Annotated in this window: 57 protein-coding genes and 2 pseudogenes (1 of these 59 only partly in view); 22 read left to right on the top strand and 37 right to left on the bottom strand. The window is 64.6% G+C overall.

Translation table 11 applies throughout. The features are described 5' to 3' along the window. From QCE69_RS37960 to QCE69_RS37905, 13 genes are all read right to left on the bottom strand, one after another. Positions 1–201: the beginning of a LysR family transcriptional regulator gene (locus QCE69_RS37960; protein ID WP_309935963.1), read on the bottom strand. It extends 699 nt beyond the left edge of the window; 201 of the gene's 900 nt are visible here — the first part of the coding sequence; the start codon lies at positions 199–201; its stop codon lies off the left edge, out of view. A gap of 76 nt (positions 202–277) precedes the next feature. Beyond that, positions 278–535, bottom strand: coding sequence for a PAAR domain-containing protein (locus tag QCE69_RS37955; protein ID WP_309927733.1), 258 nt, complete (start codon positions 533–535; stop codon positions 278–280). A 185-nt stretch (positions 536–720) separates the two neighbouring features. Then, positions 721–1,053, bottom strand: coding sequence for an Imm58 family immunity protein (locus QCE69_RS39680; protein WP_409021279.1), 333 nt, complete (start codon positions 1,051–1,053; stop codon positions 721–723). Next, positions 1,050–1,664, bottom strand: a complete 615-nt coding sequence (locus tag QCE69_RS37950; RefSeq protein ID WP_309935962.1) for an RHS repeat-associated core domain-containing protein — start codon at positions 1,662–1,664, stop codon at positions 1,050–1,052. The genes QCE69_RS39680 and QCE69_RS37950 overlap by 4 nt, the downstream gene beginning before the upstream one ends. A gap of 63 nt (positions 1,665–1,727) precedes the next feature. Next, a complete protein-coding gene (locus QCE69_RS37945; protein WP_309935960.1) occupies positions 1,728–2,192 on the bottom strand; it encodes a DUF6714 family protein in 465 nt (154 codons plus the stop codon). Further along, on the bottom strand, positions 2,189–8,101 hold the full coding sequence (gene tssI / locus QCE69_RS37940) for a type VI secretion system tip protein TssI/VgrG (RefSeq protein ID WP_309935959.1): 5,913 nt from the start codon (positions 8,099–8,101) through the stop codon (positions 2,189–2,191). The genes QCE69_RS37945 and tssI overlap by 4 nt, the downstream gene beginning before the upstream one ends. A 195-nt stretch (positions 8,102–8,296) precedes the next feature. Next, on the bottom strand, positions 8,297–9,433 hold the full coding sequence (argE, locus tag QCE69_RS37935; protein WP_309935958.1) for an acetylornithine deacetylase: 1,137 nt from the start codon (positions 9,431–9,433) through the stop codon (positions 8,297–8,299). Beyond that, a complete protein-coding gene (locus QCE69_RS37930; RefSeq protein ID WP_309821382.1) occupies positions 9,430–9,843 on the bottom strand; it encodes a RidA family protein in 414 nt (137 codons plus the stop codon). The genes argE and QCE69_RS37930 overlap by 4 nt, the downstream gene beginning before the upstream one ends. 23 nt (positions 9,844–9,866) lie before the next feature. Further along, on the bottom strand, positions 9,867–10,607 hold the full coding sequence (locus QCE69_RS37925; protein ID WP_309927713.1) for an amino acid ABC transporter ATP-binding protein: 741 nt from the start codon (positions 10,605–10,607) through the stop codon (positions 9,867–9,869). Then, the gene (locus QCE69_RS37920; protein WP_309821378.1) at positions 10,604–11,563 is read right to left on the bottom strand and encodes an agmatinase; all 960 of its coding nucleotides are present in this window, start codon (positions 11,561–11,563) and stop codon (positions 10,604–10,606) included. The genes QCE69_RS37925 and QCE69_RS37920 overlap by 4 nt, the downstream gene beginning before the upstream one ends. 30 nt (positions 11,564–11,593) lie before the next feature. Beyond that, on the bottom strand, positions 11,594–12,256 hold the full coding sequence (locus QCE69_RS37915; protein WP_309927711.1) for an amino acid ABC transporter permease: 663 nt from the start codon (positions 12,254–12,256) through the stop codon (positions 11,594–11,596). Continuing rightward, a complete protein-coding gene (locus QCE69_RS37910) occupies positions 12,246–12,926 on the bottom strand; it encodes an amino acid ABC transporter permease (protein ID WP_309935957.1) in 681 nt (226 codons plus the stop codon). The genes QCE69_RS37915 and QCE69_RS37910 overlap by 11 nt, the downstream gene beginning before the upstream one ends. Before the next feature lie 4 nt (positions 12,927–12,930). Beyond that, positions 12,931–13,782 (bottom strand): transporter substrate-binding domain-containing protein, encoded by an 852-nt coding sequence (locus QCE69_RS37905; RefSeq protein ID WP_309927708.1) that lies wholly within the window; start codon positions 13,780–13,782, stop codon positions 12,931–12,933. A gap of 149 nt (positions 13,783–13,931) precedes the next feature. Between QCE69_RS37905 and QCE69_RS37900 the strand changes: the two genes are divergently transcribed. After that, positions 13,932–14,837, top strand: a complete 906-nt coding sequence (locus QCE69_RS37900; RefSeq protein WP_404987875.1) for a LysR family transcriptional regulator — start codon at positions 13,932–13,934, stop codon at positions 14,835–14,837. A 17-nt stretch (positions 14,838–14,854) separates the two neighbouring features. Here QCE69_RS37900 and QCE69_RS37895 read toward each other — a convergent pair whose 3' ends face one another. Beyond that, on the bottom strand, positions 14,855–15,238 hold the full coding sequence (locus tag QCE69_RS37895) for a hypothetical protein (protein ID WP_309927702.1): 384 nt from the start codon (positions 15,236–15,238) through the stop codon (positions 14,855–14,857). 506 nt (positions 15,239–15,744) lie between these two features. On the opposite strand from QCE69_RS37895, the gene QCE69_RS37890 reads away from it, so the two are divergent. From QCE69_RS37890 to QCE69_RS37870, 5 genes are all read left to right on the top strand, one after another. Beyond that, a complete protein-coding gene (locus QCE69_RS37890) occupies positions 15,745–17,811 on the top strand; it encodes an EAL domain-containing protein (RefSeq protein WP_309935956.1) in 2,067 nt (688 codons plus the stop codon). A 205-nt stretch (positions 17,812–18,016) separates the two neighbouring features. Beyond that, positions 18,017–19,588, top strand: a complete 1,572-nt coding sequence (locus tag QCE69_RS37885; protein ID WP_309935955.1) for a sensor domain-containing diguanylate cyclase — start codon at positions 18,017–18,019, stop codon at positions 19,586–19,588. After that, positions 19,585–19,866: a DUF3253 domain-containing protein gene (locus tag QCE69_RS37880; protein ID WP_309935954.1), complete on the top strand. Its 282-nt coding sequence runs from the start codon at positions 19,585–19,587 to the stop codon at positions 19,864–19,866. Before QCE69_RS37885 ends, QCE69_RS37880 begins: the two co-directional genes overlap by 4 nt. A 348-nt stretch (positions 19,867–20,214) precedes the next feature. Then, the gene (locus QCE69_RS37875; protein ID WP_309935953.1) at positions 20,215–20,859 is read left to right on the top strand and encodes a DUF1275 family protein; all 645 of its coding nucleotides are present in this window, start codon (positions 20,215–20,217) and stop codon (positions 20,857–20,859) included. A gap of 34 nt (positions 20,860–20,893) precedes the next feature. Next, positions 20,894–22,117 carry a Gfo/Idh/MocA family oxidoreductase gene (locus QCE69_RS37870; protein ID WP_309935952.1) on the top strand — a complete coding sequence of 408 codons (1,224 nt, stop codon included), beginning with the start codon at positions 20,894–20,896 and terminating at the stop codon, positions 22,115–22,117. Between the two features lie 17 nt (positions 22,118–22,134). On the opposite strand, the gene QCE69_RS37865 is transcribed toward QCE69_RS37870, so the two are convergent. Continuing rightward, positions 22,135–23,376: an FAD-binding oxidoreductase gene (locus QCE69_RS37865; protein ID WP_309927689.1), complete on the bottom strand. Its 1,242-nt coding sequence runs from the start codon at positions 23,374–23,376 to the stop codon at positions 22,135–22,137. A 201-nt stretch (positions 23,377–23,577) separates the two neighbouring features. Here QCE69_RS37865 and QCE69_RS37860 point away from each other — a divergent pair, with 201 nt between their 5' ends. Genes QCE69_RS37860 through QCE69_RS37840 form a run of 5 tightly spaced genes read left to right on the top strand, consistent with a single transcriptional unit; the run spans position 23,578 to position 25,809 of the window. Beyond that, positions 23,578–24,627 (top strand): winged helix-turn-helix domain-containing protein, encoded by a 1,050-nt coding sequence (locus tag QCE69_RS37860; protein ID WP_309935951.1) that lies wholly within the window; start codon positions 23,578–23,580, stop codon positions 24,625–24,627. Then, positions 24,554–24,763 (top strand): hypothetical protein, encoded by a 210-nt coding sequence (locus QCE69_RS37855; protein ID WP_309935950.1) that lies wholly within the window; start codon positions 24,554–24,556, stop codon positions 24,761–24,763. Before QCE69_RS37860 ends, QCE69_RS37855 begins: the two co-directional genes overlap by 74 nt. A gap of 33 nt (positions 24,764–24,796) precedes the next feature. Continuing rightward, positions 24,797–25,174: a hypothetical protein gene (locus QCE69_RS37850; protein WP_309935949.1), complete on the top strand. Its 378-nt coding sequence runs from the start codon at positions 24,797–24,799 to the stop codon at positions 25,172–25,174. 6 nt (positions 25,175–25,180) lie between these two features. Beyond that, on the top strand, positions 25,181–25,324 hold the full coding sequence (locus QCE69_RS37845) for a hypothetical protein (protein ID WP_309935948.1): 144 nt from the start codon (positions 25,181–25,183) through the stop codon (positions 25,322–25,324). Continuing rightward, entirely contained in the window at positions 25,318–25,809 is a 492-nt protein-coding gene (locus tag QCE69_RS37840; RefSeq protein ID WP_309935947.1) for a hypothetical protein, read from the top strand. Before QCE69_RS37845 ends, QCE69_RS37840 begins: the two co-directional genes overlap by 7 nt. Positions 25,810–25,836: 27 nt before the next feature. Here the strand turns inward: QCE69_RS37840 and QCE69_RS37835 are convergent, their stop codons facing one another. Next, a complete protein-coding gene (locus QCE69_RS37835) occupies positions 25,837–26,733 on the bottom strand; it encodes an oxidoreductase (protein ID WP_309935946.1) in 897 nt (298 codons plus the stop codon). Positions 26,734–26,872: 139 nt separating this feature from the next. Then, on the bottom strand, positions 26,873–27,286 hold the full coding sequence (locus tag QCE69_RS37830; protein ID WP_309935945.1) for a thioesterase family protein: 414 nt from the start codon (positions 27,284–27,286) through the stop codon (positions 26,873–26,875). Positions 27,287–27,464: 178 nt separating this feature from the next. On the opposite strand from QCE69_RS37830, the gene QCE69_RS37825 reads away from it, so the two are divergent. Genes QCE69_RS37825 through QCE69_RS37815 form a run of 3 tightly spaced genes read left to right on the top strand, consistent with a single transcriptional unit; the run spans position 27,465 to position 30,222 of the window. Next, positions 27,465–28,598: an acyl-CoA dehydrogenase family protein gene (locus QCE69_RS37825; RefSeq protein WP_309935944.1), complete on the top strand. Its 1,134-nt coding sequence runs from the start codon at positions 27,465–27,467 to the stop codon at positions 28,596–28,598. Between the two features lies 1 nt (position 28,599). Beyond that, positions 28,600–29,367, top strand: a complete 768-nt coding sequence (locus QCE69_RS37820) for a 3-ketoacyl-ACP reductase (RefSeq protein WP_309927673.1) — start codon at positions 28,600–28,602, stop codon at positions 29,365–29,367. Positions 29,368–29,376: 9 nt separating this feature from the next. Further along, complete coding sequence (locus QCE69_RS37815; protein ID WP_309927670.1) at positions 29,377–30,222, top strand: sugar phosphate isomerase/epimerase family protein; 846 nt, start codon at positions 29,377–29,379, stop codon at positions 30,220–30,222. Positions 30,223–30,237: 15 nt separating this feature from the next. Here the strand turns inward: QCE69_RS37815 and QCE69_RS37810 are convergent, their stop codons facing one another. From QCE69_RS37810 to QCE69_RS37735, 16 genes are all read right to left on the bottom strand, one after another. Next, the gene (locus tag QCE69_RS37810; RefSeq protein WP_309935943.1) at positions 30,238–31,017 is read right to left on the bottom strand and encodes an enoyl-CoA hydratase/isomerase family protein; all 780 of its coding nucleotides are present in this window, start codon (positions 31,015–31,017) and stop codon (positions 30,238–30,240) included. Next, positions 31,010–32,605, bottom strand: a complete 1,596-nt coding sequence (locus tag QCE69_RS37805) for an acyl CoA:acetate/3-ketoacid CoA transferase (RefSeq protein WP_309935942.1) — start codon at positions 32,603–32,605, stop codon at positions 31,010–31,012. Before QCE69_RS37805 ends, QCE69_RS37810 begins: the two co-directional genes overlap by 8 nt. 22 nt (positions 32,606–32,627) lie before the next feature. Next, the gene (locus QCE69_RS37800) at positions 32,628–33,788 is read right to left on the bottom strand and encodes an acyl-CoA dehydrogenase (protein WP_309935941.1); all 1,161 of its coding nucleotides are present in this window, start codon (positions 33,786–33,788) and stop codon (positions 32,628–32,630) included. 39 nt (positions 33,789–33,827) lie between these two features. After that, complete coding sequence (locus tag QCE69_RS37795; protein ID WP_309935940.1) at positions 33,828–35,348, bottom strand: CoA-transferase; 1,521 nt, start codon at positions 35,346–35,348, stop codon at positions 33,828–33,830. A gap of 1 nt (position 35,349) precedes the next feature. Beyond that, positions 35,350–35,823 (bottom strand): MaoC/PaaZ C-terminal domain-containing protein, encoded by a 474-nt coding sequence (locus QCE69_RS37790; RefSeq protein WP_309927658.1) that lies wholly within the window; start codon positions 35,821–35,823, stop codon positions 35,350–35,352. Positions 35,824–35,833: 10 nt separating this feature from the next. After that, complete coding sequence (locus QCE69_RS37785) at positions 35,834–36,652, bottom strand: aldo/keto reductase (protein ID WP_309927655.1); 819 nt, start codon at positions 36,650–36,652, stop codon at positions 35,834–35,836. 4 nt (positions 36,653–36,656) lie between these two features. Then, complete coding sequence (locus QCE69_RS37780) at positions 36,657–37,415, bottom strand: enoyl-CoA hydratase/isomerase family protein (protein ID WP_309935939.1); 759 nt, start codon at positions 37,413–37,415, stop codon at positions 36,657–36,659. A gap of 10 nt (positions 37,416–37,425) precedes the next feature. Beyond that, complete coding sequence (locus tag QCE69_RS37775; protein WP_309935938.1) at positions 37,426–38,592, bottom strand: dihydrodipicolinate synthase family protein; 1,167 nt, start codon at positions 38,590–38,592, stop codon at positions 37,426–37,428. A gap of 40 nt (positions 38,593–38,632) precedes the next feature. Then, a complete protein-coding gene (locus QCE69_RS37770) occupies positions 38,633–39,433 on the bottom strand; it encodes a 3-ketoacyl-ACP reductase (RefSeq protein ID WP_309927648.1) in 801 nt (266 codons plus the stop codon). Beyond that, entirely contained in the window at positions 39,409–40,674 is a 1,266-nt protein-coding gene (locus tag QCE69_RS37765; RefSeq protein WP_309927646.1) for a TRAP transporter large permease, read from the bottom strand. The genes QCE69_RS37770 and QCE69_RS37765 overlap by 25 nt, the downstream gene beginning before the upstream one ends. Next, the gene (locus QCE69_RS37760; protein WP_309935937.1) at positions 40,671–41,231 is read right to left on the bottom strand and encodes a TRAP transporter small permease; all 561 of its coding nucleotides are present in this window, start codon (positions 41,229–41,231) and stop codon (positions 40,671–40,673) included. Before QCE69_RS37760 ends, QCE69_RS37765 begins: the two co-directional genes overlap by 4 nt. 22 nt (positions 41,232–41,253) lie before the next feature. Continuing rightward, positions 41,254–42,237 (bottom strand): TRAP transporter substrate-binding protein, encoded by a 984-nt coding sequence (locus QCE69_RS37755; RefSeq protein ID WP_309927639.1) that lies wholly within the window; start codon positions 42,235–42,237, stop codon positions 41,254–41,256. A 203-nt stretch (positions 42,238–42,440) separates the two neighbouring features. Further along, entirely contained in the window at positions 42,441–43,478 is a 1,038-nt protein-coding gene (locus QCE69_RS37750; RefSeq protein WP_309927637.1) for a LacI family DNA-binding transcriptional regulator, read from the bottom strand. A gap of 64 nt (positions 43,479–43,542) precedes the next feature. Continuing rightward, entirely contained in the window at positions 43,543–44,358 is an 816-nt protein-coding gene (locus tag QCE69_RS37745; protein ID WP_309935936.1) for a shikimate dehydrogenase, read from the bottom strand. Next, positions 44,355–45,401 (bottom strand): Gfo/Idh/MocA family oxidoreductase, encoded by a 1,047-nt coding sequence (locus QCE69_RS37740; RefSeq protein ID WP_309935935.1) that lies wholly within the window; start codon positions 45,399–45,401, stop codon positions 44,355–44,357. Before QCE69_RS37740 ends, QCE69_RS37745 begins: the two co-directional genes overlap by 4 nt. A gap of 93 nt (positions 45,402–45,494) precedes the next feature. After that, positions 45,495–46,187: a TetR/AcrR family transcriptional regulator gene (locus QCE69_RS37735; protein WP_309927628.1), complete on the bottom strand. Its 693-nt coding sequence runs from the start codon at positions 46,185–46,187 to the stop codon at positions 45,495–45,497. Between the two features lie 324 nt (positions 46,188–46,511). Between QCE69_RS37735 and QCE69_RS37730 the strand changes: the two genes are divergently transcribed. From QCE69_RS37730 to QCE69_RS37700, 7 genes are all read left to right on the top strand, one after another. Then, entirely contained in the window at positions 46,512–47,270 is a 759-nt protein-coding gene (locus QCE69_RS37730) for an enoyl-CoA hydratase/isomerase family protein (protein WP_309927625.1), read from the top strand. Positions 47,271–47,389: 119 nt separating this feature from the next. Beyond that, entirely contained in the window at positions 47,390–48,733 is a 1,344-nt protein-coding gene (locus tag QCE69_RS37725; protein ID WP_309927623.1) for an MFS transporter, read from the top strand. Between the two features lie 59 nt (positions 48,734–48,792). Then, the gene (locus QCE69_RS37720) at positions 48,793–50,397 is read left to right on the top strand and encodes a CoA-transferase (protein WP_309935934.1); all 1,605 of its coding nucleotides are present in this window, start codon (positions 48,793–48,795) and stop codon (positions 50,395–50,397) included. Beyond that, a complete protein-coding gene (locus QCE69_RS37715) occupies positions 50,394–51,227 on the top strand; it encodes a shikimate dehydrogenase (protein ID WP_309935933.1) in 834 nt (277 codons plus the stop codon). Before QCE69_RS37720 ends, QCE69_RS37715 begins: the two co-directional genes overlap by 4 nt. A gap of 24 nt (positions 51,228–51,251) precedes the next feature. Next, the gene (locus QCE69_RS37710) at positions 51,252–52,409 is read left to right on the top strand and encodes a dihydrodipicolinate synthase family protein (protein WP_309935932.1); all 1,158 of its coding nucleotides are present in this window, start codon (positions 51,252–51,254) and stop codon (positions 52,407–52,409) included. A 12-nt stretch (positions 52,410–52,421) separates the two neighbouring features. Next, positions 52,422–53,273, top strand: a complete 852-nt coding sequence (locus QCE69_RS37705) for a sugar phosphate isomerase/epimerase family protein (RefSeq protein ID WP_309935931.1) — start codon at positions 52,422–52,424, stop codon at positions 53,271–53,273. Between the two features lie 40 nt (positions 53,274–53,313). Continuing rightward, a complete protein-coding gene (locus QCE69_RS37700; protein ID WP_309927607.1) occupies positions 53,314–53,805 on the top strand; it encodes a MaoC/PaaZ C-terminal domain-containing protein in 492 nt (163 codons plus the stop codon). A gap of 10 nt (positions 53,806–53,815) precedes the next feature. Here QCE69_RS37700 and QCE69_RS37695 read toward each other — a convergent pair. Continuing rightward, positions 53,816–54,418: pseudogene (locus QCE69_RS37695) on the bottom strand (LacI family DNA-binding transcriptional regulator); the annotation flags it as partial. Between the two features lie 44 nt (positions 54,419–54,462). Here QCE69_RS37695 and QCE69_RS37690 point away from each other — a divergent pair. Then, positions 54,463–54,987 (top strand): enoyl-CoA hydratase/isomerase family protein, encoded by a 525-nt coding sequence (locus QCE69_RS37690; protein ID WP_409021278.1) that lies wholly within the window; start codon positions 54,463–54,465, stop codon positions 54,985–54,987. A 13-nt stretch (positions 54,988–55,000) separates the two neighbouring features. Here QCE69_RS37690 and QCE69_RS37685 read toward each other — a convergent pair. The 3 genes and pseudogenes from QCE69_RS37685 to QCE69_RS37675 all read right to left on the bottom strand — a co-directional run. Beyond that, positions 55,001–55,120, bottom strand: a pseudogene (locus tag QCE69_RS37685) (alpha/beta fold hydrolase); the annotation flags it as partial. A 421-nt stretch (positions 55,121–55,541) separates the two neighbouring features. Then, complete coding sequence (locus tag QCE69_RS37680; RefSeq protein ID WP_309927602.1) at positions 55,542–56,114, bottom strand: PAS and helix-turn-helix domain-containing protein; 573 nt, start codon at positions 56,112–56,114, stop codon at positions 55,542–55,544. A gap of 63 nt (positions 56,115–56,177) precedes the next feature. Then, the coding region (locus tag QCE69_RS37675; protein WP_309935930.1) for a membrane dipeptidase at positions 56,178–56,544 on the bottom strand (367 nt) is incomplete at its 5' end.

Here is a 56,544-nt window from a genome sequence, read left to right as displayed (position 1 = left end):
TTCGGTGCACAGGTAGTGGCCGGCTTCGGTGAGCCGCAGCGGCCGTTGCGCGCGGTCGACGAGTTGCGTGCCGAGGCGCTCTTCCAGCAGGCGGATCTGCTGGCTCAGGGCGGGTTGCGCGATGTGCAGGCGCTCCGCGGCACGGCTGAAGTTCAGTTCCTCGGCGAGAATGACGAAGCATTGGAGGGATCTGAAGTTCATGGGAGTGTTGGAGTTCTGTGATGGCGATGTGGGATTCGGCTGCGGCCGGGCGGGCCGCGTTGACATTGGCACGACGTTACACGGAGGGACCGCTGCTTGTCACGATGAGGCTCGCGCCGCATGAGGTGCTGCTGCCGTGACGGGCAAGCGGACGGCCATCGACTACGCTGTGAGCGCCGTCGATGATGACGCCGGGGCCATGCAGCGGGCAACTGACGCTGTCGCCTAAGCGTGCGACAGGGCGGGTGCTGACGATGAGGCCGGATGTGGCGGAGGTCACCATGCCGCCGTGGGTGGTGGGGGTGCCTAGGGTGGCGATGGGGGTGGAGTGCATGGGGGAGGGGCGCGGACGTTCCGGGTTGCTCATAAAGTATTGCTTTCAATGCATTTACTTCCACGATACCCATGGGATGAGGCTTGCACATGAGGGTAGTTTTGACGCCGCTCCACTCATCATTGCCATGCTGGCTCGGAAGCCGCTCCGAGTATATATCTTGATATCAGTCGTCCAAACGCGAACTATTCGACACTGATGAGTTTTCCGTTGTCGAACTCAAATCGAACGCTATCAAGATAGACATGATGGGTTGCAGGCTCGGTCTTCAATACAACGGAGCCCGGTGGTCGCGATGTAACGTATGGATTCAGGCGGAACAAGACTTCATCCTCCGGCAAGCCGAGCCATTCATGCGTTATTAACGCCGTCAAGAGCTTGACCTGTTGGTGTGATGCTTCCTCACTCGCCTCGAGATACGTTCGCGTAATACCTTGATCAAAGACTCGATAGACTAGCGCCAAGCAACACAAAACAAGTAGTGCTGCAGCGAATCTGCATCGACTCGTAGTATTCATTGTCCAGCCTCCAATGCTCTTCTCCCGAAATCACGACATTGATTGGAAGACCAGGGTTTCCAGCTATAAGCTGGCCGATGTTTGCTTCTGGCAAATTCTTCCGCATACTGGTTGATCCTGCCTGCATCAGCGTTTGAGATGCAGGTCAACTCGACTCGGGTATGACGCCCGGCCCTTTCAGAGAGGGCTTCCTTCAAGGCGTCCAAGGAGGCCGATGTTGGCTGAGCCGCCCGGGAATCGATTGTCAAGTCAGGGAGAGGGACTTGACGCACGTTGCCTACGTCTGCGGGACGCGTACGGCCAATTACATAGGGTGCTGAAGGAGAGTACCGGCCGAATTCGTAGTACCGGGTAATGCCTGCACCACTGTAGCTCAACACGCCCCCATGTCCGCCAAGATTGGTCGAGCTAAATCCAAAGCCTGTGTCAATTGGATAGTCGGGAAACAGAACCATACATCCTGTGAGTCCTTGGGGGTCAATGCCTGATAACGGGTTGCCCGCGACATACGAATTAGGATTCCAGCCCCCGTTCAACCCAATCGGATCCTGATTCAAATACCTCCCCGCCTGCGGAAGCCATTTATCATCCCATGCTTGCCTTATATTCACGACACCGCCATGAATGGTCGAAGTGCCAAGGGTGCGACTAGCGCTGACATGGCGCCAGCCGAATCAAAACTTCTTTCGAAGTAGTTCCGCAGCCTCCGCTGCTAAATTAGGGTTTTGATATTGCCATTCTATCTGGCTCATTTCATCGAGAAATCTCACAACGACATCACGCTGGCTTGTCGAATACGTTTTCAATATTGCGTTCAACCAATCGTCAGCACCGTCGCTTGCGACTCTGTGCAACTTGTACACGAGTGAGTCGGGAATATTTTCGGATTCTCTGTAATCACAGATCACGAGTTTCATGAATAAAGGTAAAAAAAATGCAAATGCCTCGGCCTCCATGAAATTGAGGCATGCGGATTCATCGCATTCGTAGTCTTCCCTCAATTCTTTTAGACTTGTCGCAAAACGCTTCCGGCCACGGAAAAAGTCATCTACAGCACGTGACTCAATGCTCGATCGATTGGTGATCGGTTTGTTTTCCGGAAAAGAAATATTAGAAAACAACGAGAAATTCAAGGTCATTTCATCATTCCCTCACATTTTGTAACGTTCGCCCAAGCTTCAAGCGCTTCGTTGCGATGATTGGCGTCTCCTCCGGCGAAGCACTTTTTATTGATCAAGTCTCTTGCCATAGCACATTCCCTGTTGTTCTCTCGCATCTGTAAGATTGCTGGCTGGTCCATATTGGATTTACATGATCTTGGTCGTTTGCATGCACGGTTGACCTCTTCTTGAAGCCTCCTTTGTTCTCCCGGAGTGCAATTTCCCGGAGGCTGCATCGTATCGGCAATAGAGCTGACCTTATTGCCAGCTTTATCTGTAGATATCGCATTCGCTATCCATACGGTCACGCCTATGCCTGCAACCGCCCCGACAACTCCGCCAACGATGGTGCCGATCCCCGGGAAGATCGCCGTACCGCCAGCCGCGCCCATTTCGGCACCCGCGGCAATCGCAGCCAAACCCACCGGATCTATCGATATTAAAGGTCTGTTGTCAGCATAGGCATAGCTATTCGCTCCGCCCAACAACCCAATCGGATCCTGATTCAAATACCTCCCCGCCTGCGGATCGTAATATCTAAATCGGTTGTAATGCAGCCCCGACTCATCATCGAAGTGCTGTCCCGGAAAGCGGATCGGGTTATGCACCGCGTGCACCCTCCAGAGCCGCGTCGCGCCATAAGCGGTGAAGTCCGCCGCCCACACCAGCTCGCCGCGATGGTCATGCATTTCCTGCGGCGTACCCAGATGATCCGTCACATAGTGATAAGTCGCTCCATCCTCGATCTTCACAAGCGGCCCAGCACGCTCAGGATGCGGCACGTAAAACGACCAGCCGTCTTCACAAGCGCTCTTCCCAGCCCACACTTCCTGCATCATCCAGTCGCCGTCCCACACGAACAGGACGCTGTGCGTACTTCCATCCTCCCTAGTGTGGTGCTTCGCGATCCGCCGTCCAAGCGCATCGTACTGATAGTGCGTCTTTGCGCCGTGATCGTGATGAATTGCAGTCAGCTGATGGTTGCTGTCGTAGCTGTAGCGCGTCACATGCGGCTGTGGTTCGGGCTTTTTGTTCTGCACGCCCGTCATCGCGTCCAAGGCACGAACCCACTGTTCCTTTGCCGTCGGCGGGGCGGATGGCGGCACGGGCACCGTGCGTGATGTCCGGTTGCCATGACCATCGTAGTCAAAGAGCAGCGCCTGCGGCGGCGGGACCTCGTGCGTCACCAGCGCATGAAGCCGGTCACCTTCAGAGCGTCCCGTCCATCCCGTGGAGCCCACCGCGAGCAGATTCCCTGCTGGATCGTAGGTGAACGCTTCGTTGCCATAACGTCCAGCGCTGACGGCCACCAGGCGCGACAGCACGTCATATCGATACTGCTTCTGCCCGCTCCCCGCGTCGCATAGCGCCGTGACCTGACCCGCGCGATCATGGCTCCAGCTGCGCCACGCGCGTGGCGCCTCACGCGCTTCGCCACGCGCGTTCAGACTCTGCCATCGATGCTCCGCCAGCCATCCCGCCGGGCCATAGGCGAAGTGATGCGCGACCATTCCCTGTACGCGCAGCGTTTCGCGATGCAAGGCGTCACGTTCGAAACTCGCGAGCGTCATTCCATTCAACAGTACTTCGTGCACATGCCCGGAGCCGTAGCGCTGCCATTCCAACGTTCCTGCGCCGGGAATGCGGCTCTGACGGCGATGGCCGAGCGCATCGAGTTCATGATCGAGTCGCCACACGCGTCCATGATGCGCCTGTACTTCAGCTGTACGGCGGCCTGCCGCGTCGTATTCGAACGTGATCTGGCTCGGCGCGCAGCCGGGCGAAGCCTTTTGCGCCTGCGTGAGTAATCCGCGCGCGTCGTAGCGATAGCTCGTCTGACTGCCGTCGCCTGCGCGATGCTCGACAGGTCGTCCCAGCGCGTCATGAACGATATCGATGACGATCTGACCGTCGGCGCCATGATCGATGCGCCTGATCATCTCGCCCGCCAGGTTGTAATGAAACGATTGCCTTCGCCCGTCGAAGCCGGTCTGTTCCACGAGCCGGTCACGGCTATCGTACGCAAACGTCACGGCCTCGCCGTTGGCATTGATGAGCGCGTTCACGCGACCCACTGCGTCGTACTCGAACCGCTGCGTACCCCCGGCGGCGTCGATGACTTCGATGCGCTGACCGTAGGCATCCCAGGTCGTGCGCGTGACGCGTCCCAGCGGATCGGTTTGCGAGACCGCGCGGCCCGCATCGTCGTAGTCGATCCGCCACCAACCCATGTCAGCCGGCTGATAGCCCGCGAAGCGCCCGGTGCTGCTGCGCTCGTATCGGGTGACGTTGCCCAGGGGATCGGTCGTTCGCGTGAGCGTGTCAAGGGCGTCATACTCATGACGCGTTGTGTTACCTGAACAGTCGGTCCGCGCAATCATCTGACCCGCGCTGTTTCGTTGCATGCGCGTGATGTTCCCGAGCGTGTTGGTGTGCGCAACCAGGAGGCCGCTTTCATAAGCATAGGTGGCGGTGTGGCCCAGCGGATCGGTCTCCCGGATCAGATGTCCCGCTTCGTCATAGGCGCGCAGCCAGACCTGTCCCGCTGGATCGGTGATTTGCACCGGCTGGCCCACGTCGTCGTAGACCATGCGCGTGACGTTGCCGCCCGCATCGACGATCACGACGGCATTGCCTCGCGCGTCATTGATGATGCGTGTCGACCGACCGAGTTCATCGGTGTGGCCGCTCACGCTACCGGTCTGGTCGAAGTGGACCTGCCGGGTGCCCCCGTCCGGGTACAGGACACGGTCCACGGCCCACAGACCGTTGTAGTGGTATTCGGTGGTGCGTCCGAGGCTGTCGGTGACACGTGTGCAATTCGTCGCCGGACTATAGGCAAAGCGCGTGTCCCGCGTAATGGCCCGCTTGACCTGATGCGCATCCTGGTCGCCATGCTCATAGGCGAATGAGCGGGTGACACGCGCGTGCGGCGAGTCGCCATCCCACTCGCAAACATGCACGGCACCGGCAGGCGTGCGGTAACTTTCAAGCAAGTGCGCACGATACGTATAGTGCCAGGCGAGCCCCGCCTGATTTGTTGCCGCAATGAGATCGCCGTACGCGTCATACGCATAGCTCGCCAGACACAGTGACGGACCACCACCACTGTCCTTGAGCGTAACCGCCGTGATGCGGCCGCTGTCGTCGAGCGTGCAGGACACTGTATGCACATTGTTGCGAACTGACTGGAGCCAGCCCTGCGGGGTGTATGTGACTGTCAGCGCCTGACTATCGCGATTCGTGATCCGCTGCAATTGCCAGCGCGAATCCTCGACGGGATGCGGCGCGTAGTGTTCCTCGACGCCATTGCTGAAGCGCATGACGTATATCGCGCCAGCAAGACTGTCTTCGCAGCGCGCCAGCGTGGTCTTCTCGATCGCATGGAAGTGTTCCTGGCGCGCGTCCAGCGCGGGAAACTGCAGTTGCCGGCCATCGGCATCGAAATACACGAGGCCTGCCGCGCCGCGCCGGATCTCGGTCGCATACGGCAGCTTCCATGCGATGCCCAGGCTTCCCGCACGCTGATCCGCGCTGCGGTATGCGCGGCTCCAGCGAACAGGGATGCGTCCCGGCAGGATGAAGTCCTCGTGAAAGAGATTTTTCTGGCCCGTCGCCACGTCGACAGGGTGCGGCGTGGTATGACGCATCGAGCACTCCGCGCAATCGGCCTCGGTGACCGGCGCAAGTCCGCCCGCGCTGCCGCTCGTCATGCTGATCACCGGCGACTTCAAACGTATGCTGGTTGCTTCGAGGGTGATGCCGGAATCATCAATCGTCACCTTTCCGCCCGGTCCAATCAGTTGCACCTGACGCGCAGCCGACAGATGCGCGTCCCCGCCTTCGCTGATCCGCAACTGATTGGAATCCGTGCCCGAGAGCGGCGCGGGCAATTCGGGCGCACTCTCCGGCGAGAGGACCGCCGGTTTGGCGAGATCGGCTTTCACAGCAGCGCCCACGGCCGCGCCCCGCACCGTGACGGTGTACGTACTGCCTACGTCCGCTGTCCAGTTCCGTACCACACGGTCGATGCGACTGTTTCCGACCGTGCTCGCCATCTGTAATGCAATGTTCCGCAGATACAGTCCGCCGACGTTCAAGCTGTATGCCAGCCCGATGTTGAGCATTCGGCCAAGGCCCACATTCGACACTGCCGCCTGGCTGATCGTCTCGAATTCGCAGCCGTCAGTACGCAGCGTCCGGTTGCGTGCGACATGATCCGTTTGATCGCGTCCGACGGACACCGTGCGATCGTGTCCGACCGTGTGGGACTCATCGTGTTCGGCGACTGTATCGAGATTGCGCTCGGCCTGAATCCAGAGTTGTTCGGCGCCGCGTTTGTCCTCGAAGCGGATGGCATTCGCGTGGCGGTAGCCGCCATCTTTCGACGATCGCGTGAGCATGCCGCTTTGCGTGGCGTTGTCCGGCAAGCGCCAGGGTGGCATCGTCATCGCGTTATAGACGCGTCCGATGACGATGGGCCGGTCCGGGTCGCCATGCTCGAAATCCACGATGACTTCCGTACCCACGCGCGGGATATGAATGCCGCCGAAGTTGCTGCCCGCCCATGGATAGGACACGCGTACCCAGCAGGACGAATCCTGATCTCCCGATCCGTGCCGGTTCCAGTAGAAGGCAATTTTCACGCGCCCATACTGGTCCGTCCAGATTTCACTGCCCGGCGCACCTGTGACGATTGCCGTCTGCGGACCGGCGGTGCGGGGCTTCGGGTAACGCTGGCGCGACGGACGGAACAGCGTGGTGGCCGGTTGCACGTCGAACTGAACCTGAAACAGGTACTGTGCAGCGCCGTCCGTGGCTTCGCCCGTTTCCTCTGCCGTCAGCCGGGCAGCCAGCACCAGATATTCCCGGTTCGCGCTCGCCTGCGGATGTCCCGCCAGCGTGAAGGTCGTGCCGCACACAACGTCGCGGACATTGCCGCTACCCGATGCCTGCTCGCCTCGAGCGCGCAGTTCCTCGATGCGCACGCGGGCCAACTGTTCGCCATCGTGCAGATCCGCGTAGTCGCCGGGCCATTCGAAGTGTTCGAGCGTGTTATGCAGGGTGGCCTGCGGCAATTCGCTCCGTGTCAGCAAGGAGGCCGCGGGCTTTTCGAAGTGATAGTCGCCGGTGGACCAGACGCCAGTCTGGATGCGGCCAGTCGTATCGAAGTGTTCGATGTGTTCGCGGTCGGTCCTGTGACCGGGCGGGTAGTACCACAAGGTCTGGTACGCGAGGTTCTCGACGCATGTGTGGGTACTCACGTGGTCCACCAGTACCATCCGATGGAACGTGCGCGAGTGCTCGAAGAACCAGTAGATGCCGTGTTCGGCCAACAGGCGCTGCACGAACCGATAGTCCGTCTCGCCATACTGGACCTGATAGTCGAGCACCGGATAGCTGCGGCTCAGACGCCATTCGTACGGATACAGATAGGCGCCGAACACCTGCTCGACGATCTCGACAATGGTCTTCTGCTGATAAATGCGAAAGTCCGAACGGAGCTCCGCAAGGGCAAGCCACGGCCGCAGCAGCACGCGATAACGCGACTGCCGGTTCAGCCGCTCGACGAAGCCGGCTTCCATCACGACACCGCTGATTTCGCGAACGCCCGCTCCGACATTCACGGCGCCCGGTGAGCCGTGACTGTCCATGCCGTCGAGCTGGACGGTCACGGTCAGTTCCTTGCCGATGAGCGTCATCACGTCGATCGACGAAGCCTCGGCCTCGCTCATGCCGAGCGGCGTGCTCAGGAGGATTTCATAGCGGTAGAGTGTCGAAAGACATTCTTCACCGTCGATTGCACTGAGCAGCAGCGCCGGTTCACCCGCAGGCAGGATGGGCAGCGCGGGGCCGCTGACGGTCAGGGTGCGGGACAGGCCCTGCATGCTGTTCGTGTTCCTCGTTCCGTTCATGGCTGTGGAGCACACGAACAAGGAACACAAGCGAACAATGTGTACGGGACGCGCGCGGTGAAGGCACTAATGTCCGCGAGCGTGTCACTGACTGTCTACCAGAATGGTCCGAAACTGGACGGTCGCTTTGGGACACACTGATTGGAAGTGTCAGGGCAGAGTCCCTCCCTAGGCTAAACTCCCCACCAACCGCGCCAGAAACTCATCACACGCATCCAGCTGCGCCAGCTCGACAAACTCATCCGGCTTGTGCGCGACAGCGATATCGCCGGGACCGCACACCAGCGCCGGCACCGAGAGCCGCGCCGAGAACAACCCGCCTTCCGTACCGAACGCGACCTTGCGCGTATCCGTTCCTGGCGGCAACAGCGCTTCGAGAAAGCGCACCGCGTCGCTTGTAACGTGCGTCTCGAGACCGGGATAAGCATTCACTTCCTCGATCTCCGGCAGCGTCGCGCTGCCGTCCGCTGCAGCGCGCGCCCGGATGCCGTCGAGGATCGCTTCCGCACGATCCGCCGCCAGCGTGCGGATCTCGAAGTCGAGCGTGCACTCGTTCGGCACGATATTCAGCGCACGGCCGCCGTGAATCGTGCCGACGTGAATCGTCGAATAAGGCACGTCGTAACCGTCGTCCTGTACGCCGTGTTCCGCGAGCTGCTGCTGCGCCGCGCGCATGGCCGTGATCCAGTCGGTGGCGACGTGGATCGCGTTCGTGTACTTCGGTGCGAGGGCAGAATGCCCTTCCTCGCCGCAACAGACCGCGCGGTACGCGGCCTTGCCCTTGTGGCCGGTGGCGATCTGCATCATCGTCGGCTCGCCGACCACGCACAGCTCGGGCCGCACCGGCGCGCTTTCCAGCACGTCGATCAGCCGCCGCACGCCCACGCAGCCGATTTCCTCGTCATACGACAGCGCGAGCTGCAACGGCTTCCTCAGCGTGCGTGCCGAGGCATCGAGCATCGCGACGACCGCGCACGCAACGAAGCCTTTCATGTCGGCCGAGCCGCGTCCGTACAGGCGTCCGTCGCGCACCGTCGCCTCGAAGGGCGGCACGGTCCACGGCTGGCCTTCGACCGGCACGACATCGGTATGACCCGAGAGCATCACGCCGGGCACATGCGCCGGCCCCGTGCTCGCGAACAGGTTGGCGCAGGTGCCCGCATCGTTTCTGACGAGCGTGCATGCGATTCCCGCCGCGCCGAGCAGTCCTGCGACATGCTCGATCAGCGCGAGATTGGGCGTGCGCGAGATCGTCGGGAAGGCGATCAGCGCCTTCAGCAACTCGGCGCTGCGGCCGGGCGTCATGCCGGCTTCACCGCGGTCACGTCGATCTCGACCAGCCACTCGGGCCGCGCGAGCGCCTGCACGACGATGCCGGTGGAAACCGGAAACACGCCCTTGAGCCAGCGGCCCATCACGTTGTAGACGGCCTCGCGATAGCGCGGATCGATGATATAGACCGTCACCTTGCAGATGTCTTCGAGCTTGCTGCCGCATTCGTCGAGCAGCATCTTGACGTTCGCCATCGCCTTTTCAGTCTGCGCGGTGACGTCGCCGATGCCCACCGACTCGCGCGTGTCGAGATCCTGGCCGATCTGGCCGCGCAGATAGATCGTGTTGCCGGCGATCACGGCCTGGCACAGGTCGTTATCGAGCTTCTGTTCCGGATAGGTTTCGCGCGTATTGAACTTGCGGATGCGGGTATGCGTGGTCATGTCGTATCGAAAAAAAAGTGGAATCAGTGCTGAAGAATTTTCGAAAGAAAGCGTTTCACCGCGGGACTGGCCGCGTCCTGGAAAAACGCATCGGTGGGGCTGTCCTCGATGATCGCGCCGTCCTCCATGAACACGACGCGATGTGCGACGCGCCGCGCGAAGCCCATCTCGTGCGTCACCACCATCATGGTCATGCCTTCGCGCGCAAGCTCCACCATCACGTCGAGCACCTCGTTCACCATCTCGGGATCAAGCGCGGAAGTCGGTTCGTCGAACAGCATCGCCATGGGGTCCATCGAGAGCGCACGCGCGATGGCGACGCGCTGCTGCTGGCCGCCCGACAACTGCCCCGGATACTTGTGCGCATGCGCCGAGAGCCCGACGCGATCGAGCAGTTCACGCGCCTTTGCACGCGCGCTCGTCTCGTCGCGGCCGAGCACGATGCGCTGCGCAAGCGTCAGGTTGCGCGTCAAGTCGAGATGCGGAAACAGCTCGAAGTGCTGGAACACCATGCCGACGCGGCTGCGCAGCTTCGGCAGGTTGGTCGACTTCGCGGCGAGCGAGGTGCCGTCGACGAGAATGTCGCCTTTCTGGAACGGCTCCAGCGCATTCACGGTCTTGATGAGCGTCGATTTTCCGGAACCCGAAGGCCCGCAGACCACGACGATCTCGCCCTTGTTCACGTGCGTCGAACACTGCTTGAGCACGTGATGCGCACCGTACCATTTGTCGATGCCGCGAATCTCGATGACCGGTGTCGTCATTTGTCGAAATACCCCGCGCGGATCGACGCGCCGATCAGGTTGAGAATCAGGCGGCCCGCCGTGATGCAGGAGATCAGGTTCTTGTCGTCCTTCTCCGGCTGGATCTCGACGATGTCCATGCCCACCACGCGACCCTTCTTCACCAGACCGTGAATCAGCTTGCGCGCCTGCACGAAGGTCACGCCGCCCGGCGCCGGTCCCGCCACCGCCGGCATCACCGAGGGATCGAGACCATCGGCGTCGATGGTCAGGTAGTAGTTGCCGCCGTCGGGAATGCGGGCGAGCACCGCCTCCATGCCGATGTCATGCAGTTCGTAAGCCGTCACAAGGTCCGAGCCGTACGCGCGCGCCGCGACCAGTTCCTCGGGGCGTCCGCTGCCTTGCGCGCGCAGACCGATCTGGATGATGCGGTCGACGTGCGCCATTTCGGAGGCGCGGCGAATCGGGCTGGAGAGGCCTTCGCGCACGCCGTTGACATCGTCGCGCCAGTCGAGGTGGGCATCGATATGCACCAGCGTGATCGGGCCTTTCTGGTCGAGGCCGCGCAGCACCGGCGTGGTGATGCCGTGATCGCCGCCGAGCACGATGGGCATCGCGCCGCCCGCCGCGATGCGGCGCACCGCCGCTTCGGCACGCGCATAGTGTTCGCCAGGCTTCGTCAGGTCGGGAATGATGTCGCCGCAATCGACGAAGCGCACATCGGTACGGCCTTGCAGCAGCGGACCGTCGATATCGAAGTCGTAGTGATAGGGCTTGCGCACGACGCGGTCCGTTGCCTGGCGGATCGCCGAGGGCGCGTTGGTCTGGTCGTTGCTGAAGTCCGATGCGTCATAGGGCGCGCCATACGGCATGCCGAGCACGGCGATGTCGGCCTTGAGGTTGTCGATGTCGAGATCGAGTTCCGAGTACAGCAGCGTGGGATGGCCGACGCGCGGCGCGACAGTGTATTGGGTCATGGGGTGTCTCCAGAGTGAGGGGAAGGCGCGTCAGACATGACGCGTGCGGCGGCCGATCACGGTCTCCAGGCGCCGGCCGGCGCCCGCCAGCAGAACGCTGCAGATCCAGTACATCAAGGCCGTCGTGCCGAGCACTTCGACATAGGCGAACGTGTTCGCGGTGAGCAGGTTGCTCTGGTACGTCATCTCCGGCAGGCTCATCACGGAGAAGATGGCGGAGTCCTTGAACATCATGATGACGAGGCTCGTGGTGGGCGGCGTGATGAAACCGAACAGCTGCGGCGCGATGATGTGACGCTGCGCCTGCCAGAACGTCATGCCGAGTGACAGCGACGCGAAGGTCTGGCCGCGCGGCACGGAACGCAACGCGGCGCGCAGGATCTCGCAGAAGTAGCCGCCCGTGTAGAACACCGTGCAGCCGATCGCCACCGTCATCGCCGAGGCGGGCACGCCCAGTTTCGGCAGGCCGAAGAACGCCAGGTACACGAGGATCAGGTACGGAATGTTGCGCACCAGCTCGACATAGGCGAGCGCCACGGGCCGCAGCACGGTGCGCGACTGCGCCGCATAGGCCGCCACGATGCCAAGCACGATACCCAGCGGAATGCCGGTCACGCTGACCAGCGCGGTGATGCGCAATCCTTGGAGCAGCGGGGGAATCGCTTCACGGACGATCGAGAAATCAATGGCCATGGGGAAGCATCCTCGCGACGCGGCGTTCGCACAGTCGCGAAGCAGCGGAAATCAGGAACAGGATCACGAAATAAACGGCGGCCGTGATTGCGAAAACCTGCAGCGGCAAGTCGGTCTGCAACGTCGCGTTGCGTGCGACGGTCGCGAGCTCGGGCACGGCGATGATCGACATCAGCGAGGACGCCTTGAGCAGGATCGTGAACTCGCTGGTGAGCGGCGGAATCGATCGATAGATCACTTGCGGCAGCAGCACATGACGCCAGACCTGCGCGGTGCGCATGCCCACCGCATAGCCTGCGGCGCGCTGACCCCAGGAGATCGTGCCGAGCGCGCCGCGCAGGATCTCGACGATATACGCGCTGGTGTTGCAGGCGAGCGCGGCAATCCCCGCCGTGACCGGCGAGATCGAGATGTCGAGCAGCGCGGGCACCATGTAGTACGCGATCAGCATGTGGATCAGCGCGGGCGTGCCGCGAATCAGGCTGACCCACAGCACGACCAGCGAGCGCAGCGGCGCGAATGGCGAAATGCGCGCGAGCAGCAGCACGATGCCGAGTGCGAGCCCGATCACGAAGGCGCATGCCGATGCGCCCAGCGTGAGCGCCGTCCCTGACACGACGCCGTCGAGGAAGGGCGCGATCACGCCGCCCGGGTCGATCCAGTCGAACATGGCGTCAGATCGCCCCGGCCGGCAGATAGTCGCTGCGCGGCGTGTCCATCGCGGCGCCGAACCATTTGGTCTGGAGCGCGGCGAGCTTGCCGTCGTTCCGGAAAGATTCGAGCGAATCGTTGATGAATTTGCGGATCTCGAGATCGTTCGGATTCGCCACCCACGCGAGCAGCTTCGGCTGGCCGATGGTGCCGGCGATGCGGAACGCGTTCGGCTGGCGCTTCATCTGCACGGCGGCGATGTTCGACGGCATCAGCGCGACATCGACGGTCTTGTTCGCCAGCGCGTTCGATACATCCGGATAGGCCTGGAACAGCTTGGTGTCCGCATAGCCCTTGCCAGTCTTGTCCTTCAGTTCCTTCTCGAACTCGGTGGCCACCGGCTGCGACGACGAACCCATCTGCGTGCCGATGATCTTGCCGCCGATGTCGAGGTCGCGGTTGATGCTCTTGTCGTCCGCGCGCACCATCAGCACCGAACGCACGACGCCGACCGGCTCGCTGAACGCGAAACGCTTCGCGCGCTCCGGCGTGATGCCGACGCTGGTCGCCACGAAGTCGAACTTGTGCGACATCAGGCCCGGCAGCAGACCCTGAAACGGCAGGTTCATTTGTTCGAGCTTGACACCGAGTTTCGCCGCCATCAGTTCCAGCACGTCATGCCCATAGCCGACGATCTGGCCGTTCTCGACGAATTCGAACGGCTCGTACGCCGCCTCGGTACCCACCACGAGCTTGCCGCGCTTCTTGATATCGGCGAGCGTGCCGCCTTCGGCGTGCGCGATGGTCGGCAGCGCCAGCGCGGCGCCCGACGCAAGCGTCGCTTTCACAAAAGATCGTCTGGACCAGGTTTTCATTGCTTTCTCCGCTTGAGGGGACGGCTTGAGGGACGCTCGGGGACGAGGCAGCCGAAATGTATGTCGCCATAAAGTGAGTGAAAAATGATTTTTTTATCGGTATGGTTCCGAAAAACGTAACCTTTTTCAAAGCTCTTTTCTTCGCTGCCATGTCCGAACGACCCCCCGTCAAACATTCCGTCGTGAAGCGCCCCGACTTCAGCGAGCGTGACCTCCGGTCGCTGCGCATCTTCTGCTCGGTCGCGCAGGCGAATGGTTTTGCCGCCGCCGAGAAGCAGCTCAACATGTCGAAGGCGTCGATCAGCCGGCATATCCGCGAGGTCGAGGAAACACTCGGGGCGCGGCTGTGCGAACGCGGGCCGTCAGGCTTCGTGTTGACGCACGCGGGCAAGGTGGCGCTCGAACTCGCACGCGATGCGCTGATGTCGCTCGCGCGCATCCGTCCGGAAATCGATGCGGTGCGCGGCGTGTTGTCCGGAACGCTCGCCATCGGCATGGTCGAGCACATCGTCAGCGACGAAGGCTGTCATCTGCCGGAAGCACTGGCCTCGCTCAAGGAACTGGCGCCGGACGTGAGCGTGGAACTGCGCGTGATGACCTTCAATGAGCTCGATCTCGCGTTGCGCGAGCGTCGCGTGCAGGTGGCGATTCGCGGAATGTACCGGCGCGAGGCCGGCTTTCACTACTTGCCGCTCTTCATCGAGCGCCAGCAGCTTTATGTGGCGCGCCGCAGTCTCCGTGATGCCGCGGCGCTGCCGCTGGTGTATCGGTCGCAACCCTTCGTGCACGAGATGCTCAATACGCTCGGCATGGCGCGCGGGCCGTCGGCTTCGGGTCTGGAGGCGGTCGCGATGCTCGTGCTGTCAGGCCACTATGTCGGCTTGCTGCCGCAGTTCTATGCGGCTTCGTTTGCGAAGCGGCAGGCGCTCGTCAAGGTGCCGGGCGTGCCCGTGTACGAAAACACCATCAGCGCCATCACCGAGATCTCGCGGCCCCGCACGCGCGCGCTCGATCTGTTCCTGGACCTTCTGCAACAGCTCCATGGCAGTGCGTGAAAGGAGGATGGCGCTCTTCACACGACGCGGTTCATGCGATCGACGACGAGTTCACCGCAGGCGGCGATCGCCCCAGCCACGACAGGAACGAGATGATCGGGCACGCGCCATTCGGCGGCGGTCGTATCGGAGAGCAATTGCTCGGAGAACAGGTGGAAGACTTCGGAGCAGGCTACCTCGGGGCGCGGGTCACGGCTGCCGTGTTCCCGGTAGAGACAGGCAAAGTGCAATACACACCGGCTGAGCGAAGCACTGGTCAATTGCGCCCATGAAGAATCCTCCCGGCCCGCCAGACTCATCTGCATCTCGCGCACGGTAGCCCACAGCACGCCGGCCAGACGCTCGGGAATCCCGAGATAGCTGTAACCCACGCTTCCGCTTTCCATGATTTCGTTCTCCATCCATACGTCGTGACTGGCGCGACCAATGTGCAATCGTCATGCCGAGTAATACACCGGTAAGGCGGAATGTCTTTTTGAACCACTCGTCCTTTCCGTTGCGCACGCTATGCAGCGTGCCACAGAGCCTGATCCCACTTCCTTTCGCAAGTTCCATCGATAACATCCTGGGTCATTAATGCAATACGTACGCACGGGACGAATGGACGTAACACTGTGTGCATGTAACGTAACGGACCGCGTGACACCCGCTGCGTATGGGTTACGCGCATACGTTTCTGGTAAGACAATTGGCATGGAACCTGCATGAAGCTTTATTCGGAAACGGACGGTCAGACCGTTTCATCAAGGGCTTTTTGAGTGCACGAAAATGCTGTGACAGTTGCGCACGTTCGGTTCAGAATGTCGCGTGCATCTGTTTCGGAAGCAGATACGCACGAGGTTGAAGCTGTTCATTCTTGGAATACCAGCAACACACAAGCGTTGCTAAAAAAAGCAATCCGGAATACATGCTCGCCACTTCCTATAATCCGCTCCTCGTCGTCTGTTCGCTGTTCGTAGCGATCCTGGCTTCCTATACCGCGCTCGACATGGCCGGCCGTGTGGCATCGGCCAAAGGGCTGGCCGGCCTCTTCTGGCTCGTCGGCGGCGGTTGTGCAATGGGGCTCGGCATCTGGTCGATGCACTTCGTCGGCATGCTCGCCTTCGATCTGCCCATCCCCGTCGGCTATGACCCGGCCATCACCTTCCTGTCGCTGCTGATCGCCATCGCGGCATCCACCTTTGCGTTATGGCTCGTCAGCCAGTACGCGCTGCCGTGGCGCCGGCTGATGCTCGGCTCACTGCTCATGGGGCCCGCCATCGCCGGCATGCACTACACGGGCATGGCCGCGATGCAGATGAACCCGGTCATCGACTACGACTGGAGCCTGGTGGCGCTGTCCATTGTCATCGCCGTTGCGGCGTCGGGCGCGGCCTTGTGGACGGCCTTCCATATCCGCGGCAGGGCGGCCGGGGTGTTCCTGTTTCGCGGCGGCGCATCGCTGCTGATGGGGTCGGCCATCGTCGGCATGCATTACACCGGCATGGCGGCCGCGCATTTTCCGCTGGGCAGCATATGCGAGGCGGCGCGTCACGGGACGAACACGTCATGGCTGGCAGCGATCGTCATCGTCGTGACCGTGGCGGTGCTGAGCATCGCGCTGATCGTATCGGTGCTGGAACTCAGGCTCGAACTGCGTACCGCCGCGCTGTCCCGGTCGCTCGCGGAAGCCAACAAGGAGCTGATCCATCTCGCCCTGCATGACAGCCTGACCCGGCTGCCCAACCGCGTCCTGCTCGATGACCGCCTGAACCAGCTCATCCAGCAGGGGCGGCACTTCACGCTGATGTTCCTCGACCTCGATGGCTTCAAGGCCGTCAACGACGCATTCGGGCACCAGGTGGGAGACCGCTTGCTGATCGACGTCTCGCGACGCATCGGCGCCAGCATGCGCGAGAACGACACCTTCGCCCGTGTGGGCGGCGACGAGTTCGTCCTGCTGTGCGACGTCACCCGGCCTGCGGACGTCGCGAACATCGCGGCCACGCTGATCCGCATCGTTGAAGAACCGTACTCGGCGGGCGAGCATGAAATCCAGGTGTCAACGAGTATCGGCATTGCCTGTTATCCCGAGCATGGCCGGACCCAGAGCGAGCTGTTGTCGAGCGCCGATACGGCGATGTACCGCGCCAAGGCCATGGGCCGCAACAACTACTGCTTCTTCGAGCCGTCCATGCACGCCGACGCCTACGAGCACATGCAGCTGGCGCGCGAGCTGCGCATGGCGCTGTCGGGCGGCGAACTGATCCTGCACTATCAGCCTAAATTCGAAGCGCGGAGCGGTCCCGTGGTGGGGGCGGAAGCGCTGCTGCGCTGGAAGCATCCGTCGCGGGGCCTGATGGCGCCGGACGAGTTTCTCCCGATTGCAGAGAAGAGCGGGCTGATGGTGCCCATCGGCGAATGGGCTCTCAACGAGGCCTGCCGTCAGATGCGCATCTGGGTCGAGGCGGGGCACACGGACTGGAGCGTCGCCGTGAATCTGTCGGCCACGCAGTTCGTCCACACGAGTCTCGTGCAGGTCGTGCGCCAGGCGCTCATTCAGCATCGGCTCGAACCGCGTCACCTGATTCTGGAGATCACCGAATCCACCGCGATGCACGACGTCGAAGTCAGCCTGAGCGTGCTGAAACAGTTGCGCGAGACAGGCGTGCGGATTGCTATCGATGATTTCGGAACGGGTTATTCCAGTCTTCTTTATCTGAAGCGGCTGCCTGCCCATGAACTGAAAATCGACCGGGGCTTCATTCGCGATCTGAGGCGCGATACCGAGGACGCGGCCATCGTGGCGGCGATCGTCGCGCTGGGGCGGACTCTCAATCTGCGAGTCGTTGCGGAGGGCGTCGAAACGGAGGAGCAGCAGGCCTTCCTGAGCCAGCTGGGCTGCGATATGTTGCAGGGCTTTCTGCTGGGACGGCCCATGGCGCCGGAACAGTTCGTGAAGGCTGTCGAAGCCGGCCGGGTCGTGTCCGATTAGCCTCTGTTCGGCTTCCAAGGCAGCCGCTGTCCACCGGAATGGCGTCCGGGACGTTAGGATGCGGGACTGTTCCGGAAAAAACCGGAACGCTGGTCAAAAATTATTCAAAACGAGAGAGGGCGCGCGGTTTCTGACAGAACCGCGTTCGCGAAGGAGAGCACGGTTGAAGCAGTCATCAACCCTCGGAAAGGAATCACGCTGGACGATGTCCTGGGTCGACAGGCACGCGATCCTTATCGCGCTGAGCACGACCTTCGTCTGCCTCGCGGTTCTGATCACGACGGCCGTGGTCCTGGTCTCCGGCAGGCAAGAGGCTTTGGACAAGGCGCGCGACACCTCCGAGAACGTGGCCGCCGCCCTTGCGCGCGACATGAGCCGCAACCTGCAGGTCTACGACCTTTCCTTGCAGGCCGTGGTGGACGGGGTGTCGAATCCGGAAATTCTCGCGTTGCCGCCGGAGTTGCGCAGGCAGATGCTGTTCGACCGCGCGACCATGGCGCCCCACGTGATGGGCATCTACGCCGTGGATGAGGAGGGCCGGATCGTGCAGGGGCGCGCACGGCTCTTTCCAACGCTGAACCTCGCCGATCGCGATTACTTTCTCGTGCACAAGAACCGCGACGACGTGGGCCTGTTCATCTCGAAGCCTTATGAATCCCGGCTGAGGAACGGCAGTCCTTCCATCGCGCTCAGTCGCCGCATTTCGAAGGCGGACGGCAGCTTTGGCGGCGTCGCGCTGATCGCGCTCGACCTCGACTATTTCCAGCAGCTGGTCGACGGCGTCAAGCTGGGCACACACGGCGCCGCCACCATCATGCAGACCGACGGTTTCATCCTCGCGCGCTATCCGCAGGTGAGCCGCAGCAAAATGATTTCCGTTGCCTCACCCGCGTTCCTGTCCATGCTCGGACCGAAGGGCGGTTCATTCGTCGCGAAGTCGCCGGTGGATGGTGTCGAGCGTCTGTCCACGTTCGCGAACGTGGAGGACAGCAATCTTGTCGCCATGGTCGCGCCGGCCATGGATGAAATCACCGAAGAGTGGAAGCATCGTTCGCTCATCATCGGCGCGTTGAGTGTCGTGGTGTCGTGCGCGTTCACGATCGTCGTGTGGCTGCTCGTGTTCGCGGTGCGCCAGCGCGATGCGGCGCAGGCGCGGCTGATTGCAATTGCGGACACGGACGGGCTGACGGGCGTCGCCAACCGTCGCGGCCTGGACGCGACGCTGCCGGCGATGTGGGCGCGGGCCGTGCGGCATCGGCTGCCGATGGCGATCATGTTCGTCGATGCCGATCACTTCAAGGCCTATAACGACACGCATGGCCACGTGGCGGGCGACCGGGCGTTGCGCTTCGTCGCGCATTGCCTGACGCGGCGGGCGCGCCGGCAGAACGACATCGTCGCGCGCTATGGCGGCGAGGAGTTCATCGTCGTGCTGGCCGACTGCACGCCGCGCCGCGCCGAGGATGTCGCCGACGCCATCCTGACCGATGTCGCCGCCTGCGCGGAAGAAAGCGGGATGCCGCAGCCCACGCCGCTGGCGCCGGTGACGGTGAGCATCGGCGTGGCGCTCTGCCAGCCGGACGACGGCACGACTCTCGAAACAGCGATGCGTCGCGCCGATGAAGCCCTGTATGACGCAAAGCGTGACGGTCGCAATCGCGTATCGATCGTCACGGTGGAAGCGAATCCGGTCCGCAAGACGAAGCTTGCGCGTGACACGCTGCACGCCGATGCGGGGCGTCGATCCCGCAGCCTCGCGGACGAGACCGTCAAATGACACGCGTATCCGCTCCGGACATCGAACGATGCGTGCTCGATCTGCTGCGCAGCCGCGCCGAGACGGCGTCCATTTGTCCGTCGGACGTTGCGCGTGCGCTCACCCACGATGAAGACGGCTGGCGCGACCTGATGCCCGCGGTGCGGGACGTGGCTGCGCGGATGGCGCATCGGCAGCGACTGAAGATCACGCAGGGAGAAACGACGCTCGACCCGGACGACATCGGCCATGGCCGGATCCGGTTGCGTCGCGGGCCAGGCTTCCCGGCGAGCGGTTGACGCCGGGTTCAGATGCCGACACCGTATGCCGGCACATCGATCACGACATCAGATAGGTCATTCGCGACATCGCGCTGGCCGGGGAGCGCGCGCTTCGGCCAGCCTGAAGCTGCCCGGATTCATCCCGTAAGCGTTCGGCGATGACCACGCGCTGACAGCACTGCCGCACCAGTTGCTCCCGTGACAGACGTCCGCGCTGCCATCACCCGCTCCGGCGCTTTCACCGCGCGCAGGCTCATGACAAGTCTCTGAAAGCGAGATCGTCCTGACGCCCGGCCTCATCCCACAGGCACCGAATTTGCGGACCGTGGAAGCTTCCGGACCACGCCCTCCCCACACAACACGAACATGCCTTCGTCCGTCACGTCCTGGCTGAGAGACATGGCCGATACCGCCGTGCCTGTGCTTGCGCTCGTGGCCATCGCGGGCGGTACCGACGCGCTCATCATGCTTCACAGCAAGGACCTGCTGGCTGTCTACATGACCGGCAATTCGACCAAGCTCGGCCAGTCATTGATCGCCGGCGCATGGAGCAAGGCGCTGCCGCTCGTGAGCGTGATCGCCAGCTTCTTCGTCGCGGCGACGCTTGCCGCATGGCTCGCGGCACGCCTGCCGAGCTGGCGTGCCCCGGTCTGCCTGACATCCACCGCGTTGCTGCTGGCCTGCGCCGTGCCGTTAGCAGGCACCGCGTATCCGGTGACCGCCACCTGCCTGATCGCGGCGGGCATCGGCGCAATCAACCAGACCCGCGCCGATGAGCCAGGCATTTCGTTCATCACAGGCAACTTCATCCGCATCGCGCGGCATCTGGGAGAAGGGAAGTTCAGCGCGGCGGCAGCCGGCGTCGGGCGATGGATGGCGTTCGTCGCCGGCGCGGCGCTCAGTACGTTGCTCGACTTTTTATATGGCACGGGTGCGCTCGCGATTCTGGCGGCGACGGCCTTCGCGGGTGCATGCGTTGCGCTGCTTGCACGCAATGCGCCGCAAGCATGATCCGAATGAACCACTCAACGCAGGAGGATGCATCATGTCCACACACGACAAGGCCAGATTCACCGTAAGCGGTCCCGGCACGCCCGATGGTCCGTCGCTCCCCGCGCCCGGGCAGTCGCAGACGCCCGCCGCCATCGATCTCGGCACGGTCGAGGACGGCAAGGTTCGCTTCGGGAACTGGAAGGGCGACGCCGACAAACCTTCGCCGCCTCCGCCCGCACCATCGGCGCCGGATCAGCGCGTGGGATTTGCGGTGATCGGGCTGGGCCGTCTGGCGCTGGAGCAGATCCTTCCCGCCTTCAACGCCTGCAAGGACGCGCGCGTCACGGCGCTCGTCTCGGGCAGCCCCGACAAGGCGCGGGCGGTGGCGAAGCAATACGGCATCGACGAGCAGTCGGTGTATTCATACGCCGAGATGTCACGCCTCGCGGACAATGCCGACGTTCAGGCCGTGTACGTCGTCACGCCGAATGGCCTGCACCTGGAGCACGTGAGCGCCGCGGCGCAGGCAGGCAAACACGTGCTGTGCGAGAAGCCCATGGCGAACACCGCCGACGAGGCGCGGCAGATGATCGACGCCTGCGCGAAGGCGGGCGTGAAGCTGATGATCGCTTACCGCTGTCAGTTCGAGGTCTTCAACAGCGAGGCCACGCGCCGGGTGCAGTCGGGCGCACTCGGCAGGGCGCGCGTGATCGAGGCGACCAATGCGCAGGTGCAGGGCTCGGGCGAGCAATGGCGGCTGCGGGCGGCGCTCGCGGGAGGCGGTGCATTGCCGGACATCGGGCTGTATTGCCTGAACGGCGTGCGCCATGTGCTCGGCGAAGAGCCCGTGGAGGTGTATGCGCAGATCGTCAATCCGGCGGCGGACGAGCGTTATCGCGAAGTGGAAGAGACGATTGCGTTCATGCTGCGCTTCCCCTCCGGCGCCATTGCCAACTGCGCGGCGAGCTATGGCGCGCATGAGTCGAAGGACATGCGCATCCGTCTCGAGAAAGGCTGGATCGACGTGGAGAACGCCTTCGCCTACAAGGGGCAGCGCATGCGGATCGCGCATCGCGAAGGCGATATCGAACAAGTCGATGAGCCGCGGCTCGAATTCAAGGATCAGTTCATGCTCGAGATCGATCACTTCGCGCGATGCGTGCGCGACGGAAGCGAGCCGGACACGCCCGGTGAAGAAGGTCTGCGCGATCAGGTGCTGATGGAAGCGTTATATCGCTCCGCGCGCGAAGGCAGGCCGGTGCGTCTCGACGAGTGAGACGCCTGCCGGTCCGTTCAACCTCTCGCGAACCGCTCGGCCCGGAACGGAAACGGGTCGGCCACCGGCGCGGCGCCCGTCATCATCTCTGCAATCAGCCGCCCGGTCACGGGGCCGAGCGTCAGTCCGTGATGCGCATGACCGAAAGCGAACCACAGGCCGTCATGACGCGGCGCCCGGCCGATGACCGGCATCATGTCCGGCGTGCAGGGACGCCGGCCGAGCCACGGCGTGTCATCGAGACGCGCGCCGAGCGGAAAGGTCGCGCGCGCGACGGGTTCGAGCGCGTCGAGCTGCGCCGGCGTGGCGGGCGCGTCGCAGTAGGCCAGTTCCGCGCCCGTCGTCAGGCGGATGCCGCGCGCCATCGGCGTGATCAGATAGCCTCGCTCCGCGTCGAGCACCGGCTGATGCAATTGCGCGCCATCGGCCGCCGCGTAGTGCATGTGATAGCCGCGCTTCACGACGAGCGGCAGCGCGTAGCCCAGACGTGACGTGAGCCGCTCCGACCATGGACCGAGCGCGATCACGGCCGCACGCGCCTCGATGCGTCCCGTGGCCGTCTCGACCTGCCATTGCGGCGCGAGCGTCGCCGCATCGCCGACGAAAACACGGCCTCCCAGCTGCTCGAAATAACGCGCGTAAGCCGTTACGAGCGCGTTGGGATCGCTGACGGACACGGCGTCGGTATAGCGCAGCGCGCCGCTCAGCGCGCGACTCAGCGAGGGTTCTTCACGTTGCAGCTGCGCGGCATCGAGCACCTGGTAGGCGACGCCGTATTCTTCATGCCAGCGCTGCGCCGTGCGCCGTTCCGCATCCTGTGCAGCCGCGCTGCGAAAGACCTTGAGCCAGCCGCCCGGGCGCAGCAGCCCCTGCGCGCCCGCTGCTTCGGCAAGCTCGCGATGTTCGCTGACGCAGTGCTCGATCAGCGTGGCATAGGACCGTGCGATGGCCGCATGCCGGTCCGCGCGCGAATGGTGCCAGTAGCGCAGCAGGAAGGGCACGAAGGCGGGCAACGCGCGCGGGTGATAGCGGACCTCGGCCGAACGGTTGCCGGCATAGCGCAACAGCGTGGCGGCGTCGCGGGGCAGCGCATACGGATACACGCCTTCGCGCTGGATCAGCCCCGCATTGCCCAGCGAGGTCTCGTTGCCCGGCGCCTTGCGGTCGACCAACGCGACCGCGAGTCCGCGGCGTTGCAGATGCACGGCAACCGATACGCCCACCATGCCGGCGCCGAGTACGAGGGTATCGAACTTCATTGCAAAGACTCCGTGCAAGCCTGGCGCATGACATGTCCCTGAAGGTGTGAGCGGATTGTCTCAGGTCATGCCGGTTTCGTGTGACGCGACCGCGAGGCGGGACAGCTTCCATTGAGCAGGGGTGATACGGGCTAGACTGATGCGGCGCTGTTTCCTTTCATTTTCCTGTGACGGCCCCGAGGCCGTTCCGACAGCCCGATCATGCCCAGCACCCCGTTCGAAAGCGGCCCTGCCGACGACGCGACAGAAGTGGTCTATCTGTTCGGATCGTTCAGGCTCGTTCCGTCGCAACAGATGCTGCTCGATGGCGATGCGCGCGTGCTCATCGGCGGACGTGCCTTCGACCTGTTGACCGCTTTGGTGGAACGTCGCGGCGAGCTGGTCACCAAGCAGGAACTCATGGCGCGCGCCTGGCCGCGCGCCGTGGTCGAAGACAGCAATCTCAAGGTCCATATCGCCGCGCTGCGCAAGGCGCTGGGGAAAGCGGCCAACGACCAGCGCTTCGTCGCGACCGTGGTGGGGCGCGGCTATCAGTTCGTGGCGCCCGTCAAGCGCGAGGCGGTCTCATCCGGCGCGGATCTGCCGCAAGCCCCGCACGCGGCGTCGCACAACCTGCCTGCGGCGCTGGTGCGTCCGGTCGGCCGCGCGGAGACCATCCGCACCTTGCGGGACCGGCTGACGCGCACGCGCATCCTGACGGTGGCCGGTCACGGCGGCATCGGCAAGACCACGGTTGCGCTGGCGCTCGCGCACCAGAGAGAGCAGGCGGGGCAGCACGATGTCTGGTTCGTCAATCTGTCGCGGCTGTCCGATGCGCGTTTCGTTCCTCACGCCGTCGCGCACGCGATGGGTCTCGCCGTGCATTCGGACGACATCCTGCAGGCGCTGACGAACACCGTCCGCTTGCAGCGCCGGCCGCAACTCGTGGTGCTGGACAACTGCGAGCACGTGATCGAGGCGGCCGCGGTCGTCGCGGAGAAGCTGATCGCGGCGGCGCCGTCCCTGACGGTGCTGGCGACGAGCCGCGAGCCGTTGCAGGCGCTCGGAGAACATGTGTACCGGCTGGAGCCGCTCGCAAGTCCGCCCGACTCTGCCAACCATGACGATGGCCGAAGCGCTGCGTTATCCGGCGGTGGAACTCTTCGTGGCGCGCGCCGAGGCCGCGCGCGGCGGCTTCATGCCGACCGGCGAGGAAGCGCCGCTGCTCGCCCGCATCTGCCGCAGGCTCGACGGCATTGCTCTCGCGATTGAACTGGCGGCCACGCGTCTGGATGCGTTCGGCGTCCGCGAACTCTTCGAGCTGCTCGACGACCGCTTCGCGACGCTCGCCCAAGGCCGCCGCACCGCCCCGGAGCGCCAGAAGACGCTGCTCGCGACACTCGACTGAAGCCATCAGCTGCTTCCCGAAGCCGGACGTGTCGTGCTGCGGCGGCTGGGCGTCTTTCCGGCGGCGTTCGCGCTGGAATCAGCGGCGGCCGTGGCAAGCGACGCACGCCTGACGCCCGCCGGCGTGATCGGAGACGCGATATCGGAGGGCAGCCGGCTCACAGCCTTTGCCTGGCATCACATGGGCAGGCAGGCTGAAGCGCGGCGCTTGCTTGCCGGCGTGCTCGAAGCCTTCGATGCCCAATGTCGACAGTCGCAACTGTCGGATAACCACGTGAACGGACGCGAGGGCACGCGTTCGCTGATGGCCAGTGTCCTGTGGTTCCAGGGCTGCGCGGAACGCGCGCTGGAGGAGGCATACCGGGCGCGCAGGAATGCCGAGGCAAGCGGCCATACGCTGACCGTCGGCTAGGTGCTGGTGTTCGCGTTCATTCCGCTGAGCTTCTACGCGGGCGATCTCGACGCCGCCGAAGAAGCGCTCGACATCCTGCAGGATTGTGTGGCGAAGAACGGCCTCGCGCTCTTCGATGCCATGCGCGCGGCCTTCACGGCGCCTTGCTGATCGAGCGGAACGAGCGTCAGGGCCTGACGATTCTCAGCGACGCGCTGGCGCAGCTCGAACGCGAGCATCTCGGCATGCGCCAGACGCTGTTTGCCGGGCTCTACGTGCATGGTCTGTCGCGCTTCGGGCGGCATGCGGAGGCGCAGGCGGTCATCGACGACGCGCTCGCACGTGCGAAGCAGCACGACGAACTGTGGAATCTGCCGGAACTGTTGCGTATCGCGCGCGAGATTCGCGCGGCGTCCGGTAGTGGCGATGCGGAGGGCTTGTTCAAGCAGGCGCTCGAGGTCGCGCGTCAGCAGGGCGCGTTGTTCCTCGAACTGCGTGCGGCGAAGAGTCTGGCGCGTTACAAGCACGCGCAAGGTGAAAGCCGTCATGCGCGCGCACTGCTGTCCGAGGTATGCGAGCGGTTTCCGCCAGGCTGCGCGATCGTCGATGTCAGGGAAGCGCGGGCGTTGCTCGACAGCTGGCGCGCGGCGGAGTGACACGCTGCTGTTGAACGTGCATCGCGCTCAACCCGGCCCGTCACTGGCCGCAGCCAGCAGCGGCACCACGAAATCGCTGATCGGTGTTGCAATGCCGTGCGCGCGGCCACGGCGCTGCACCACGCCGTTGCGGCAATCCCATTCGAGCGGGCGGCCCGCTTGCCGGTCGGCGAGGATCGAGGTGCCCAGGTCGGCTGGCGAGCGGCGAAAGCCATCGACGATTTCCTGCGCCACTTCATCGCCCAGCGTCGCACCTTCGGCCCGTGCTACTGCAAGACATTCCTTTGCATAGGCAAGCGCCAATCCGGCGATGTCGTCACGGGCAAACATGCCGGCGCGGCGGCCGCTCAGCACCATCAGGCCCGCCACCGCGTTCAGCAACAGCTTGCGCCAGGCGACTGAGGCGAAGTCTTCCGCGATGTCGGCGCGGCAGCGCGTACCGTGCATCACTTCCATCACGAGGCGGCTTTCAGGCAGGTCCGGCAAGGTGAGACGCGCTTCGCGGCGCAGCCACACCGAGGCGTCCGGTTCGCGTTGCGCGGGAAACCAGACGACGGAAGGCAGCACCGGATTGCCCGACAGATACGGCGCGAAGAGCTGCTTCTGTTCGACGCCGTTCTGCAGCACGCAGACCACGGTCCTGTCATTGCACAGGACGGAGAGCCAGGGCGCTGCGGCATCGATCTGCGTCGACTTGACGGCGACGAATACCAGGTCGTAAGTGTCCTTGATCTCTTCCGGACGGGTCCGCACCGGTCCCGGCACGATGATGCGTTCGCCTTCGAAGCGCAACTCCAGTTGCGGAAGCGCGGTGCGGCCGCACAGGGTGGGCGTGCGGCCGGTCTCATGCAACGCGGCGGCGACGGTGGTGCCGATTGCCCCCGGGCCGATCAGGGCGATTTTCATGGTGTCACGCTGGGTCATCGTGTGCTGGCGTCCCTTGTCTGTTTGCCGGGCAGGGGCCCGGGCGTCAGCACGCGAGGGTAGCGCAAGTTGCCTCAGGCTGCTGCGGAACGCATGGACTGCATGCTTGCTGTAAGCGGAGGGTGCCGCACGCAATCGCTCACTCACACGCCGCCCGAATGAACTCCGGTATCGCGACTGCCTTGAGCGTGCCATCCGCCAGCTTGACGCACAACGCGCGTGTCGCGCGAAACTCGCAGATCAGCGTATCGCCGCGCAGGATGCGATGTGCCTGAATGAAGACCTTGTTGCGCCATTCCTCGGTGGACGTACGAATCTCGAGCGTTTCGCCATACGTGGCCGACGCATGAAAGCGGCTGTGGATTTCCAGCAGCGGCGCGCCCACGCAACCGGGCAATGCGTCCAGATTCCGCCACGGCGGCAGACCGCATTGCATGAAGTAATCGTGCGATGCGGCATCCATCCAGCGCGAGAAGTTCGGGAAGAACACGATCCCCGCGGGATCGCAATCGCCGAACTGCACCTCGACACGAAAAATCGTTTCCTTGAGCACGCGTCCGACCTCGGATTGAGTTGAGCCAGCCGTATGGTAGTGCGCCAGATCGGCCAGCGTCCAGTGAACCAGCGAGTGAATTCCTCAACTTGCTAGATCGATCTACTTGGCATAGAGTAACGCTCACGGATCAGCCGATCACAGCACCCGAATGCAAGACCACAACCGAGGAGACGAGGTGATTCTGTCCACCGAGCATCAGCAGGTCGCCGACATGGCCCGGCGCTTCGCCAACGAAGTCATCCGTCCACAAGCTGAGCGGCTGGACCGCGAAGAAAGCTTTCCGGCGGAGATCTACCGGCAGATGGGCGAGACCGGCCTGTTCGGCATCACCGTGCCGGATTCGCTGGGCGGCGCGGGGCTGGATTGCCTCGCGTATGCCATCGTGATGGAGGAGTTGAGTCGCGGTTATGCCTCGGTCGCGGATCAGTGCGGTCTGGTCGAATTGCTCAGCACGCTGTTGAGCCGGCATGGCACGCCGGCACAGATCGACCGCTGGCTCGGACCGCTGGTGCGTGCCGAGACAAAGGGCGCGTATTGCATCACCGAGGCCGGCGCGGGCAGCGATGTCTCCGGCGTGAAGACCACGGCCGTGCGCGACGGCGAAGGCTGGCTGCTCAGCGGCTCCAAGTTGTGGATTCACAACGCGCCCGTCGCCGATGTAGCGCTCGTGCTGGCTCGCACGGACCCCGCTGCGGGCAAGCGCGGCATGAGCATTTTCATCGTCGATTGCGCAGCGCGCGGCGTGTCGCGCGGACCGAAGGAGCACAAGCTGGGACAGCGCGCGTCGCAGGTCGGCGAACTGCATTTCGATGAAGTCAGGCTGCCCGCCGATGCACTGCTCGGCACCGAAGGCCGCGGCTTCCACATGATGATGAGCGTGCTCGAGAAAGGGCGCGTGGGGATCGGGGCGCTGGCCGTGGGCATCATCCAGGCCGCGCTGGAGGCGGGTGTCGAACAGGCGAAGATGCGCAAGCAGTTCGGCCAGGCCATCGCCGAGTTCCAGGCTGTCCAGTTCATGCTGGCCGACATGGCCAAGGACTGCGAGGCGGCGCGCCTGCTGGTGCGCGCGGCCGCGAGCAGGATGGACGCGGGCCTCGAAGCGACCGCCGCAGCCTCGATGGCCAAGTGCTTCGCCGGCGACGCAGCGGTACAGCACACCAGCAACGCCATTCAGATCTTTGGCGGCAGCGGCACCATTCGCGGCTACGAAGTGGAACGCCTGTACCGCGACGCCAAGATCACGCAGATCTACGAAGGCACGAACCAGATTCAGCGCATCATCATTGCGCGTCAATTAATGAAGGCATGATATGAGTAAAAGCGCAGTCGTCACGGGCGCGTCGCGCGGCATCGGACGGGCCGTCGCACTGGCGCTGGCCGCTGAAGGGTTCGATATCGCCGCCATCGCGCTCGGCGACGCGGAGCGTCTTCAGTCGCTCGTCACCGAAGTCGAGGCGCTCGGGCGTGCCTGCCTGCCGCTGGATCTCGACATCGGCGACATCGACGCTCACGCGGCCGCGCTCGATGCCATCACGGCGCGCTTCGGCGGCATCGACTGCCTGGTGAATAACGCGGGCGTCTCGGTGCTCAACCGTGGCGATTTGCTCGACGTGAACCCGCAAAGCTATGACCGCTGCTTCGATATCAACACGCGCGGCACGTTCTTCCTGTCGCAGGCCGTGGCGCGGCAGATGACTCAACAGACGCCGGCCGGCGAGGGGGCGCGCAGCATCGTGTTCGTGACGTCGTCGAACGCGGTGGTCGCTTCGGTCGAGCGGGGCGAATACTGCATGTCGAAGAGCGCGCTGTCGATGGCGGCGCGCCTGTTCGCGCTGCGGCTGGCGTCGCATGGCATCGGCGTATTCGAGGTGCAGCCCGGTCTGATCCTGACCGAGATGACCGCGCCGTCGAAGGCGAAATACGATGCGCTGATCGCCGAGGGCATGACCGCGACGCCGCGCTGGGGTCAGCCTGAAGACGTGGCGCGCGTGATCCGCACGATGGCGGCCGGACTGCTGCCCTATACCGTCGCGCAGGAAGTGCGCGTGGACGGCGGCCTGATGATCCAGCGCTTCTGAGGCCATGCCATGCGCGAACTGAACGGACGCGGCGATCTCTGCTGCATCAATACCGCGACGCTGGGTCATCGCGAGGCAATCGACGTGACGGCGGCACGCATCGCGGAACAGGGCTTCGGCTGGATCACGCCGTGGCGTCACGAAGTTGACGAGATGCGCCCGCAAGCAGCCGCCAGCGCAATCCGGGCGGCCGGGTTGAAGGTCAATGCCTATTGCCGCACCGCATACTTTGCCGCGCCTGATGAAGCGGGCCGTCGCGCGGCGCTCGATTCGAACCGCCGCGCGCTGGAAACCGCGGCAGTGCTCGGCGCGCCGCTGCTGGTCGCGGTGGTGGGCGGGTTGCCGTCCGGTTCGCGCGATATCGACGATGCCCGCAAACAGATTCTCGACGGCCTCGCCGCCTTGCAGCCGACGATCGACGAGACGGGCGTGCGCATTGCGCTCGAACCGCTGCATCCGGTCTATGCCGCCGACCGCAGCCTGCTCAACACGCTCGATCAGGCGCTCGACTGGTGCGACCGTCTGGACCCGTCGCGCACGGGCAGCTTCGGTGTGGCCGTCGATGCCTACCATGTGTGGTGGGATCCGGCGCTGATGCCGGCGATCGCCCGCGCGGGGCAGCGCATTCTCGCGCTGCATGTATGCGACTGGCTTCTCGAAACCCGTGACCCGTTGCAGGACCGGGGCATGATGGGCGACGGCGTGATCGATCTGAAGCGCCTGCGTGCGGCCGTCGAAGGTGCGGGCTATGACGGTCCGGTAGAAGTGGAGATCTTCTCGCGACTGGACTGGTGGACGCGTCCCGCCGACGAAACGCTGCGCGTGTGCCGCGAGCGCTTGTTCGAGTGCTGCTGAAGCGCTCGATCCGCGTCAACGTCCTTCATAAAGCGGCGGACGCTTTTCCCTGAAACTGCGAATGCCTTCCGCCGCGTCCTGCGTGCTCGCGGCGAGTGCGCCTGCCATCGCTTCGAGCGTCGCGGCGGATTCCTCGCCGCTGGCGGCGTTCATCAATTGCTTCGTCAGCTGCAACGCCACCGGCGCACGCGCGGCCATCTCGCGGGCCAATTCTTGCGCGCGCACCGTCAGTTGCTCGCGCGGCACGACTTCATGAACCAGCCCGCAGGCGTGGGCATCGGCGGCGCTCAGGCGTGTGCCGCTCAATGCCAGATACTTCGCGTGGCTGGCGCCGATGAGCCGCACCAGCCGCTGCGTGCCCGACCATCCGGGACAGGTCGCGATGGATGCTTCCGGCAGCGCAAAGCGGGCTTCCGTGGCCGCGATGCGCACGTCCGCGGTGATCGCCAGTTCGAGTCCGCCGCCGAACGCATGGCCGTTAACCGCCGCGATCACCGGCTGACGCAGTCGCGCCCATTGATCGAAGACCTGATGTCCCCGGCGCACCCAGCGCCGCCACATGTCGAGCGGTTCGAGCGCGGCCCATTCGTTGATGTCCGCGCCGACGCAGAACGCCGTGGCGCCGCTGCCCGTGAGGATGACGATGCGCGTCGCCGTGTCGGCTTCGAGTTCGCGCGCGATCTGTTCCAGCGTTTCCAGCATCGCGGGCGTCAGCGCGTTGAGCTTGTCCGGCCGCTCCAGCGTGACGGTGGCGACGTGAGCCTCGCGGGCGACGGAAACAAAATGGTCAGTCATGGCGGGTCTCGCGAGGTTTCAGGCGCAGTCCGAAGGGCGCGTCGGTGAACAGGGCGGGGTTCATCGGGCGCAGGTCGGGCGACACCTTGAGTGCGACTTCGGCCTGCTCCAGGATGTCGCGTTGCAGGTCCACGCCGGGCGCGATCTCGGTCACGGCGAGGCCGTCTTCGAGCAGATCGATGACGCAGCGCTCGGTAACATAAGTCACGCGTTGCCCGCGCTCGCGGCCGACGCGCCCGCTGAAGGTGATCTGCTCGGCGGCCTGCACGAATTTGCGGGTGCGGCCTTCCTTCAGGATCGCGAGCTTGCCGTCGCCCACTTGCAGTTGCGCGCCTGCGGTGAAGAAGCCGGAGAACACGATGCGCCGCGCGTGGGCCGTGATATCGACGAAGCCGCCGCAGCCCGCGGTCAGATACGGTTTCGATGCGAGCCGCGAGACGTTCACGCTACCGTCGCTGTCCACTTGCAGGAAGGACAGCAGCGCGATATCGAATCCGCCGCCCTGAAAGTACGCGAACTGATTCGGTGAAGGCACGATGGCATCCGCATTCGACGCACAGCCGAACGCGAAGCCAAGCAGCGGCATGCCGCCGACGGCGCCTTGCTCGATGGCCCATGTCACCGCGCCATGCAGGCCTTCTTCGAGCAGGATGCGCGGCACGTTGGCCGAGATGCCGAAGCCCAGGTTGGCGGCATGGCCGTGCGCGAGTTCCATCGCCGCACGTCGGGCGATGACCTTCTCCGGCCCCCACGGCGTAGGCTCGAAAGCACTCGATGGCAACGCGATCTCGCCGCTGATGGCGGGGTCGTAGGGTGTCTGGGTGGTCTGCCACTGATCCGGATCCACGACGATGTAATCGACCAGATTGCAGGGCACGCGCACATCGTGTGGACGCAGCGTGCCGGACTTCACCACGCGCTTGACCTGCGCGATCACGATGCCGCCATGATTGCGCGCGGCCAATGCCTGATCGATCCCGCCGAGCAACGCGCCTTCGTGCTCATAGCTCAGGTTGCCTGCTTCGTCGGCGGTGGTTGCGCGGATGATCGCCACGCGCGGCACGAGCGCCGGAAAATAGAGCCAGTCCTCGCCGTCGAAGGACACGCGCCGCACGATCGGCCGCGCGGACGCAGCGGCGTTCATCGCGCAGCCTTGCAGATCGGGATCGACGAAGGTGCCCATGCCGACTTTCGTCAGCACGCCGGGACGTCGCGCGGCGGCGTCCCGGTGCATGTCGAACAGGATGCCGCTCGGAACGTTGTAGGCCTCGATCCGGTTCTCGACGATCATGCGCCAGATGTCGGGCATCGGCAGCGAGGAAGGCCCGCTCGGATAGGATCCGGCCAGCGTGCGCGCGAGCAGCCCGGGCCGCGCGAGATGATCGATGCCCTTCACGCCGTACATGTCGCCGGCGGCGATCGGGTTCAGCGTCGTGAGATTGCGCGGCTGGCCCTCGCGCTCGAAGCGCGCGCCGATGGCGGCCAGCACCTTGTCCGGGCAGCCGAGCGCGCTCGACGAACTGATGCTGACAACATCGTCCGTGCGGATCAGCCGGGCTGCGGCGTCGGCGGTGATGAGTTTGTTCATGTCGTGAGGAAGAGGGCTGGGCTCAGCGGTGCAGGTCGAACAGCGCTGCGCCGCGCTTCAGCGCATTGCGCGCGATGATGCCGCGATGAATCTCCGAGGTGCCGTCGAAGATGCGGTAGACGCGTGCATCGCGGTAATACCGTTCGATGGCCAGTTCCTTGCAGAACCCCATGCCGCCGAACACCTGCACCGCGCGGTCCACCACGCGGCCGAGCGTTTCTGACGACTGCACCTTGACCATCGAGATCCAGTCGCGCGCGTCCAGCCCTGCGTCCATCATGCTGGCCGCGTTGAGCAGCATCAGCCGCGCCGCGTTGATCTCCATCACGCTGTCGGCGATGAGCTGCTGAATTATCTGGAAGTCGCCGATGCGTTCGCCGAACTGGCGCCGCTCGCCCGCATAGCCGATCATCATTTCCAGCACATGCGCCGCCTTGCCGATGCCGCGCGCGCCCACCAGCGCCAGGCGCACACGGCCGAGCATCCGCATGGCGAGCCGGAAGCCTTCACCCTCGCGGCCGAGCAGTGCGAGCGGTTCCAGTGGGACATCGTCGAAGAAGAGTTCGTGATGGGGCGTGCCGCGCAGGCCCATCATCGGCTGATCGCGGCCCACGGTGAAGCCGGGCAATGCCTTGTCCACCACGAACAGCGAGATCTCCTGCTCGCCGGTGCGGGCCGAGACGAGGAAGAAGTCGCTCCATTGCGCGTCGCTGATGAAGTGCTTGCTGCCGTTCAATACCCAGCCGGACGCAGTCTTGCGGGCCGTGGTCTTGATGGCTTGAGCGTCCGAGCCCGCGCCGGTTTCGGTGATCGCGAGACCGCACGTGCGCTCGCCTCGAATCGCGGGCGCGAGCCAGCGCTCGATCTGCTCGCCTTCGCAGGCCAGCAGCGCGTCGTAGACGTTGCCGAAGGCGCGTCGCACGAGGATGTCCGAGCTGTGGCCGAACTGTTCCTCGCACAGCATGGCATCGACTGTACTCAATCCGCCGCCGCCCAGTTCAGCGGGCATGTTGACCGCGTACAGGCCGAGCGCCTGGGCGCGCTTTTGCAAATCGCGCGCACGCTCAGGCGACAACACGCCTTCGTCCTCCACCTGTTGTTCAAGCGGCTGCAACTCGGTCCGCACGAAGCGGCGCGCCGTTTCTATCAGCATCATCTGCGTGTCGCTCAGCGTGAAGTCCATCGGCTTTTGTGCTCCCCTATGCCTGTATTAAACCGCTGCCTACGCCGTGGCCACGCGCTCGCGCAGCGACGGATGCAGCGCCACCTCGAAGGGCATGCGTTCGAGCACATCGCGCACGAGATCCACGCCGGGCGCGACCTCGATCAGCTGCAAGCCCTGCGCCGTCAGTTCGAAGACGGCGCGCTCGGTCACGTAGATCACCTGCTGGCCGTCGGCGCGGGCGCGCTTGCCGCTGAAGGTGATATGACGCACCTGCTCGACCAGCTTGGGCACCGCGCCATGGCGGCGGATCTGCACCTTGCCGTCTTCCTGCTCGACTTCCAGTCCCTTGGCTTCGAACGCGCCGCAGAAGACTACCTTGCGCGTGCGCTGCGTGATGTCGACAAATCCGCCCGGCCCGACGATGTTCTCGCCCAGCCACGAGACGTTGACGTTGCCTTGCGCGTCCAGCTCGCCCATGCCGAGAAACGCGATGTCGATGCCGCCGCCGCTGAAGAAGTCGAACTGGTCGTTGGATTTGAGGATCGCGCTCGGATGGCGCGTTGCGCCGAACAGGTCGCCGCCCAGCAGTTCGCCGTTGTGCGAGCCCTGTTCGATCACGGTCCAGCTGATCTCGCGGCCTTCCGCATGCGCGACGGCGGGAATGCCGTCGGGCAGGCCGTAGCCGAAGTTGACGCAGGCGCCGGGCGCCAGTTCCTGCGCGGCGCGTTTCGCGATCAGATAGCGGAGACCTTCGGGCAACGGCGGCGGCGTGCGCGTGCCGGGTGCGGCCAGTTCGCCGCTGATGGTGGCATCGTAGGCCGCGCCGGTGGTCTGCTTCTGCTCCGCGTGTACGCAGATCTGATCGACCAGCACGCCCGGCACCGTGACCGCGCGCGCGGGCGCGATCGGCGTGGCGGACACGTCGCGCACCTGGGCGAACACGCGGCCCCCGCTGTTGTGCGCGGCGAGCGCGGCGGCGAAGGCGTCGATGTCGGCGGGTTCCTCGCGTGAGGTGAGATTGCCTTGCCCGTCCGCCGTGGTGCCGCGCACGATGGCGAAGTCGATCCGCAAGGGCTTGTACCAGAGCAGTTCCTTGCCGCCGAGCGTGACCACTTCGACCAGATCCTCGCGGGCGCGGGCGTTGACCCGGCCGCCGCCGTGACGCGGATCGGCGAAGGTGTCGAGGCCGATATGCGTGACCAGTCCATGACGGCCCGCACCGGCTTCGCGGATCAGCGTCTGGATCACGCCGGCGGGCAGCGTATAGGCTTCGATGCGTTCCTCGCGCGCGAGCGTCTGCATGCGCTTCGACCAGGTCCAGTGACCTCCGATCACGCGTCTCACCATGCCTTCGTGCGCAAAGCGGCTGATGCCGCTCTCCCGGCCGTCGCCGATGCCCAGGCCGTGGATCAGCGTGAGATCGCAGGGATGACCGGTGGCGAGAAAGCGCCGCTCGATGGCCGCCGCGACGTGATCCGGCTCCACCAGCCCGCCGCCGGAACCACTCAGCACGACCGTCGCGCCGTCGAAGACCGCTGCCGCCATCGTGTCGGCGTCAACCAGATTGGCTTGCTTCATTTCATCGTTCCTCGTTGCTTGTCTTCACGGCATGGGCGCGGGTCCGCACCATCAGCACGTTGAGTCCTTCCTGGATCACCGCGTCGTCCTGATTGCGCACCTCCACCTGCAAGCGCACGATGCCGCGGTCGGCGCGCTTCGTCGGACGCTTGTCGAGCACGCTGATGCGCCCCTGGATGCGGTCGCCGATCAGCACCGGCTTGTGGAAGCGATAGGTCCATTCCAGCGTCGCGACCGAAGCGAGACTGGTGGCCGCGCGGTTCTTGAGACCATCGACCATCGCGAGACACAGCAGTCCATGCGCGATGCGGCCGGAAAAGCCGACGCTGCGCGCGAAGTCGTCGTCCATGTGGACGTCGAAGAAGTCGCCTGAGAGGCCGGCGAACTGCACCACGTGGCTTTCGGTGACGACGATGCCCGAGGTTGCGAAGCTGAGTCCCGGCTCGATCTCTTCAAAGAGCAGCGGTTGGGTCATGATTGTTCCTTCAGTCGAAGTCGGGCGCGTCGGGCACGCGTTCGCGATTGACGATGCGGTAGTTCGTCGAGTTGAGCGCATCGATGCGATCCATGTCGATGCTCGACAGCGTGAAGTCCATCACGTCGAAATTGGCCTGGATGTTCTCGCGCCGGGTGGACATCGTGTTGATGGTTACGCCCTTCTGCAGGATCCAGCGCAGCGCGGCTTGCGCAGCCGTCTTGCCATAGCCCGCGCCGATCTCCTCGAACAGCGGGTATTTGAAGATTTCGCCGCGCGCCACCGAGCAATACGACGACAGCGGAATGCCCGTCTCCGTGGCGGTGCGCAGCAACACGCGCTGATCGAGCAGCGGATGGAACTCGACCTGGTTCGTGATGAGCGGGAGTTTCGTCGCGGCCTTCGCGGTGCGCATCATCGCGGCGGTGAAGTTGCTGATGCCGATGTGGCGCGCAAGGCCCGCCTGCACCGCTTCTTCGAGCCGTTGCACCGAGGGCGCGACATCGCCATGAGCGGGCGGCCAGTGCAGCAGCAGGATATCGACCTGATCGATCTGCAGCTTCGCGAGGCTCTCGCGCAGCGAGGGCAGTAAGGCTTCGGCGGAATCGTTGGCCGGCGCGATCTTGGTCGTGATGCACAGGTCTTCGCGCTTCATGCCCACGGCTTGCAGCGCCGTGCCGACATCGGCTTCGTTGCCGTACATCTGCGCGGTGTCGATGGCGCGATAGCCGGTGTCGACCGCGATACGCAACGCGTCCTGAAGCGCCTGGCCTTGCAGCGGCCAGGTGCCGAATGCACGTTGATGAGTACCCTGGAAGAGTGGATTCATGGTGTCAGAAGGAAGCGGTGGTCTTGTCGAAGAAGGCACGGATGCCGCGTTCGGCGTCCGCGCTGGAACGGACCGCGAGCGCGGCTGCGGGATAGGCCGTGCGGGAGTCCTTGTGGTCGTCGATGATGAGCGCCTTCGCCAGCGCAGCGGCGCGTGGTGAGATCTGGCACAAGCGCGTGGTCCAGTCGTCGAGACGGGCGGGCAGGTCTTGCGGCAAGCAAACCTCGTTGAGCACGCCCCAGTGCAGCGCCGTGTGCGCGTCGATCTCGCGCGACAGCAGCACGGCTTCGAGCGCGCGTCCGCGGCCCGCGATGCGCCGCAGCCGGTCGCCGCCTTCCCAGCCGGGAATGGCGCCGATGGCGACTTCCGGAAAGCGCAGGCCCGCGCTGTCGGTGGCGAGCCGCAGATCGCAGCACAGCGCCAGTTCCAGTCCGCCGCCGAAGCACAAGCCCTCGATCACGGCGACGGTCGGGCAACGCACGCGCTCGAAGCGTCCGAACAACTCGTTGCCCTTGCCGATCCACTGCTGCGCGAAGGTCTCCGGATCGAGCGCCGACCATTCGCGGATATCCGCACCGGAGCAGAACACGCCGCCTTCGGCGCCGCGCAGCACGACGGCGCGGATCGTATCGTCCTGCTCGACGCGCGCGATGGCATCGTCGAGTGCGGCGAGCATCGCGAAGTCGAGCGCGTTGGCCTTGCCCGGATTGCTCAGTTGCAGCGTGAGCACTGCGCCGTCGCGGCGCGCGAGTAGCTGTCCCATGCGCGGAGCCTCAGTCCTGGGTCACGCCGTGGACGGCGAGGAAGGTCTTCATGCGCATCACCGCGAGTTCGGGTTGCCGCAACAGACCGGCGGCATCGGCGAGCCTGAAGAGATCGACGAAGTAGGGCAGCGGACGCATGGCCTGATGGCCGGCCAGCATCGTCATGTTCGGCTGATGGCCGTTCAGCCAGGCCAGAAAGACGATGCCGGTCTTGTAGAAGCGCGTCGGCGCCCGGAAGATGTGGCGCGAAAGCAGCACCGTGGGCGCCAGGATTTCGAGGAAGCGCTCGCGCCGTCCCGCAGCCAGTTCGCCGAGCGCGGCCGACGCGGCAGGTGCGATGGCATCGAAGATGCCGAGCAGCGCGTGCGAGTAGCCCTGCTCGTCGCCGGCAATCAGTTCCGGATAGTTGAAGTCGTCGCCGGTGTACATCTTCACGCCGGCAGGCAGCAGGCGGCGCATGTCGATCTCGCGTTGCTTGTCCAGCAACGACACCTTGATGCCCTCGACCTTCGCGGCGGACTCCGTCATGACGTCGAGCGCGATGTCGCGCGCGGCGCTCAGGTCGTCGGTGCCCCAGTAGCCGGTCAGCGCGGGATCGAACATGTCGCCGAGCCAGTGCAGGATCACCGGCTGATCCACCTGCGCCAGCACCCGCCGATACACCGACACATAGTCCGCCGGCGTACGCGCCACGCGGGCCAGCGCGCGGCTCGCCATCAGGATCAGGCGGCCGCCGGCTGTCTGGATCGCATCGACCTGTTCGAGATAGGCGCTCACCACGGCATCGAGCGAAGTGACGGAGGCGGGATCGAGATGATCCGTGCCGCAGCCGTTGAAGACCGGCACCGGACTGTCCGACAACTCCGCGCGCGTGCGGCGGATCAGTTGCAGCGAGTCCTTCCAGTTCAGACCCATGCCGCGCTGGGCGGTGTCCATCGCCTCGGCGATGCCCAGGCCCAGCCCCGCGAGATAGCGGCGGTATTCGAGCGTCCTGTCCCAGTCGATCCGGCCGCCTTCGGACGGTTCGACGTCGGCGAACGGATCGGCCACGACGTGCGCCGCCGAAAGCACGATGCGGTTGAACGGCGCGGCGGGGCGAGCGTCCGGAAGCGGCGTGCCGGCGAGCGTGTAGCGCTCCAGCGCGCCGGTCGATGTGGGCAGTTTCAGGCTGTTCATGGGGCGGGACCCGGGGTCATCGGAAGAAGAGGGAAAGCGCTCACAGGCGCGGAACCGACAGCGCGCCGTCGATGTTGAGCACGCTGCCCGTCGCGAACTGCATCTGTCCGGACGCCAGCGCCGCGACCGCCGCAGCGACGTCGGCCGGGACGCCCCAGCGCCGCATGGGCACGACGCCGTCGGCGATGCGTTCGTCATGGCGCGCGGCGACGGCCTCCGTCATCGGCGTGCGGATGATGCCGGGGCGAATCTCGAACACGCCGATGTTCAACGGCGCGAGGCGCAGCGCGAACAGCTTGGTGAGCATGCCGAGTCCAGCCTTCGACATGCAGTATTCGCCGCGCTCCGTCGACGCGAGTTCGGCGCTCACCGACGACACCGTGACGATGGTGCGTGCGTGTTGTGCAGGATGCGTGTGTTCGGCCATGTGACGCGCCACGGCCTGCGTGAAAAAGAAGGTGCCGCGCATGTTGATGTCGATCACCTTGTCATAGGAGCGCTCGCCGAGTTCGAGCAGGTCGCCGCGCGCGTCGGCGGACACGCCCGCGTTGTTCACGAGACAGGCGATCGGCCCGCATGCCACGACGATGCGTTCGACCAGCGCGCGGTGTGCGCCGCTGTCGGCGAGATCGTGTTGCCAGAAGCCTGCGCGCGCGCCGTGCGCTTCGGCGGCGGCAAGCACCTGGTCCGCGCCGTCTTCCGCGATGTCGAGCAGCGCGAGATCGAAGCCCTGCCGCGCCAGTTCCGCCGCGATGCCCGCGCCGATGCCGCGCCGTGCGCCGGTGATGAGCGCCAGCGGCCGGACGGCGCGCGCCGCTAGTAGAGAAGATGAGGAAGCCATTCGGAGAACGCCGGCACGAAGGCCAACAGCAGGATGGTGACGAACATGATCGCCATGAAGGGCAGCATCGGGCGCACCAGGTTGACCATCCTGATGTTGGCGACGCCGGTGACGATGAAACATGCCGTGCCGATCGGCGGCGTCACGAGCGAGATGCCGACGATGGCAATGGCCAGAATCGCGAAGTGCACGTCGCTGTAGCCGGCGTCCTGCGCGATCGGCAGGAACAGCGGGATCAGCAGGATCAGCGCGGGAATGCCGTCGAGCAGCGCGCCCAGCAGCCAGAACACGACCACGATGAACACCGTGAAGACGAAGCGGTTGCCGGTCAGTTGCGAGGCGAACTCGGCCACCTGCTCGCCCACCGAGTTGTACGCCAGCATGTAGCCGAGAATCTGCGCGACGCCCACCAGCGACAGCACGATGGCGCTGGTGCGGCCCGCCTTGATCAGAATGCCGGACCAGGCGCGCGTTGGAATCGAGCGTTGCAGCAGCGTGATGATCGTGACGTAGGCCACCGCCGCAGCCGCGGATTCCGTCGCGGTGAAGAAGCCCATGAAGATGCCGCCGAGAATGATGATGGGGGCACCGAGCGCCGGGATCGCGAGCAGGAACGCGCGGCCCAGTTCGCGCACGCTGAAGTGGACCGGCGCCACCGGCGGCTCCGACCGCGCGCGGTACATGATGATGAACATCTTCGTGACGCCGACCAGGATGGCGGGCAAGGTGGCCGCGAGAAACAGCTTGGTCACCGACATGTTCGCGACCGTGGCGAGCACGATGATGGTGATCGACGGCGGAATCAGGATGCCGGTGCCGGCCGCCGCCGCGATGATCGCCGACGACCATTCCTTGCGATACCCGGCTTTCTCCATCGAAGGCAGCATGGCCGAGCTGATGGCGGCGGCGTCGGCATTGACCGAGCCGCTCAGGCCGGAGAACACCATGGTCGAGGCCACTGCGCTCACGCCCAGCCCGCCCGGCACGCGGCCCACCAGCAGGTTCATGAAGCTCACCAGCTTGCCGGCCGAGCCCGAGTGAAACAGGATCTCGCCGGCAAGGATGAACAGCGGCACGGCGAGCAGCGTGAACGAGTCCACGCCGTGATACATCGCCTGCGCGATGTTGGTCAGCGGCAGGCCCTGCATCAGGCCGTCGATGGTGCCCACCACGCCCAGCGACGCGATGATCGGCGCGCCCGCCACCACGAACAGCGCGAGAAGTCCGATGGTCAGAATCATTGCGTCCTCGTTTCGGCAGAACCGTGTGCGTGGGCATGAACGGGGTCGGCATCGGCATGCGCGAGCAGGTCCCAGGCATGCGCCAGCAGATGCAGCAGCCCCAGTGCACTGCCGGCCGGGATGGCGGCGAACGAGATCCATTGCGGGATGCCGCTCGGCGTGATCTGGTCGAAGCCCAGTTGCATGAACTGCCAGCCGCCCCACGCGAGCGCGACGAGCAGCGCGCCCATCAGCAGCATCTGGACGAGCGACGCAAGCACGAGCCAGCGCCCCGAGAGCCGGTCCTCGAACAGTTCGAAGGCCACGTGCACCTGGTCACGCACGCCGACCGCGATGCCGATGAAGGTCATCCAGATCATCAGCGTGACGCTGACCTCGATGTTCCACGAGAGCGACACATGGAAGACGAAGCGGGACACGATGCCCGCCAGCACGACGCAGAAGATCGCGAAGACCAGGACGGCGATCAGCAGATCTTCGACGCTCGCGAGCAGGCGAAACGGCGCAGTCTGGTTGATGCCGTCCCTGCGCGCGGAGGAACGCGAATGGGGTTTCATGGCGGGCACCTGGTGCGGTTGATCAGAGGTCCGGCAGGTACTTCGCCAGCTCGGCGAAGTTCGAGCGGTACTTGGCGTAGATCGGCTTGACGGCCGCGCGGAACGCGGCGCTGTTGGTATCGTTGAATTCGACGCCGTTCTTCTTCGCTTCGGCGAGATACTTCGCGTCCGAAGCAAGCCACAGGTCGCGCTCGTGCTGCTGGGCCTGCGCGGCGGCCTGCTTGACGGCGTCCTGCTTCTTCGCGTCGAGCGAGTCGAACCATTTCTTGCTGGCCAGCATCGGGTCGATCGAGAAGAAGTGGTTCGTGTACGAGTAATGCTTCGCCACCTCGCTGTGATGCTGCTGGACGAAGAAGGTCACCGAGTTCTCGGCCCCGTCCACCACGCCCTGCTGCAACGCCGAATAAATCTGCGTGGTGTCCAGCGGCGTGGCCTGCGCGCCGAACTGGTTGAACGTCGCGATCATGATCTGGTTGCCCTGCGTGCGAATCTTCAGGCCCTTCATGTCGTTGGGCTCGTTGATGGCGCGCGTGCGGTTGTAGACGCTGCGCAGACCCGAATCGAACCAGCCGAGCAGCACGAAATCCAGCTTCTCCAGAATGCCCGCGTAGGCCTCGCCGAGCGCGCCATCCTGCGCAGCGAACAGCGTCTTGCGATCGGGAAAGGCGAACGGCATCGCGAACAGACCGAGGCGCTTGTCATAGCCTTCGAGGTCCGCCACGTTCGCCACCGTGATTTCCAGCGTGCCGTTGCGCAGCTGCTCGTTCATGCGGGTGTGCGAGCCGAGCACGCCGTCGGGGAACACGCGGGCGTCGAAGCCGGTCGTCTCCTTGAGCCGCTTCGCCATCAGGTTCTCGGTGATCACTTCCGGGTTGTGCCGGTCCACCACGTCGCCGATGCGGATCGTCTGGCTGTCCGCACTGGCGAGACGCGGCAGCCAACCGGCCGCCGCCGAGGCGACCGTGAGCGTCAGGAGTTTTCTGCGAGAGAGTAGGTAGTCGCGCATGCGTCGGATTCCTGTGGTTCTTATGGCCGTGACGCACGACAGGCGGCACGGATGGGCCTTGGCCGTCGTGTTTGCGCACACGCATCCAGCCATCAGGCAGATTGAGTAGATCGATCTACCTGAAAGGTTAGGGGCAGCTTCGATGTGACGCAAGCGGATTTTTATAAGGGAAACCCGAACGGGCGAAGCCGTGGGCGCGATGCTCAGGCCGCGCCGGGACGTCCGCCGCAGGTGCCGCGAATGATCAGCACAGGGTCCGAGAGGATGCGCGTGGCGGTGCGCGACGGCTCCGTCATGCGCTTGAGCAGCAGGTCCGCGGCGCTCTGGCCGATCTCGTCCTGCAAGACCTGGACCGTGGTGAGCGGCGGCTCCCAGAGCGCGGCTTCGGGCACGTCGTCGAAACCGACCACGCCGAAGTCGCGGCCCGGTTCGATGCCATGCGCGCGCAGACCGAGCATCACGCCGAACGCAACGATGTCATTGCCGCAGACCACCGCCGTAGGCGGATTCTTCAGGCGCAGGAGTTCGGTGATGATGCGCTTGCCGTCGTAGCGCGTGAGCGGCGAGGGCACGAGCAGACGTTCGTCGAACTTGATCTTGGCCGCCTGCAAGGCCTCGCGATAGCCTTCGGCGCGATCGCTGCCGGTGGAGGCGCGCATGATGCCGCCGATCATCGCAATGCGCTTGTGGCCGAGCCCGATCAGATGCGAGGTCGCGAGCGCCATGCCGCGACGGTTGTCGACGCCGACGTAATCGGCCTGGAGTCCGCTCACATAGCGCGACGCGAATACGCACGGGATGCCCCACGCCAGCACCTGGCGCATCTGCGTGGCTGTGGTGGATTCGGTCGGACAGACGATGAGGCCGTCGATATTGTGCTGCCTCACGGTTTCGAGAAAGCGGCTTTGCCGGTCGAGCGACTCGTCCGTGTTGCCGAGCAGCGTCATGAATCCCTGCGTGCTGAGGCTCGCCTCGATGGCGCGGACCAGCATGGTGAAGTAGGGATTGGCGAGGTCGTTGACGACCACGCCGACGGTATGCGTCTGGTTGCTGCGCATGCCCGCCGCATGGCGGTTATAGACATAACCCTGACGCTTGAAGGCTTCCAGTACGCGTTCGCGGGTGGCTTCGGAGATGCGCGGGCTGTTGCGCAGCACGAGAGAAACCGTGGCGCGGGACAGGCCGAGTTCGTTGGCGATGTCCAGCAGCGTGACGGAAGAGCCTGGTTTGCCTCGGGACATGGGGAGCGCTTGAAGATTCGTATGTCCGGAGTGTATATGAATCGGCTGCGCCGACCGGGGCGCACTACATCGGTTTCAGGCCAAGGAATTCGGCGACGATCTCCGCCTGGTTCTCCAGCAGATGCCGTCCCAGGTGCGTGCGATGACCGCGCTCTTCAGCCCGTCGCAGCAGCGGTGTCCGTTCGGGCTTCATGATGATGTCGGCCACGAGCACGTTGCGGTCGAGTTGTTCGATGGAGAAGGGCAACGCATCGCCTTCGGCCATGCCGCAGGGCGTCGCGTTGACGACCATGTCCACGTCAGCGGGTTGCGAGTCTCCCGCCGCGACGTTCACCTGCGGATAGGCCTGCGCGATCTCCGTGACGAGCGCGTCCTGCTTCGCCCGGTCCACATCGATCAGGCGCAGCGACTTGACGCCTGCGCTGGCAAGCGCGTGCGCCAGCGCCTTGCCCGCGCCGCCCGCGCCGGCCTGGAACACGGCCATGCCGCGCGGTTCGTGGCCCTGCTTGCGCAGGCCGCGCGTGAAGCCTTCGCCGTCGTACATCTCGCCGATCCACTCGCCGGATTCGGCGCGGCGCATGCAGTTGATCGCGCCGACCTTCTGCGCGATGGGCAGCAGCCGGTCGACCCAGCTGGTCATCGCAATCTTGTGCGGCACCGTGACGACGATGCCGTCGAGATTGGCGATGCGCTTCAAGCCGGCAATGGCGGTTTCGAGCGATGCCGCGGGAATCTGCATCGGCACGAGCACCGCGTTCACGCCCATGCGCTGGAAGATGGCGTTGAACACCAGCGGCGAGCGCGCTTGTGCAATCGGATCGCCGACGATGGCGAACAGGCGTGTATCGCCGCTGACAGCGGCATTCAGGGCAGAAGTCATGATGGCGAACCTGGGTTGACGGGCATGGGTTGGCGGGCGGCCGACGAAGCGATCAGCGCATCGATCAGCACGTGGACGTCCAGCGCGCTGCGCAACGAGGCGACCGGTTCGACGCCGCGCATCGCGGCATCGACGAAGCTGGACATCACGGCCCGATGCGCGTGATGCGAGAACGCCATCGGGTCTGCGCCGGAGCCGAGCGAAGCTGTCTCGCCTTCTTCGAGCGCCGAGCCGTCCATGTATTGCACGCTGAGCTTGCCGCCGCCGAGCGTGGCGCTGCCCTTGCTGCCGCTGATCTCGATGCGTTCGGGAAAGCCGGGATAGATGGCCGTGCTGGCATGCAGCGACGCCACACAGCCGCTGCGATAGCGCATGACGCCCGCCACGGTGTCCTCGCACTCCATCCGGTGCGCGGGACTGGTGACCGCATAGGCGAAGACTTCGTCCGGCAGTCCGACGAGCCACAGGAACAGGTCCAGCGTATGAATCGCCTGGGTCATCAGCACGCCGCCGCCGTCGCGCGCGAGCGTGCCGCGCCCGGGTTCATCGTAATAGGACTGCGGACGCCACCACGGCACGGCCACGCTGGCGCTGTGAATCGCGCCGAGTGCGCGTGCATCGAGCAACTGGCGCAGCTTGCGCGATGCATCGCGCGTGCGGTGCTGCAATACCGCCGCCGCGACGATGCCATGTTGTTCGCAACACGCGACCAGTTCGCGTGCGCGCGACGTGGTGACGTCGATGGGCTTCTCCACCAGCAGGTGCTTGCCCGCCGCCGCGATCCGTGCGCCGAGTTCGAGATGCGTGTTCGGCGGAGTCAGCAGCAGCACGCCGTTCACGTTTTCGTCGTTGAGGGCGGTGTCCAGATCCAGCGTGACGCGGGCGTGCGGCAAGCGGCTCGCGAATGCGTCCGCCCGTTCCGCCGAGCGCGCCACGACGTGGCGCACGCTTACCCGGTCCTGCAAGTCGAGCAGACCCGCCAGATGCGGCGCGGAAGCCATGCCCGCGCCCACGACGGCAATGCCAAAGCCAGTCTCGTTCATAGAATGTCTCCGTGAGAAGACATTAAGGTAGATCGATCTAATTGTCCAGTAGGCTTAACGCCGACTGTGCGATTCGTCGCGTGTACGAGAGACTTACCGGGTGTATTTCGCGAGCACCACGCGCGAGAACGAGTTCATGAACTGTTCGACGCGCTCGAAGCCGCCCGCGTCCTGTGCGAACACCGAGAGGCTGTCGATCAGATGCGTCAGCAGAAGAATCAGGTCTTCCTTCGGCGTGTCGCGTTTCAACTCGCCGCTGCGGCTTGCTTGTTCGACGGCCACTTCGACCGCCGCGTGAATCTCGGTAGTGAAGCCCGCGAGGGCCGCGCGTGCTTCGTCGGTCAGCACGTCGCTTTCCATGCGCAGGCGTCCGATCAGGCTCCACGGCTTGCGCGTCTTGCCGCCCGGGTTGTATTTGCGGAACAGGTTGCGGTTGTAGCCGATCTCAGCCTGCAACTTGTCCTGCAAGGAAAGCGTTTCATCGAGCCAGATCTTCTTCTGGCCTTCCGTGGCGCCCGCCACATAGTCCTTCACCACTTCCTCGACGAGGCTGTTCTTGTTGCCGAAGTGATAGTGGATGTTGGTCGTGGTGATGCCGAGTTCCTTGGCGATCACGCCAAACGTGGTCTTGTGATAGCCGTGCGCGATCAGGAGCCGCTTCGCCAGGTCCTTGATGCTGTCGTACATCGACGAGCGCTTCGGTGCGGCGGCGGCCGGGTCGCCCTTGCCGGCCTTGGTGGCTTTCGCGGGCTTCGCGGGTTTCACGGCGCTTGTGGTCTGACTCAACGTGGCACCTTGGTGAGGATCGGAGGGTTGACTGGGCCTCACACGGGGCAAAGAAACGGGCGTGGCGGGCGGGGACCGGAGCGTGCCGTGGGCAGCGATCCGGCACTTTTCAGCGGCTGATTTTACACGACCCTCATTCTTTTCCCGTTGCCGCCCTCGCCTGAAAAAGGACTGCGCCGCCTTCGTTCGCTGCACCTCAAATTTCCGTTGCCTGACGCCTGAGATTGATGATAATGTCCGCTCAAGCTACTTACTAGTAAGTAAGTATTAGGGGAAACGCGAAGAGGACAGGCTGCCCTGGCGGCCGACAAAAGAGGAGGCGCGATGCAGGAGAACATGGTGATGCGGCGTCACGGCGCGGTGGCCGAGATCGTCATCAACCGTCCCGAGAAAATGAATTCGATGACGCCCGGGATGACGCAGGCGCTGCTCGGGATCCGTCAGGACATCGAGCGCGATGCGGCGATCCGCGTCGTGCTGCTGCGCGGCGAAGGCGAGCGCGCGTTCAGTGCGGGCAGCGACCTGCATTCGCTCAAGACTTACCAGACGGCATGGGAGTTTCGTGCACGCACCGACTACGCGATGGTGGTGCGCGACTTCACCAAGCCCGTCGTCGCGGCCTTGAAGGGCTGGGTGCTGGGCGGCGGCCTCGAGATGATGCTCGGCGCGGATATCCGGGTTGCCGGCAAGAGCGCGAAGTTCGGCGCGCCCGAAGTGCTGCGCGGCTGGGTGGGCGGCGGCGGTGCGTCGCAGATGCTGCCGCGTCTCGTCGGCTATGGACAGGCCATGCGTCTGCTATTGACGGGCGATACCATCGACGCCGGCGAAGCGCGTGATATCGGGCTGGTCGAGATGGTGGTGGAAGACGCGGAAGTCGTCGACAGCGCCATGGCGCTGTGCCGCAGGATGGCCGAATTCAGCCCCATCGCGACGCAATCGGTCAAGGCCGCCGTGCGCGCGGCGCTGTCGATGAGCGTCGAGCAGGGCATCCGCTACGAGAACGAATTGACCTCGCTCTGTTTCGCGTCGGGCAATTACGAAGCGGGCGCCAACGCCTTCGGCAAGCGCACGAAGCAAGGCTGACAGCAAGGCTGATTCATGCAGCAGTACCGTCCGCCGCAACAGGCGGAGGGATTTCCGTCAACGTGCACCGCGAGGCCGCGGTGTCGCACAAAATCAAAAGCGAAGCAGGAGACAGCGCCATGCAACCAGCACACGCGCAGAAGGCAGACCGCAGGAACATCCGACGCGCCGTGTTCGCGTCGACCCTCGGCACCATCATCGAGTGGTACGACTATGGCCTGTACGCTGCGGCGTCGGGCCTCATCATCAACAAGCTGTTCTTTCCGCAACTCTCGTCGCTGGCCGGCACGCTGGCCGCGTTCGCGACCTTCGCGGTGGGCTTCATCATTCGCCCGCTGGGCGGCATCGTCATCTCGCACATCGGCGACAAGTACGGCCGCAAGCCGGCGCTCGTGTTCTGCGTGACCATCATGGGGGCGGCCACGGTCGGACTGGGGATACTGCCTACCTGGCAGCAGGCGGGCATCATCGCGCCTTTGCTGCTGGTGCTGATGCGCATGATGCAGGGCTTCGGCGCGGGCGCGGAACTGGCGGGCGCCATCACGCTGATCGCCGAATACACGCCGCCGAGCCGGCGCGCGTTCTTCACCTCGATTCCGAACGCGGCCACCAACTTCGGCGTGATGATTGCGATCGCAACTTTTCTGCTGATCTCGTATGTGCCCGAGGACATCCTGTTCTCGTGGGCATGGCGCGTGCCGTTCCTGCTGTCGCTGGGGCTGTTCGGCGTCGCCATCTACATTCGCTCGAAGCTCGATGAAACGCCCGAGTACGTCGCCGCCATGGAAAAGGCCAGCAAGAAGGCCAAGGCGGAGAGGGTGCCGTTGGCGCAACTGTTCCGCAACAGCCGGCGCGAACTGCTGTGCGGCTTCTTCGCGATGGGTGGCCATCAGGCGCTCAGCTACGTGCTCAATACCTTCGCGCTCAGTTACATGACCAACACGGTCGGCATGGCGAAATCGGACAGTCTGGTGGTGCTCATCATCGCGCTGTTCTTTTCATTGTTCTGTGCGCCGGTCGGCGGCATGCTCGCGGACCGCTTCGGCAGCGCCAACATCTTCGCCGCCGGCGCGATGATCGCCCTCGCGCTCGTGTATCCGCTGTTCCTCGCGATCGATTCGAAGGACGTCGTGCTCGCCACCATTGCGATGAGCGCGGTCTATGGCATCAGCTGGGGCTGCACCTGCGGCGCGCAGGGGGCGTTCCTGGCCAACCTGTTTCCCACGCAGTACCGCTTTTCAGGCATCGCGATGTGCCGCGAGATGTCCGGCGCACTCATAGGCGGGCCGACGCCGTTCATCGCCACCGCGCTGGTGGCCTACGCGAACGGCAAGCCCACCTACGTGATGGTGTTTCTCGCGGTCTTCAGCTTCCTCACGCTGATTGCGGCGCTGCTCGGCAAGCAGCTCTCGCGTCATCGCGACGATGAGCCCGCCTTGCCGGAAGCGCGCACGGCGGCGTGACGAAGGCGAACACGCCTGGACACTGAAATCGACACACAGAAACAAGCGGAGTTGAAACCATGCAAATCTTGACCGCCGACCAGGCTGCATCCCTGCTCAAGGATGGCGATACATTGATGATCGGCGGATCGGGGAGCGGACATGCCGTGCCGGAAACGCTGATCGAAGCGCTTGAACGGCGCTTTCTCGCGAAGGGCGAGCCTCGTCAGTTGACGTCGGTGCATCCGGTCGGTCTGGGCGATCGCGGCGAGCGCGGCGCGTCGCGGCTCGCGCATGCGGGCCTGCTGAAGCGCGTCGTGTGCGGCACGCTGGTTGATTCGCCGCCGCTCGCGCAGATGGCGCTGAACCAGGAGATCGAGGCGTGGACGCTGCCGCAAGGCGCGCTTTCGCTGCTGACGCGCGAGATGGCGGCGGGGCGTCCAGGGCTCATCAGCCATGTCGGCCTGCACACCTTCGTGGATCCGCGCAATGGCGGCGGCATTCAGGGCGCGCCGAGCGACGACAAGCTCGTGAGCCTGATCGAACTCGAAGGCCGCGAGTGGCTGTTCTACAAGCCCTTCGAAGTCGATGTCGCGTTCCTGCGCGGCACCACGGCGGACGAGGACGGCAACATCTCGATGGAACATGAAGCCGTGTTCGGCGACATGCTCTCGATGGCGCAGGCCACGCGCCGCAACGGTGGCTTGGTCATCGTGCAGGTCAAGCGGCTGGCGAAGCGCGGCACCCTGCCGGCCAAGACAGTGAAGATTCCCGGCATGCTGGTGGATGCCGTGGTGATCGATCCCGAACAACCGGTGACCTACCAGACCGCCTACGACCCCGCGTTCACCGGCGAGATGCGCATTCCGCTGGAAGGCTTTCCGCGCTTGCCGCTCGACGAACGCAAGATCATCGCGCGGCGTCTCGCGATGGAACTGCGCGTCGGCGCGGTGTGCAATGTGGGCTCAGGCGTGTGTACCGGCATCGGCCTTGTTGCGGCGGAAGAAGACGTGCTGCATCACATCGTGCTGACCAACGAGCAAGGGCTGATCGGCGGCGCGCCGGCGGCCGGACTCGATGCGGGCGCCGCGCGCAACTACAGCGCCATCGTCGACATGCCGTATCAGTTCGACTTCTACGATGGCGGCGGTATCGACATCGCGTTTCTGTCCGCCGTCGAGATCGATGCGCAGGGCAGCGTCAACATCAGCCGCTTCGCGAACAAGCTGATCGGCGTGGGCGGCTTCATCAACATCAGCCAGAACGCGCGCAAGATGGTCTTCGGCGGCACCTTCACGGCGGGCAGCCTGAAGGTGGCGTGCGAAGGCGGCCAGTTGCAGATCCTGAAGGAAGGCACGCATCGCAAGTTCGTGTCGAAACTGCAGCAGGTGTCGTACAGCGGACCGTATGCGCAGGAACGCGGCCAGATCACGTTGTTCGTGACCGAGCGCGCGGTGTTCCGCACCATCGACGGCGCGCTCGAACTGATCGAAATCGCACCGGGCATCGATCTCGAACGGGACGTGCTCGCGCACATGGCGTTCCGTCCGGTCATCTCGCCGGACCTGAAGCTGATGGATGAGCGCCTGTTCCGTCCCGAGCCGATGGGCCTCGACGCCGCGATGGACGAACAAAGCTGGCCGTCGCATCCGCGGCTCGCTGCGTTCAGGGAGCAGCAGTCGTGACGAAGCATGCGCAAGAGGGACCGCGCATCGGCGGATCGACACGGCTGTTCGGCATTCTCGGCAACCCCGTCACGCAGGTGAAGACGCCGCAGCTGATGAACGCGCTCTTCGAGACCGGCGGCATCGATGCAATCTGCCTGCCCTTCGATGTCCCCGTGAACGTGTTCGAGCCTGCCGTCGCAGGTCTTCAGGCTCTCGGCAATCTCGATGGCCTCGTGGTCACGGTGCCGCACAAGGTGCGCGCGATGTCGATGGTCGATGAAGTCTCCGACACCGCCCGCCGCGTCGGCGCGCTCAATGTGATGCGCCGCCAGCCCGATGGCAGCTGGTTCGGCGACCTGTTCGACGGCACCGGTCTCGTGCAGGGGCTGACGCGCATTGGCTTCGAGGTGCGCGGCAAGCATGTGAAGCAACTCGGCGCGGGCGGCGCGGGCGCGGCCGTCGCCCATGCGCTGGCGGAGGCCGGCGCGGCGAGCATCGCGCTGAGCGATCCGCAGCGCGAGTTGCCCGAGCAATTGTCGGCGCGGCTGAATCGCTACTACCCGGCGTGTCCGGCGAGCGTCGATGTCGATCCCGCCAATCTCGCGGGCGTGGACGTGCTGATCAACTGTTCGTCTGTCGGCATGAAGCCGGGCGACGGCATGCCCGTCGCATTCGGCGCGTTCGCGCCTGCGCTTAAGGTGGTGGACATCATCATGACGCCCGCTGAAACGCCGCTGCTGAAACATGCGCGGGCGTGCGGCTGCCGCGCGACCAATGGCCAGCCGATGATCGAAGGACAGCTCGCGGCCTTCGCGACGTTCTTCGGCATCGAGATGCCTGCGTCGTAACCGAACCTTCAAGCCTTCGACATCATGCAAATCGTTCTTCCGGCCGCTTCCGGCCAGTTGGAAAACTATCGGCTCACCGGCGACCCGATCGGTGGGGCGCCGATGGGCGCGAAGTTCAACCGCATCGCTTATTCAGCGGCGCACGTCGTGGCCGATCCGCTTCGGAGCAGCGAGCTGAACCAGCCCGCCGTGCTCGACTGGACGCGCACGATCGAATACCGGCGCTACCTGATCGGTCAGGGACTGGGCATCGCCGAGGCCATGGACACCGCGCAGCGCGGCATGGGCGTGACGTGGGATACCGCGCGCGAACTCGTCGAGCGCACGATGCAGGAAACTCGCGATCTGCCCGGCGCGCTGATCGCCTCGGGCTGCGGCACCGATCATCTTCCGGCGCACGAGGCCACGTCCTGCGACGACGTGATCCGCGCCTATGCGCTGCAACTCGACGCCATCCAGCGCACCGGCAGCCGCGTGATCCTGATGGCGAGCCGCGCGCTGGTGCGTGTGGCGCGGCATCGCGACGATTTTCTGCGCGTGTATCGCGAGGTGCTGGCAATGTGCTCGCAGCCCGTGATCCTGCACTGGCTCGGCGACATGTTCGATCCCGAGCTGAAAGGCTACTGGGGCAGCAACGATCTCGACGCAGCCGCCGATGTCTGCCTCCAGGTGATCGCGGACAATGCGCACAAGGTGGACGGCATCAAGATCTCGCTGCTGGACGATGCACGCGAGATCGCTTTCCGGCGCCGCCTGCCGGAAGGCGTGAAGATGTACACGGGCGACGACTTCAACTATCCGTCGCTCATCAAGGGCGACGAGCAGGGCTATTCGCATGCGCTGCTCGGCATCTTCGATGCCATTGCGCCCGCTGCATCGCAGGCGCTTGCTGCACTGGCCGCGGGCGACGCCGCACGCTATGACCGTCTGCTCGAACCTACGGTGGCGCTGTCGCGGCACATCTTCCGCGCGCCCACGCAGTACTACAAGACGGGCGTCGTATTCCTCGCGTACCTGAACGGATTCCAGCCGCACTTCTTCATGCCGGGCGGACATCACGGCGCGCGTCCGCCGCTGTATCTCGCGGACGTGTTCCGTCTCGCGGATGCCGCGAACCTGCTGCGCGAGCCCGAACTCGCTGTGCAGCGCATGCGGCTCGTGATGCAGACCTTCGGACTATGAGCGGAGACACGCATGGAGACGCTTGAGAACCGGCTGGACCGTTGTGCGATCAATACCGCGACACTCGGACATCGCGAGCCGCTCGATGTAACGCTCGAACGCGTGGCGCGCGCCGGCTTCGGCGGCGTCGCGCCATGGCGGCATGAAGTGGAAGCCATGGGCGTTGCCGCCGTGGCGCGCAAGCTGCGGGCGCTGCAACTCACGGTGACCGGCTATTGCCGCTCCACATACCTGACGGGCGAAACGCAGGCCGCGCGGCGCGCGAGCATCGACAGCAATATCAAGGCGCTGCACGAGGCGGCGGAACTCGAAGCGCGCTGCTTCGTGATGGTGGTGGGCGGTGTGAGCGCGAACGGGCGCGATCTTCCGGGCGCGCGTGCGCAGGTGGAAGAGGGCATCGCCGAGTTGCATGCCGAGGCGCGCAAGCTCGGCGTGCCGCTCGCCATCGAACCCTTGCATCCAATGTACGCGGCGGAACGCGCCGTCATCAACACGATCGGGCAGGCGCTCGCGCTGTGCGAGAAGATCGCGCCGGGCGATCCGTCGATGCTCGGCGTTGCCATCGACGTCTATCACTGCTGGTGGGACCCGCTGCTTGCGGAGTCGATCGCGGCGGCGGGACGCGCGCAACGGATCCTCGCGTATCACGTGTGCGATTGGCTCGCCGACACCAGCGACATGCTGCTGGACCGCGGCATGATGGGCGACGGCGTGATCGATCTGACGGGCTTTCGCGGTGAGATCGAACGCGCGGGTTACGCGGGCATGGTGGAAGTCGAGTTGTTTTCGCGCGACCGCTGGTGGAAGGTCGAGCCGGACGAAGTGCTGAAGGTGTGTGCGCAGCGCCTGCAAACGGTCTGCTGAAGGCGACCGCTCATCACCAACAATGGAGACAACGACGCTCATGGAAGTACGACAGGATACCGATGCCATCGCCCAAGGCCGTGCGCTCGCGCCCGGCATGTACGACCTCAGCGACATCGAGGCCGGCGACCACTTCGCCACCTCGGGCATGACGGTCACGGAAACGCACGTGGTCAATTTCGCGGGCGTATCGGGCGATCTCTACGATCTTCATCTCGACGACGTCGCGGCCCAGGAAGCCGGCTTTCCCGGCCGCATCGCGCATGGACTGCTGGGACTCGCGCTCGCCGACGGCCTCAAGACCCGTTGCGCCGTCCGCCTGAAGGGACTGGCGACCTTGAGCTGGAACTGGTCGTTCCGCGCGCCGCTGATGATCGGCGACCGCATTCATGTCGAGGTCGAAGTGGTCGCGAAGCGGCCGACCAAGCGCGCGGATCGCGGCATCGCGACGCTCAGGCTCAAGGTGCTGAACCAGGCCCGCGAAGTGGTCCAGGACGGAGAAACGCTGCTGCTGATGGCGAACCGGACCTGAACCGCCGCGTTCAGCGGCCGTCAGTCACGGCCGTCGAATCGCGCACGATCAGACACGGTTCGATGGTCACGTGCTCGATGTGATCCTTCCCGCCCAGCATGTCCACCAGCTTCTGCATCGCGACCTCCCCGATCGTCTCGCTCTGCGTGTCCACGCTCGTCAGCGTCGGCGCGGACAGTTCTCCGTAGGGAATGTTGTCGATGCCGGTCACGGCGACATCGTCGGGCACGCGAATGCCGAGCGCACGCGCCGCCTTGATGAAGCCGAGCGCGATCAGGTCGTTGTAGCAGATCACGGCCTGCGGACGGCGCGGTCCCAGCATCACGCGCGAACACGCATGCTCGCCGGCGCGGCTGGTCGGTGCGTGAGCGTCGTGTACGTCGACTTCGATACCGGCTTCCGCAAGGCCGTCGCGCACGCCGGCAATGCGCGCAGCGTTGATCTGCGCATGACCGAAACCCAGATAGGCGAAGCTGCGAAAGCCGCGCTCCAGCAAGTGCCGCGTGAGCATGTAGGTTGCGAGGCTGTTGTCGATGCCCACGCTCGAGATAGGCAAGGTCTCGCTGTGCCGGAGCATGACCAGCGGTCTGTCGAGATCGAGCAGGCCGGCAGCTCGACCATGCGTTTCGCGCACTGGAGGCGCAGGCGGAGGTTCAGGTGATCGTGCTGCGCGCGAGCGGCGAGCATTTCTGCCGCGGCGGAACCGATGCGTGCCGCCCTGCGGGTCACGCGGCGGACTGGAAGACCGACGCGCCCGCGCGCTGCACCAAGCCCGTGATCGCCGCATGCCGGGGCTATTGCTTCGGCGCCGGGTTCGAGCTGGCGCTCGCATGCGACTTCCGCATCGCGACGCAAACCACGCTGTACGCTTTTCCTTCGGATCAGGTCGTGCAGATTCCGGGCGCCGGCGCATTGCAGCGGCTGGCCGGCATCGTGGGCGGGGGACGGGCGCGGGACATCCTGATGCGCTCGCGCTATGTCAGCGGCTCGCAGGCATACGAATGGGGACTGGCGACCGATTTCGCCGTGGATAGCGATCTGGAAGGCGCCACCGATCTGCTGGTGCAGGAACTGCTGCCGCTTTCGCCTTCGGTGCAGCGCGCCGCGAAGATGTTCTTCAACGAGATCGACGACGAACCCGAGCCTCTCGCGTTGGCTCCTGCTATCGAAGCCTGTACCTGAGGCTCGGGTCTGTTCAGCTGCGCAGGAATTCGAGCAGGTCGGCGTTGACCTTGTCGGCGTCGGTGGTGCACATGCCGTGCGGCGCACCCGGATACACCTTCAGGCTCGCGTGACGCAATAGCTTCGCCGACAGCACGACCGTTTTGCCGGCGCCCCAGTCCTTGAAGAAGATGCGCGTGCCGTCCTTCGCCGTGACCGAATCGACCGATGCATTGCCCGGCGTCCTGTGTGCAGACGCCACGCGTTCCGCCGCCGATGCCAGCGGTACCGCCGCGGCCGCCATCGCGGCGATGGCGGTGCCGGCGCTCACGGTGAGCATGTTCCGGCGTTCGATCATGGGTGTGTCGATCAGCTTTGCCACAGTGTCCTCGCTGGATGCTGCTGTGAGTTCAGTCAGGACCGGGGCTTGAGCGCGTGAACACGCGAGTGATTCGGGTCCCGGGTCTCGGAGGGCAGTCACCTTCAAGAGCCGGGATCATGCTAAGTCGGGAAACCCTTTTCGTTCTTTCGGCAATGCACGCAATTCGCCGAAACCGCCTTGAGTTGACGGACCGTCAGGCCAGCAGCCGCGTGATGAGTTCCGGCGTCGCGCGCACGCCGTATTTGCGCAGAAGGCTCGCCCGATGGATATCCACCGTGCGCGGGCTGATGTTGAGTTCCTTGCCGATCTCCTTGCTCGTCAGGCCATGCACGAGACAGGCGGCGACGTCGCGCTCGCGTTCCGTCAGCGTGCTCGTGACATCGGGCGGCTTGGCGCTGTCCGAAAGATCCGTGAAGGTCCAGACGGCAAGCTCGAAAGGGCGTTGCGGGTTATAGCCGAAGCCGCGCACGGTGACCCAGAAATGACTGCCGTCGATGCGCCGCATGATGCGGTCGTCGCTGAAGACCGCGCGCTTCGCGATCAGCGGTCCGAGACGGTGACCGGTGCTCGCGAAGTCCTTTTTCTGCGGGTAGAGCTTGGAGAACGACTGATCGACGATATCGCCGCGTTCCGCCCGGAACAGTTCGAGCGCGCGTGCATTGCAGTCCACCATGATGCGCTCGCGGGCCACGATCACCGCAACGGGCAGATGCCGGAAAAGATCTTCATAGTCCAGCTTGGACGTCGTCTCGCTCGGGTTCGGCATGATGGCGTGCATTGGGTGTACACAGGCGTCGGGATTGTACGCCCGCGCGACTGGCCAGCACGTTCAGACGTTCCACACTTCGCCGAAGAAGCGCATCCAGTTCTCGCCCATCACCTTCTTGATGCGCAACTCGCTCCAGCCCGCGCGTTCCATCGCGGCCGTCAGGTTCGGAAACTCGCCGATGGTGCGGATGCCTTCCGGATTCACCACCTTGCCGAAGTTCGTCAGGCGGCGATAACGGCCCTTGTCGTGCGTAATCCAGTCGAAGAACTCGGTGCTGTAGCCCTGCGTGAAGTCGGTGCCGATACCTACTTTGTCTTCGCCGATCACATCGATCGTGTATTCGATCGCTTCGAGATAATCCTCGACGGTTGCGTCCGGGCCTTTCTTCAGGAACGGCGAGAACATCGTCACGCCGACGAAGCCATTG

The organism is Caballeronia sp. LZ032, from assembly GCF_031451315.1.
Lineage (GTDB): Bacteria > Pseudomonadota > Gammaproteobacteria > Burkholderiales > Burkholderiaceae > Caballeronia.
This window is presented reverse-complemented; position numbering and strand designations above follow the sequence as displayed.

Coding starts and splice junctions, on each gene's coding strand:
- QCE69_RS37955 (WP_309927733.1), bottom strand. CDS start 535: ATGCACTCCACCCCCATCGCCACCCTAGGCACCCCCACCACCCACGGC.
- QCE69_RS39680 (WP_409021279.1), bottom strand. CDS start 1,053: ATGAATACTACGAGTCGATGCAGATTCGCTGCAGCACTACTTGTTTTG.
- QCE69_RS37945 (WP_309935960.1), bottom strand. CDS start 2,192: ATGACCTTGAATTTCTCGTTGTTTTCTAATATTTCTTTTCCGGAAAAC.
- tssI (WP_309935959.1), bottom strand. CDS start 8,101: ATGCAGGGCCTGTCCCGCACCCTGACCGTCAGCGGCCCCGCGCTGCCC.
- argE (WP_309935958.1), bottom strand. CDS start 9,433: ATGACGCCCGGCCGCAGCGCCGAGTTGCTGAAGGCGCTGATCGCCTTC.
- QCE69_RS37930 (WP_309821382.1), bottom strand. CDS start 9,843: ATGACCACGCATACCCGCATCCGCAAGTTCAATACGCGCGAAACCTAT.
- QCE69_RS37925 (WP_309927713.1), bottom strand. CDS start 10,607: ATGACGACACCGGTCATCGAGATTCGCGGCATCGACAAATGGTACGGT.
- QCE69_RS37920 (WP_309821378.1), bottom strand. CDS start 11,563: ATGACCCAATACACTGTCGCGCCGCGCGTCGGCCATCCCACGCTGCTG.
- QCE69_RS37915 (WP_309927711.1), bottom strand. CDS start 12,256: ATGGCCATTGATTTCTCGATCGTCCGTGAAGCGATTCCCCCGCTGCTC.
- QCE69_RS37910 (WP_309935957.1), bottom strand. CDS start 12,926: ATGTTCGACTGGATCGACCCGGGCGGCGTGATCGCGCCCTTCCTCGAC.
- QCE69_RS37905 (WP_309927708.1), bottom strand. CDS start 13,782: ATGAAAACCTGGTCCAGACGATCTTTTGTGAAAGCGACGCTTGCGTCG.
- QCE69_RS37900 (WP_404987875.1), top strand. CDS start 13,932: ATGTCCGAACGACCCCCCGTCAAACATTCCGTCGTGAAGCGCCCCGAC.
- QCE69_RS37895 (WP_309927702.1), bottom strand. CDS start 15,238: ATGGAGAACGAAATCATGGAAAGCGGAAGCGTGGGTTACAGCTATCTC.
- QCE69_RS37890 (WP_309935956.1), top strand. CDS start 15,745: ATGCTCGCCACTTCCTATAATCCGCTCCTCGTCGTCTGTTCGCTGTTC.
- QCE69_RS37885 (WP_309935955.1), top strand. CDS start 18,017: ATGTCCTGGGTCGACAGGCACGCGATCCTTATCGCGCTGAGCACGACC.
- QCE69_RS37880 (WP_309935954.1), top strand. CDS start 19,585: ATGACACGCGTATCCGCTCCGGACATCGAACGATGCGTGCTCGATCTG.
- QCE69_RS37875 (WP_309935953.1), top strand. CDS start 20,215: ATGCCTTCGTCCGTCACGTCCTGGCTGAGAGACATGGCCGATACCGCC.
- QCE69_RS37870 (WP_309935952.1), top strand. CDS start 20,894: ATGTCCACACACGACAAGGCCAGATTCACCGTAAGCGGTCCCGGCACG.
- QCE69_RS37865 (WP_309927689.1), bottom strand. CDS start 23,376: ATGAAGTTCGATACCCTCGTACTCGGCGCCGGCATGGTGGGCGTATCG.
- QCE69_RS37860 (WP_309935951.1), top strand. CDS start 23,578: ATGCCCAGCACCCCGTTCGAAAGCGGCCCTGCCGACGACGCGACAGAA.
- QCE69_RS37855 (WP_309935950.1), top strand. CDS start 24,554: ATGCCGACCGGCGAGGAAGCGCCGCTGCTCGCCCGCATCTGCCGCAGG.
- QCE69_RS37835 (WP_309935946.1), bottom strand. CDS start 26,733: ATGACCCAGCGTGACACCATGAAAATCGCCCTGATCGGCCCGGGGGCA.
- QCE69_RS37820 (WP_309927673.1), top strand. CDS start 28,600: ATGAGTAAAAGCGCAGTCGTCACGGGCGCGTCGCGCGGCATCGGACGG.
- QCE69_RS37815 (WP_309927670.1), top strand. CDS start 29,377: ATGCGCGAACTGAACGGACGCGGCGATCTCTGCTGCATCAATACCGCG.
- QCE69_RS37810 (WP_309935943.1), bottom strand. CDS start 31,017: ATGACTGACCATTTTGTTTCCGTCGCCCGCGAGGCTCACGTCGCCACC.
- QCE69_RS37805 (WP_309935942.1), bottom strand. CDS start 32,605: ATGAACAAACTCATCACCGCCGACGCCGCAGCCCGGCTGATCCGCACG.
- QCE69_RS37800 (WP_309935941.1), bottom strand. CDS start 33,788: ATGGACTTCACGCTGAGCGACACGCAGATGATGCTGATAGAAACGGCG.
- QCE69_RS37795 (WP_309935940.1), bottom strand. CDS start 35,348: ATGAAGCAAGCCAATCTGGTTGACGCCGACACGATGGCGGCAGCGGTC.
- QCE69_RS37790 (WP_309927658.1), bottom strand. CDS start 35,823: ATGACCCAACCGCTGCTCTTTGAAGAGATCGAGCCGGGACTCAGCTTC.
- QCE69_RS37785 (WP_309927655.1), bottom strand. CDS start 36,652: ATGAATCCACTCTTCCAGGGTACTCATCAACGTGCATTCGGCACCTGG.
- QCE69_RS37780 (WP_309935939.1), bottom strand. CDS start 37,415: ATGGGACAGCTACTCGCGCGCCGCGACGGCGCAGTGCTCACGCTGCAA.
- QCE69_RS37775 (WP_309935938.1), bottom strand. CDS start 38,592: ATGAACAGCCTGAAACTGCCCACATCGACCGGCGCGCTGGAGCGCTAC.
- QCE69_RS37770 (WP_309927648.1), bottom strand. CDS start 39,433: ATGGCTTCCTCATCTTCTCTACTAGCGGCGCGCGCCGTCCGGCCGCTG.
- QCE69_RS37765 (WP_309927646.1), bottom strand. CDS start 40,674: ATGATTCTGACCATCGGACTTCTCGCGCTGTTCGTGGTGGCGGGCGCG.
- QCE69_RS37760 (WP_309935937.1), bottom strand. CDS start 41,231: ATGAAACCCCATTCGCGTTCCTCCGCGCGCAGGGACGGCATCAACCAG.
- QCE69_RS37755 (WP_309927639.1), bottom strand. CDS start 42,237: ATGCGCGACTACCTACTCTCTCGCAGAAAACTCCTGACGCTCACGGTC.
- QCE69_RS37750 (WP_309927637.1), bottom strand. CDS start 43,478: ATGTCCCGAGGCAAACCAGGCTCTTCCGTCACGCTGCTGGACATCGCC.
- QCE69_RS37745 (WP_309935936.1), bottom strand. CDS start 44,358: ATGACTTCTGCCCTGAATGCCGCTGTCAGCGGCGATACACGCCTGTTC.
- QCE69_RS37740 (WP_309935935.1), bottom strand. CDS start 45,401: ATGAACGAGACTGGCTTTGGCATTGCCGTCGTGGGCGCGGGCATGGCT.
- QCE69_RS37730 (WP_309927625.1), top strand. CDS start 46,512: ATGCAGGAGAACATGGTGATGCGGCGTCACGGCGCGGTGGCCGAGATC.
- QCE69_RS37725 (WP_309927623.1), top strand. CDS start 47,390: ATGCAACCAGCACACGCGCAGAAGGCAGACCGCAGGAACATCCGACGC.
- QCE69_RS37720 (WP_309935934.1), top strand. CDS start 48,793: ATGCAAATCTTGACCGCCGACCAGGCTGCATCCCTGCTCAAGGATGGC.
- QCE69_RS37710 (WP_309935932.1), top strand. CDS start 51,252: ATGCAAATCGTTCTTCCGGCCGCTTCCGGCCAGTTGGAAAACTATCGG.
- QCE69_RS37705 (WP_309935931.1), top strand. CDS start 52,422: ATGGAGACGCTTGAGAACCGGCTGGACCGTTGTGCGATCAATACCGCG.
- QCE69_RS37700 (WP_309927607.1), top strand. CDS start 53,314: ATGGAAGTACGACAGGATACCGATGCCATCGCCCAAGGCCGTGCGCTC.
- QCE69_RS37680 (WP_309927602.1), bottom strand. CDS start 56,114: ATGCCGAACCCGAGCGAGACGACGTCCAAGCTGGACTATGAAGATCTT.